The sequence below is a fragment of the Calothrix sp. CBUCES-K 9914 genome (assembly GCF_059640475.1).
Window position 1 is genome coordinate 1 of sequence record NZ_JBXXZH010000012.1, and the last position, 57,671, is coordinate 57,671.

51 protein-coding genes and 1 tRNA gene (1 of these 52 running past the window's edge) are annotated in these 57,671 nt (G+C 39.5%); 35 read left to right on the forward strand and 17 right to left on the reverse strand.

Features of this window, described 5'->3' with window-relative positions; translation table 11 throughout:
* A partial coding sequence (locus tag AC2JBO_RS04305; RefSeq protein WP_496952392.1) for a hypothetical protein occupies positions 1-514 on the reverse strand: 514 nt, incomplete at its 3' end.
* 84 nt (positions 515-598) lie between these two features.
* On the reverse strand, positions 599-1,228 hold the full coding sequence (locus tag AC2JBO_RS04310; RefSeq protein WP_496952393.1) for a TetR/AcrR family transcriptional regulator: 630 nt from the start codon (positions 1,226-1,228) through the stop codon (positions 599-601).
* 469 nt (positions 1,229-1,697) lie between these two features.
* Between AC2JBO_RS04310 and AC2JBO_RS04315 the strand changes: the two genes are divergently transcribed.
* The 5 genes from AC2JBO_RS04315 (at position 1,698) to AC2JBO_RS04335 (ending at position 7,021) form a co-directional block, all read left to right on the forward strand.
* The gene (locus AC2JBO_RS04315) at positions 1,698-3,095 is read left to right on the forward strand and encodes an HlyD family secretion protein (RefSeq protein WP_496952394.1); all 1,398 of its coding nucleotides are present in this window, start codon (positions 1,698-1,700) and stop codon (positions 3,093-3,095) included.
* 77 nt (positions 3,096-3,172) lie between these two features.
* Positions 3,173-4,348, forward strand: coding sequence for an ABC transporter permease DevC (devC, locus tag AC2JBO_RS04320; RefSeq protein ID WP_496952395.1), 1,176 nt, complete (start codon positions 3,173-3,175; stop codon positions 4,346-4,348).
* 96 nt (positions 4,349-4,444) lie between these two features.
* The gene (locus AC2JBO_RS04325) at positions 4,445-5,143 is read left to right on the forward strand and encodes a DevA family ABC transporter ATP-binding protein (RefSeq protein WP_496952396.1); all 699 of its coding nucleotides are present in this window, start codon (positions 4,445-4,447) and stop codon (positions 5,141-5,143) included.
* A 233-nt stretch (positions 5,144-5,376) separates the two neighbouring features.
* Positions 5,377-6,306: a M23 family metallopeptidase gene (locus tag AC2JBO_RS04330; protein ID WP_496952397.1), complete on the forward strand. Its 930-nt coding sequence runs from the start codon at positions 5,377-5,379 to the stop codon at positions 6,304-6,306.
* Between the two features lie 172 nt (positions 6,307-6,478).
* Positions 6,479-7,021: a late competence development ComFB family protein gene (locus tag AC2JBO_RS04335; RefSeq protein WP_496952398.1), complete on the forward strand. Its 543-nt coding sequence runs from the start codon at positions 6,479-6,481 to the stop codon at positions 7,019-7,021.
* Here the strand turns inward: AC2JBO_RS04335 and AC2JBO_RS04340 are convergent.
* The gene (locus tag AC2JBO_RS04340; protein WP_496952399.1) at positions 7,018-7,689 is read right to left on the reverse strand and encodes a L,D-transpeptidase; all 672 of its coding nucleotides are present in this window, start codon (positions 7,687-7,689) and stop codon (positions 7,018-7,020) included. The two genes, AC2JBO_RS04335 and AC2JBO_RS04340, sit on opposite strands and share 4 nt — an antisense overlap.
* Positions 7,690-8,026: 337 nt before the next feature.
* Here AC2JBO_RS04340 and AC2JBO_RS04345 point away from each other — a divergent pair, with 337 nt between their 5' ends.
* The 3 genes from AC2JBO_RS04345 to AC2JBO_RS04355 all read left to right on the forward strand — a co-directional run bounded on the left by AC2JBO_RS04345 (position 8,027) and on the right by AC2JBO_RS04355 (position 9,810).
* Positions 8,027-8,185 carry a QAALIT motif small membrane protein gene (locus AC2JBO_RS04345; RefSeq protein WP_496952400.1) on the forward strand — a complete coding sequence of 53 codons (159 nt, stop codon included), beginning with the start codon at positions 8,027-8,029 and terminating at the stop codon, positions 8,183-8,185.
* 213 nt (positions 8,186-8,398) lie between these two features.
* A complete protein-coding gene (locus AC2JBO_RS04350; RefSeq protein WP_496952401.1) occupies positions 8,399-9,058 on the forward strand; it encodes a sigma-70 family RNA polymerase sigma factor in 660 nt (219 codons plus the stop codon).
* A 158-nt stretch (positions 9,059-9,216) separates the two neighbouring features.
* On the forward strand, positions 9,217-9,810 hold the full coding sequence (locus AC2JBO_RS04355) for an anti-sigma factor family protein (RefSeq protein ID WP_496952402.1): 594 nt from the start codon (positions 9,217-9,219) through the stop codon (positions 9,808-9,810).
* Between the two features lie 15 nt (positions 9,811-9,825).
* On the opposite strand, the gene AC2JBO_RS04360 is transcribed toward AC2JBO_RS04355, so the two are convergent.
* Complete coding sequence (locus AC2JBO_RS04360; protein ID WP_496952458.1) at positions 9,826-10,245, reverse strand: gamma-glutamylcyclotransferase family protein; 420 nt, start codon at positions 10,243-10,245, stop codon at positions 9,826-9,828.
* Between the two features lie 486 nt (positions 10,246-10,731).
* Here AC2JBO_RS04360 and AC2JBO_RS04365 point away from each other — a divergent pair, with 486 nt between their 5' ends.
* Positions 10,732-11,169, forward strand: coding sequence for a NifB/NifX family molybdenum-iron cluster-binding protein (locus tag AC2JBO_RS04365; RefSeq protein WP_496952403.1), 438 nt, complete (start codon positions 10,732-10,734; stop codon positions 11,167-11,169).
* Positions 11,170-11,365: 196 nt separating this feature from the next.
* On the forward strand, positions 11,366-13,942 hold the full coding sequence (gene leuS, locus AC2JBO_RS04370) for a leucine--tRNA ligase (protein WP_496952404.1): 2,577 nt from the start codon (positions 11,366-11,368) through the stop codon (positions 13,940-13,942).
* 198 nt (positions 13,943-14,140) lie between these two features.
* On the opposite strand, the gene AC2JBO_RS04375 is transcribed toward leuS, so the two are convergent.
* The 3 genes from AC2JBO_RS04375 to AC2JBO_RS04385 form a co-directional block, all read right to left on the reverse strand.
* On the reverse strand, positions 14,141-14,287 hold the full coding sequence (locus AC2JBO_RS04375; protein ID WP_496952405.1) for a hypothetical protein: 147 nt from the start codon (positions 14,285-14,287) through the stop codon (positions 14,141-14,143).
* Between the two features lie 832 nt (positions 14,288-15,119).
* The gene (locus AC2JBO_RS04380; RefSeq protein ID WP_496952406.1) at positions 15,120-15,353 is read right to left on the reverse strand and encodes a hypothetical protein; all 234 of its coding nucleotides are present in this window, start codon (positions 15,351-15,353) and stop codon (positions 15,120-15,122) included.
* A gap of 109 nt (positions 15,354-15,462) precedes the next feature.
* Positions 15,463-15,993 carry a GNAT family N-acetyltransferase gene (locus AC2JBO_RS04385; RefSeq protein WP_496952407.1) on the reverse strand — a complete coding sequence of 177 codons (531 nt, stop codon included), beginning with the start codon at positions 15,991-15,993 and terminating at the stop codon, positions 15,463-15,465.
* Positions 15,994-16,075: 82 nt separating this feature from the next.
* On the opposite strand from AC2JBO_RS04385, the gene AC2JBO_RS04390 reads away from it, so the two are divergent.
* On the forward strand, positions 16,076-17,122 hold the full coding sequence (locus AC2JBO_RS04390) for a mevalonate kinase family protein (RefSeq protein ID WP_496952408.1): 1,047 nt from the start codon (positions 16,076-16,078) through the stop codon (positions 17,120-17,122).
* Complete coding sequence (locus AC2JBO_RS04395) at positions 17,109-17,996, forward strand: sugar phosphate nucleotidyltransferase (protein ID WP_496952409.1); 888 nt, start codon at positions 17,109-17,111, stop codon at positions 17,994-17,996. Before AC2JBO_RS04390 ends, AC2JBO_RS04395 begins: the two co-directional genes overlap by 14 nt.
* Before the next feature lie 158 nt (positions 17,997-18,154).
* Here AC2JBO_RS04395 and AC2JBO_RS04400 read toward each other — a convergent pair whose 3' ends face one another.
* Complete coding sequence (locus AC2JBO_RS04400) at positions 18,155-19,171, reverse strand: S66 peptidase family protein (protein WP_496952410.1); 1,017 nt, start codon at positions 19,169-19,171, stop codon at positions 18,155-18,157.
* A 210-nt stretch (positions 19,172-19,381) separates the two neighbouring features.
* On the opposite strand from AC2JBO_RS04400, the gene AC2JBO_RS04405 reads away from it, so the two are divergent.
* Positions 19,382-21,094: a hypothetical protein gene (locus AC2JBO_RS04405; protein ID WP_496952411.1), complete on the forward strand. Its 1,713-nt coding sequence runs from the start codon at positions 19,382-19,384 to the stop codon at positions 21,092-21,094.
* Here the strand turns inward: AC2JBO_RS04405 and AC2JBO_RS04410 are convergent.
* The gene (locus AC2JBO_RS04410; RefSeq protein WP_496952412.1) at positions 21,083-22,849 is read right to left on the reverse strand and encodes a hybrid sensor histidine kinase/response regulator; all 1,767 of its coding nucleotides are present in this window, start codon (positions 22,847-22,849) and stop codon (positions 21,083-21,085) included. The two genes, AC2JBO_RS04405 and AC2JBO_RS04410, sit on opposite strands and share 12 nt — an antisense overlap.
* An 812-nt stretch (positions 22,850-23,661) precedes the next feature.
* Here AC2JBO_RS04410 and AC2JBO_RS04415 point away from each other — a divergent pair.
* The 13 genes from AC2JBO_RS04415 (at position 23,662) to proB (ending at position 40,542) form a co-directional block, all read left to right on the forward strand.
* Complete coding sequence (locus AC2JBO_RS04415; protein ID WP_496952413.1) at positions 23,662-24,180, forward strand: pentapeptide repeat-containing protein; 519 nt, start codon at positions 23,662-23,664, stop codon at positions 24,178-24,180.
* 203 nt (positions 24,181-24,383) lie between these two features.
* The gene (gene hemE / locus AC2JBO_RS04420) at positions 24,384-25,439 is read left to right on the forward strand and encodes a uroporphyrinogen decarboxylase (protein ID WP_496952414.1); all 1,056 of its coding nucleotides are present in this window, start codon (positions 24,384-24,386) and stop codon (positions 25,437-25,439) included.
* Between the two features lie 1,136 nt (positions 25,440-26,575).
* A complete protein-coding gene (locus AC2JBO_RS04425; RefSeq protein ID WP_496952415.1) occupies positions 26,576-27,523 on the forward strand; it encodes an NAD-dependent epimerase/dehydratase family protein in 948 nt (315 codons plus the stop codon).
* A 236-nt stretch (positions 27,524-27,759) separates the two neighbouring features.
* Positions 27,760-29,349 (forward strand): B12-binding domain-containing radical SAM protein, encoded by a 1,590-nt coding sequence (locus AC2JBO_RS04430; protein WP_496952416.1) that lies wholly within the window; start codon positions 27,760-27,762, stop codon positions 29,347-29,349.
* A gap of 153 nt (positions 29,350-29,502) precedes the next feature.
* The gene (locus AC2JBO_RS04435) at positions 29,503-30,312 is read left to right on the forward strand and encodes a glycoside hydrolase family 75 protein (RefSeq protein ID WP_496952417.1); all 810 of its coding nucleotides are present in this window, start codon (positions 29,503-29,505) and stop codon (positions 30,310-30,312) included.
* Between the two features lie 505 nt (positions 30,313-30,817).
* Positions 30,818-34,192 (forward strand): trifunctional glycoside hydrolase family 18/polysaccharide deacetylase/glycosyltransferase family 2 protein, encoded by a 3,375-nt coding sequence (locus AC2JBO_RS04440; protein ID WP_496952418.1) that lies wholly within the window; start codon positions 30,818-30,820, stop codon positions 34,190-34,192.
* A gap of 222 nt (positions 34,193-34,414) precedes the next feature.
* A complete protein-coding gene (locus AC2JBO_RS04445; RefSeq protein WP_496952419.1) occupies positions 34,415-34,627 on the forward strand; it encodes a hypothetical protein in 213 nt (70 codons plus the stop codon).
* Positions 34,628-34,868: 241 nt separating this feature from the next.
* Positions 34,869-36,122 (forward strand): GNAT family N-acetyltransferase, encoded by a 1,254-nt coding sequence (locus tag AC2JBO_RS04450; RefSeq protein WP_496952420.1) that lies wholly within the window; start codon positions 34,869-34,871, stop codon positions 36,120-36,122.
* Positions 36,091-36,648 (forward strand): Holliday junction resolvase RuvX, encoded by a 558-nt coding sequence (gene ruvX / locus AC2JBO_RS04455; protein ID WP_496952421.1) that lies wholly within the window; start codon positions 36,091-36,093, stop codon positions 36,646-36,648. The genes AC2JBO_RS04450 and ruvX overlap by 32 nt, the downstream gene beginning before the upstream one ends.
* 132 nt (positions 36,649-36,780) lie before the next feature.
* On the forward strand, positions 36,781-37,353 hold the full coding sequence (locus tag AC2JBO_RS04460; RefSeq protein ID WP_496952422.1) for a DUF3727 domain-containing protein: 573 nt from the start codon (positions 36,781-36,783) through the stop codon (positions 37,351-37,353).
* 54 nt (positions 37,354-37,407) lie between these two features.
* Entirely contained in the window at positions 37,408-38,457 is a 1,050-nt protein-coding gene (mltG, locus tag AC2JBO_RS04465) for an endolytic transglycosylase MltG (RefSeq protein WP_496952423.1), read from the forward strand.
* Positions 38,458-38,663: 206 nt separating this feature from the next.
* Complete coding sequence (locus AC2JBO_RS04470; RefSeq protein ID WP_496952424.1) at positions 38,664-39,212, forward strand: YqeG family HAD IIIA-type phosphatase; 549 nt, start codon at positions 38,664-38,666, stop codon at positions 39,210-39,212.
* 220 nt (positions 39,213-39,432) lie between these two features.
* Positions 39,433-40,542 carry a glutamate 5-kinase gene (proB, locus tag AC2JBO_RS04475; protein ID WP_496952425.1) on the forward strand — a complete coding sequence of 370 codons (1,110 nt, stop codon included), beginning with the start codon at positions 39,433-39,435 and terminating at the stop codon, positions 40,540-40,542.
* Positions 40,543-40,706: 164 nt separating this feature from the next.
* Here the strand turns inward: proB and AC2JBO_RS04480 are convergent, their stop codons facing one another.
* Positions 40,707-41,369, reverse strand: coding sequence for a PmeII family type II restriction endonuclease (locus tag AC2JBO_RS04480; RefSeq protein WP_496952426.1), 663 nt, complete (start codon positions 41,367-41,369; stop codon positions 40,707-40,709).
* A 650-nt stretch (positions 41,370-42,019) separates the two neighbouring features.
* Positions 42,020-43,609, reverse strand: coding sequence for a glycoside hydrolase family 57 protein (locus AC2JBO_RS04485; protein ID WP_496952427.1), 1,590 nt, complete (start codon positions 43,607-43,609; stop codon positions 42,020-42,022).
* A gap of 340 nt (positions 43,610-43,949) precedes the next feature.
* On the opposite strand from AC2JBO_RS04485, the gene AC2JBO_RS04490 reads away from it, so the two are divergent.
* The 4 genes from AC2JBO_RS04490 (at position 43,950) to AC2JBO_RS04505 (ending at position 47,323) form a co-directional block, all read left to right on the forward strand.
* Complete coding sequence (locus AC2JBO_RS04490; RefSeq protein ID WP_496952428.1) at positions 43,950-44,504, forward strand: thioredoxin family protein; 555 nt, start codon at positions 43,950-43,952, stop codon at positions 44,502-44,504.
* Between the two features lie 99 nt (positions 44,505-44,603).
* Positions 44,604-45,332, forward strand: a complete 729-nt coding sequence (gene pyrH, locus AC2JBO_RS04495) for a UMP kinase (protein WP_496952429.1) — start codon at positions 44,604-44,606, stop codon at positions 45,330-45,332.
* On the forward strand, positions 45,319-45,867 hold the full coding sequence (gene frr / locus AC2JBO_RS04500) for a ribosome recycling factor (protein ID WP_496952430.1): 549 nt from the start codon (positions 45,319-45,321) through the stop codon (positions 45,865-45,867). The genes pyrH and frr overlap by 14 nt, the downstream gene beginning before the upstream one ends.
* A gap of 337 nt (positions 45,868-46,204) precedes the next feature.
* Positions 46,205-47,323 (forward strand): geranylgeranyl reductase family protein, encoded by a 1,119-nt coding sequence (locus AC2JBO_RS04505; protein ID WP_496952431.1) that lies wholly within the window; start codon positions 46,205-46,207, stop codon positions 47,321-47,323.
* 773 nt (positions 47,324-48,096) lie between these two features.
* Here the strand turns inward: AC2JBO_RS04505 and AC2JBO_RS04510 are convergent.
* The gene (locus AC2JBO_RS04510) at positions 48,097-48,546 is read right to left on the reverse strand and encodes an AbrB family transcriptional regulator (protein WP_496952432.1); all 450 of its coding nucleotides are present in this window, start codon (positions 48,544-48,546) and stop codon (positions 48,097-48,099) included.
* 1,227 nt (positions 48,547-49,773) lie between these two features.
* Here AC2JBO_RS04510 and AC2JBO_RS04515 point away from each other — a divergent pair.
* Positions 49,774-50,784, forward strand: coding sequence for a succinate dehydrogenase/fumarate reductase iron-sulfur subunit (locus AC2JBO_RS04515; RefSeq protein WP_496952433.1), 1,011 nt, complete (start codon positions 49,774-49,776; stop codon positions 50,782-50,784).
* 78 nt (positions 50,785-50,862) lie between these two features.
* On the opposite strand, the gene AC2JBO_RS04520 is transcribed toward AC2JBO_RS04515, so the two are convergent.
* The 4 genes from AC2JBO_RS04520 to psbX form a co-directional block, all read right to left on the reverse strand.
* Positions 50,863-51,393: a TolB family protein gene (locus tag AC2JBO_RS04520; RefSeq protein ID WP_496952434.1), complete on the reverse strand. Its 531-nt coding sequence runs from the start codon at positions 51,391-51,393 to the stop codon at positions 50,863-50,865.
* A gap of 42 nt (positions 51,394-51,435) precedes the next feature.
* Positions 51,436-51,987, reverse strand: a complete 552-nt coding sequence (locus AC2JBO_RS04525; RefSeq protein ID WP_496952435.1) for a TolB family protein — start codon at positions 51,985-51,987, stop codon at positions 51,436-51,438.
* 69 nt (positions 51,988-52,056) lie between these two features.
* Positions 52,057-53,016, reverse strand: a complete 960-nt coding sequence (locus tag AC2JBO_RS04530) for a Ycf66 family protein (protein ID WP_496952436.1) — start codon at positions 53,014-53,016, stop codon at positions 52,057-52,059.
* A 241-nt stretch (positions 53,017-53,257) separates the two neighbouring features.
* Positions 53,258-53,377, reverse strand: a complete 120-nt coding sequence (gene psbX / locus AC2JBO_RS04535; RefSeq protein WP_496952437.1) for a photosystem II reaction center protein PsbX — start codon at positions 53,375-53,377, stop codon at positions 53,258-53,260.
* 197 nt (positions 53,378-53,574) lie between these two features.
* Between psbX and AC2JBO_RS04540 the strand changes: the two genes are divergently transcribed.
* Entirely contained in the window at positions 53,575-53,859 is a 285-nt protein-coding gene (locus AC2JBO_RS04540) for a YggT family protein (protein ID WP_496952438.1), read from the forward strand.
* A 94-nt stretch (positions 53,860-53,953) separates the two neighbouring features.
* Here the strand turns inward: AC2JBO_RS04540 and accC are convergent, their stop codons facing one another.
* A complete protein-coding gene (accC, locus tag AC2JBO_RS04545) occupies positions 53,954-55,294 on the reverse strand; it encodes an acetyl-CoA carboxylase biotin carboxylase subunit (protein WP_496952439.1) in 1,341 nt (446 codons plus the stop codon).
* Between the two features lie 274 nt (positions 55,295-55,568).
* Between accC and AC2JBO_RS04550 the strand changes: the two genes are divergently transcribed.
* The 3 genes from AC2JBO_RS04550 to AC2JBO_RS04560 form a co-directional block, all read left to right on the forward strand.
* Positions 55,569-55,649: transfer RNA gene (locus AC2JBO_RS04550), tRNA-Leu, on the forward strand.
* 175 nt (positions 55,650-55,824) lie between these two features.
* Complete coding sequence (locus tag AC2JBO_RS04555) at positions 55,825-56,427, forward strand: chorismate lyase (protein WP_496952440.1); 603 nt, start codon at positions 55,825-55,827, stop codon at positions 56,425-56,427.
* 554 nt (positions 56,428-56,981) lie between these two features.
* Positions 56,982-57,671, forward strand: partial view of a DUF3352 domain-containing protein gene (locus AC2JBO_RS04560; RefSeq protein WP_496952441.1) — the 5' end (the start) only. The gene runs 1,050 nt beyond the window's last position; 690 of the gene's 1,740 nt are visible here — the first part of the coding sequence; the start codon lies at positions 56,982-56,984; the stop codon falls past the right edge of the window.

Here is a 57,671-nt window from a genome sequence, read left to right on the forward strand (position 1 = left end):
TACTTTTGGCGCCAGGAGTAGGACGATTATTTTGCACTTGGTAATTTTTTGTTTCTGTTTTACCGTTTTTAAATGTGTAAATTACTTGTTTATACTTCAACTCTAATTTTGATTTAATTGCTGTAATCTCTAAAATGTCAGCTATTTTATTAACATTATATCTATCATCAAAAGTTCTCACCGAATTAATAGTACTTTTAGCTGAAATTAATACAGATTGTTTAGTATTAAAGTCTTTAATTTCCTCACCTTCTTTCGTAGTAACGATTTCTTGAGGCTTAATTTGATTTTTTTGGATGGCAAAAACTTCACCGTACTCACGATATCCATTCAAACCTAAACATTTACCTTGTCTCAAAATCCTGTTATAAGGACGAATATTAGAATTTTGTGACTTGACTTGCGCTACTAATAAATAGTTCGGATATTTATTAATATTGGCAACTTGAAAACAATACGACACAGGAGATTCTCCAGGCGCTAGAACATCAGCACTAACAGTCGATAATGTCATACATACAACAAGGAAGCTCAGAAGTAAAACTTTTAAAAAACTTTGTAAATGATTCATAAATCTTAATACTAGTCACGTATAGCCTCACCCACGCGCGGGTGTGGTATATTTTAGAACATGATACACTAAACAATCAACCATACGTTCAGTTTCCATTGGAATTATTTCTTTGCCGTGGAGTAATTCTTGCGTCATCATAAAATGCACCATCGACCCAATCATCATTCTTACTGTCGCTTCAGTATCGGGTATATTTAACTCTGGATGTTTATTCAAATACTCACTAATGATTTTGAGCGGTGGTGTCATAATATCGTGAACCCAAGTTTTGGCTAATTCCGGAAAACGTCCAGATTCTCCAATCAGTATGCGAACGAATGCTTGGTGTTCTTTATCACTTATCATTCGATGTAGTGCAGTTGCAATTAAATGTCGCAATACAACTTGCGGCTCTCCTTCAAGTGGGAGCTTATCAAATAAATCTTCAAATTTTTTGTGTGCGGATTGCTGAATTAAAGCCTTAAATAATCTTTCTTTATCGTGAAAATGACTGTATACAGTTGCCTTCGACACTCCCGCGCGTGCTGCAACTCTATCCATACTCGTTCCTGCATAGCCATGTGCAAGAAATTCCTGCATGGCGCCAAGTAATATTTTCTCTATTTTGTCTATAGTGGTCTCGCGCTCTATTTCTCTCATTTTTATACGTGCCATTATTAATACATTCCATCATTACTTCAACAATCAGCAACACCTGTACTCACAATCAATTATTGATTTTTATTAGTGGGTTTTTGGTTCTTACTATAACTATCAGTAAATTAGATTTCGTAAACAAAATGACAGTCAGCCAATATATTGTTCAAACTTAGACAAAACGTAAGACTCATTACTAAATCTTATATAAAGTAAGGTCAAATAATAACTAAGCATCCGTAAACTATCCTAACAATTTGTACTTAAACTAACACTATTAGTATAATTTTTACAGTAAATAGTTACTGCTACCGGAAAAATATGACAGACAAACTATCTTTTTATTCGTTGCCATGAGCTATTTTTATATATCAGGTTAAACCATAGAGTATAAGTATTTCTAATTTACCCATTTGAACTAGTCGGTTTAGTTTAGTTATATTATAAGACTAAACGGTTTAGTATATTCGACCATAGGGCGGTACTAATGGTGCAAAACCACAAGCTCGAATCTCCAAAGCGCCCATCAATTCTCAAGCTGATTATTGGGGCATTAATAGCTGGGGGTATTGGCATATTTATATTTAATCGGTTTCGGGAAGCAACTACTCCCCCAAAACCAGTAGCAGTGGCCCCTCCACGGGTAACTACAGTTACAGCGTTAGGAAGGCTTGAGCCTGAAGGTGAAGTAATTAAGTTATCGGCGCCGACTTCAAATCAAGGTACTCGTATTGAGCAGTTGCTAGTCAAAGAAGGTGATGTTGTTCGAGCCGGACAAGCTATTGCGGTGATGGAAAACCGCGACCGTCTTTTAGCATCAATGCGAGAAGCTGAAAAAAAAGTTGCCGTTGCAAGGGCACAACTAGGACAGGTAAAAGCAGGCGCCAAGCAAGGCGAATTAACAGCACGAGGTGCAGAAATTAATCGTTTACAAGCAGAACTATCAGGAGATATTAGAACGCAACAAGCAACAATTGCCCGACTAGAAGCTCAATTGAAAGGAGACGCGGCGACACAACAAGCAACAATAGACCGTTTAGAAGCAGAATTAGCTGGACAAAGACAAGCTTTAAAAGCAACAGTCGCACGTATTACAGCAGAAAAACGCAATGCTCAAGTTGATGTGCAGCGCTATGAAAGTTTATATAAAGAAGGTGTTATATCAAGTCAAGAAGTAGATAGACGTAGGTTAAGCGCTGAAACGTCAACTCAACAGTTATTGGAAAGCCAAGCGACTTTAGGGCGAACAATTGCCACATTAGAACAACAAATTAAAGAAGCTAGAGTCACCCGTGATAAAACTATAGCGACACAGCAACAGCAAATTAACGAAGCTTCTTCAACCCGCGATAAAACTATAGCAAGTACACAGCAGCAAATTAAAGAAGCAAAAGGAACTCTTGCACAAACAGCCGAAGTACGTCCAACTGATATCACTGCTGCCCAAGCCGAAATAGAAAGTGCAGTAGCAACAGTTGAACGTATTCGTGCCGAACTTGCTTTAGCTTATATTCGGGCGCCTAAAAACGGCAGGGTTTTAAAGATTAACACACGTGCGGGTGAAACGGTAGGAAACGAGGGAGTTGCGGACTTTGGCGAAACCAATCAAATGTACGCAGTTGCAGAAGTTTATCAAAGCGACATTAATAAAATACGCAAAGGGCAGAAGGTTCAAGTCACTAGCGACTCATTACCAAACAAACTACAAGGAACAGTTGACTGGGTAGGATATCAAGTCCAACGTCAAAATATTATCAACAGTGACCCGTCGAGTAATATTGACTCACGTATCGTCGAGGTACACGTCAAACTTGATGATGCATCCAGTCTACTATCAACTAGGTTTACCAACTTACAAGTACAAACAGTTATTCAACTGGAATAACAAAAGCAAAATAATTCAAAATCGATTCATTGTCAAAGGCAAATCCAAAATCCAAAATCTAAAATCCAAAATCTAAAATGGTTGGTTTTATACAAGATTTACAACGTCGTACTCCACTGGGTTGGTTACAACTAACCCATGAAAAAGGTCGGTTTCTTGTCGCATTAGCAGGTATTGCTTTTGCTGACGTACTTATGTTTATGCAGCTTGGGTTTCAGTCAGCCCTTTTTGATAGTAATACTCGCTTACACCGTAGTATGCAAGCTGATATTTTTTTGATTAGTCCTCAAGCGCGTAATTTGGCAAATATGTCCTCGTTTACTCGTAGGCGCCTATTTCAAGCGATGGATGTACCTGGGGTAAAATCAGCGGAACCGATGTATGTTAATTTTCTAGACTGGAAAAATCCTCAAACAGGTAAAAAGGCAACAGTGCTTGTAGCAGGTTTCAACCCAGATAAGTCAGCTTTTGATTTACCTGAAATTACAAGTCAAATTAGTAAAGTTAAACTACCCGATGTTGTCTTATTTGACCGAGCAGGACGTGGGGACTATGCAGAAATGATAGCCAACGTTGACAAAGGCAAATCTGTTAGCGCTGAAATTGATCGACGCACAGTCAAAGTTAATGGACTGTTTAAAGTCGGTGCCTCATTTATCGCTGATACAACTTTAATGACCAGCGACCAAAATTTTCTAAGGCTATTTCCACGTCGAGAAGTAGGCAGTATTAGTATTGGCTTATTACAGCTACAACCAGGAGCTGATGTAACATTAATTGCTAAACAATTAAGTTCTTACTTAGGAAGCGATGTTAGAGTTCTCACAAAAGAAGAATTTATCACATTTGAAAAAAATTACTGGCAGACAAACACCGCAATAGGATTTATATTTAGCCTCGGTGTAGGGATGGGTTTTATGGTAGGTGTAATTATTGTTTACCAAGTCCTTTCCACCGATGTAAATGCCCATATGAAAGAATACGCGACTTTCAAAGCAATGGGATATCGTAATTCATATTTATTAAGCGTAGTATTTGAAGAAGCAATTATTTTAGCAATACTAGGGTTTTTACCGGGTGTAACTGTATCATTTGGTCTTTATGCAATGACACGTAATGCCACTAACTTACCAGTTATCATGACTTTAGCGCGCGCAATACAAGTACAAATTATGACCATCATTATGTGTATGATTTCTGGTGCCGTTGCCACACGCAAAGTTCAATCAGCCGACCCAGCCGACATGTTTTAATAAATTCCTAACTCGTAAGGTGCGTGATGCCACCTAATGATTAGCTTCGTTTAAGAATTGTTATAGCATCACGCACCCTACCTCCTAACTCCTAACATGGAATCAGTAATCTCAGTTCAAAATCTAGATCACTTCTTTGGTCACGGTCAACTTCGTAAACAAGTATTGATTGATATCAGCCTTGAAATAATGCGAGGCGACATTGTTATAATGACAGGTCCATCCGGTTCGGGTAAAACCACACTACTAACCCTAGTCGGTGGACTTAGGTCGGCACAGTCCGGTAGCTTACGTGTATTAGGACAAGAATTAGTTGGCGCCAGTGCGGGACAGCTTACAAAAGTACGTCGTAATCACGGTTATATTTTCCAAGCACATAATTTACACGGAAGTTTGACAGCACTACAAAACGTCCGTATGGGTTTGGAGGTTCATAAAGGTATTTCACCTAAAGAAATGAATCAACGTGCGGTTTTAATGCTAGAACAAGTTGGACTAGGACATCGTGCCAATTATTACCCAGATGATTTATCAGGAGGACAAAAACAACGAGTCGCAATTGCCCGCGCGTTAGTAAGTCATCCTAAAATTGTTTTGGCAGATGAACCAACTGCTGCACTCGATAGTAAATCTGGTCGGGATGTCGTTAACTTAATGCAAACCCTCGCCAAAGAGCAGGGGTGTACAATTTTACTTGTGACTCACGATAACCGTATTTTGGATATTGCCGACCGAATTGTCCATATGGAAGATGGAAAACTTGCTGTTAATGAGGAATTAGCAGCAGCAGGCTAAAATACAGCTATTTGCCTGCTAATTGTCTAAATTAATAACTATATTCGCTTAAATTAATACTTATCTTCACCTTGCGTTTAAATACAGTTTATACATATCATTTATGTACAAACGAACAGTTTGATTTACTTGTATAAATTCATCGTTCCAAAAACATTTGCTTTTGTAGGAAACACTGCCAAGGACAATATAGTCCTTAGTACCGCTGAAGCGTTATTTTGTTGTGTGAAATTATGATTACGACAGACCGTACTACTCATTTAAATAAACAGTTAAATTTATCGATTGCCAGATTCAAAAAGTCGCTCCTACTTACCAGTCTTGGATTAGGAGTACTTATACCAGTAGCTTTGTCTTCACCCGTCAAAGCTTTACAAATAGAAATGACTCCACAGTCACCACGACTAGGAGACACAATTTCTGTAGTTGTAAGCCTGGATAATCCCGCAAACGGTAGTAATGTAACTGTAAGTAGTGGTCAAGAGACTTACACAGCATACGAAATTGCGCCCAATAGGTATCGCGCGTTTATTCCGACTACGCCTTTAGAAAAAGCTGGTGGTCGTACTGTTAAAATAAATGCTGGTGGGGAAACAAAAACCCTAACACTTCAAGTCGGTGCCCGTAAATTTCCTGTGCAGCGGATTACTTTGCCACCAGGTAAAGCTGGAGCCAAAGCAACTGCATTAGAACTTCGACGTGCGCGTGAATTCCGTGAAGTACGTACTTCTGAAAAACTCTGGAAAGGCGCCTTTATTAAACCTAGCCAAGCACGCATGTCTACACAGTATGGTGTTCGACGCTACTATAATGGTGAATTCGCGAATGATTATTATCATCGTGGCTTAGATTTTGCAGGCGCCTCTGGTTCAACCGTTGTAGCTCCAGCCGCAGGACGTGTAGTTCTAGTCGGAACTGTAGCACAAGGTTTCAAAATTCACGGTAACGTTGTTGGTGTTGACCACGGACAAGGTGTAGCGAGTATTTTCATGCATCTAAAGCAAATTTCGGTGAAAGAAGGCGATTTTGTGCAACCAGGTCAAAAAATCGGTACTGTGGGTTCTACCGGAGCATCAACAGGTCCGCATTTACACTGGGGTTTGTACGTTAATGGCAAAAGCATTGACCCAATGCCTTGGCTAAATGGCACTGCCGAAAAGTAAATTCAGAGATAAAACTAAAAAGTAGATTAGAATAGCAAAAATTGTACTTAGATGCATTTTTGCTACATAATTTACTTGTAGACTGTTTACAATTGAGTTTTATTAAGCAATTATAGATTCGATTGATACCGTCCCTACTGTTACTTGGGTGGCTGAAAAGAAAATGAGTAGTATGAGTATAGGAAAAATTGTAGAGCAAGCTCTCCAAGATGGTTATTTAACACCAGCAATGGAAGCAGAAGTTGGACGCATTTGCGACCATGCCTCTGAACTTTCAATCGAAGAGTACATGGCCTTAGACCGTTTAATGGGGTCACTGTTAACAGGTGACGTAGTGGCGGTACCTCGCAAACAGTTTATCAACGTCATGGAAGATCTGGTTTTAACCGAAGCTGTTGCGCGCGTTGCTGAAATCGAAGCAACTAGCGAACACTCCTTAGATGTCGGTGATATCGCAGCTTACGCGCTCAACCGTCTTCCACCGCTTTATGCAACTACCGAAGAAGGCGCCAGTTGGCAACGTGCGCGCGCAAAAACTCAACTTCAAGAGCTAATTAGCCAGCAAGTTGGTGAAGCAATTGCCCGCAACCTCGACCGACCTAATGATGACAAAACGCCTGTACTAGCTAAAAATACAGGCAATGAGGTGCTGCGCCAAGTTAGTACATTGCTACAAGCATACGCTCCTAATTTTGAGCAGAAAGGCCAGCCTTAGTAGCGAACTTCAACGATAGTCCCTATTTTTACTTGGTCGTATAACATCCGGACATCTGAATTACGCATCCTCAAACAACCGTGAGATACTGGGTTCCCTACTAACGTCTCGTCTGGTGTTCCGTGAAACCCAACTTCCCCATCTTTTGCTGATAAGAAGCCAATCCATCTATCACCTAAAGGACTGTTTTCACCTGCGGAAAAAACCTTACCAGTAATTGGATGGCGCCAAATTGGGTCATGCTGTTTATGTATGACTCGAAATGTGCCAGTTGGAGTTTCCCAACCTTTCTTGCCTATACCTGTGGGATAACTAGCAATCACTTCACCTTTTTGGTAGGCATAAACTCGTCTATTGCTCAAATCTACAACTAAGCGTAGTTCAGATTGTGCTGGGCTTGACTGTTGGGCGCCTGCAAATTGAGGAGCGACAGCAGAAGCAGTGCCCTCCATACTTGTATTAATTTGACCTTGTTTCAAAAAACTTGTAAGCTTTTCGATTGCATTCGGTTCATTTTTAACTGCTTCCAAGGCTTTTTTCGGCTGACTTGCCACTGGCATCGTTACAGGACGAGAATTAGAAATATGCCAATGTACAGCAAGCGACAGTATTGCTGTCCCGAAACATAGCAGCATCGCTATACGTGCTATAGATTCATTTCTTACCATCGCGCGAGGCTCACTTTATAACTATATATAAATTTCATACATCAAAAAGCGCTTATTTTTCAAGATTAACTATAAAGTGCGCTCGCCATACTCTCAAGAAGGCACCTATCATAAAAAATTTACAATTTTTTATTAATTCCCTTATGAATATTTCAATATGAATGGGCACACTAGGGTTATGAGAAAACGATCGGGCAACATAACACGTTAACTGCTTCTGGATTATTTGAAGTTTAAACAAGTTAAAACAAGTTAAAACATCTAATAAAACTTCAACTCTCAGGAACTCAGTTAGCGTGGCAGACAATCATACTTTGGTGTGGGTGGGAGAAAAATTATGCTTGAGAAACTACTTTTAGCAATTACGATTACATTTTCGTTGAATTTGTGTTTACACGTTCGTCAACAAGATAAGATGAACACCAATACGAATTTTCAACAAGAGGCGCAAGTAGTACATACGATTTTAGTCGCAGTACCGAAGAACAAAAGATAATTTTTGACTTTTGTTGCGTTATGACTTGCTTATCATCAATCAAAATAATGACTTAATAAAGCTAAATAACCAAATAGTAGTTGCTTATATTAAGAGAATTATATTGAATTTGGATACATCGGTGTTACAGTCTAGAATCCGTCACTATGCCTAGGAACTTTTGAGTGATTAGGATGTCTAATAGATAGGGATGTTAAAAAGCCAGTACGATCTATGAGTCAATCGATTACTGTATCCTGGTCACAAATCGATACCAGGCTTCCGGAACAAAAGGAAGTGCAAGCTGACAAGCTCTCGAACCACGATTTGATATTACGCTGTCAAGAAGGATTGCGGCCAGAACGTGCTGCGTTTGCAGAATTGATGCGTCGATATCAATCTCAGGTTGAAAGAGTCTTATACCACCTAGCTCCTGACTGGGCAGATCGAGCTGATTTAGCTCAAGAAGTCTGGATCAGAGTTTTTCGTAATATCAGTAAACTTCAGGAACCTGCCAAATTCCGGGGCTGGTTAAGCCGAATTGCCACCAACTTGTTTTACGACGAGTTGCGGAAGCGCAAACGGGTTGTTAGTCCGCTGTCGCTTGATGCTCCCCGCTCAGTAGACGACGGAGAAATGGACTGGGAAATTGCTGGTGATACACCAGGACCGGAAGAAGAATTAACTACTCGCGAGTTTTACGAACAATTACGCGACGCAATTGCTGACCTGCCCGAAGTATTCCGGACTACAATAGTCCTTAGAGAAATTGAAGGTATGGCTTACGAAGAAATCGCCGAGATTACAGGTGTATCTTTAGGTACAGTGAAATCTCGTATAGCGCGCGCTCGTACAAGACTGCAAGCTCAATTACAAGGTTATCTTGACGCATAAAAAGCAAAGAGAAAGCAATTATCATTCGATCTTCAGGATTGTATAATAAATTGAAAAAAGTTAGAGATTTGTCGAGTGCTTCTGCCGAAAGAAATAGCCAGAATTTCTCACCTTTGTCCACCTTGTTTTCCCGTGTATGAATTGGTAATAGTGTTAATATGAATACTAATTCGCAATTTAATGACCGTTCTGCAAAGCAGACTGACTCCGGTTTGTCTGAGGCAGTTGTTAGGCATACCAATGATTCTACGGGTGCTATGGATATGGTGAAGCGCGACCGCTTCGAGTTATTAAGTGCATACCTCGATGGTGAGGTATCGGCAACCGAACGCAAACAGGTAGAAAACTGGCTGGCAAACGACCAGTCTGTCAGGGTACTTTATAATCGACTGTTAAAATTACGGCAATCATTGCGGACTCTACCAATTCCAGAGCCGCAACAGCCTATCGAGCAAACAGTTGAAAAAGTTCTTGTTAAATTGCAGCGTCGGCGCATAAAATTTGCAGCCCTTTTAGGTGGTGCTACAATTGCCGCATGTGCATTATCAGGATTATTTACAGGCGACTCAAAAGTGATTCAGTTTGCATCAAAACCGATTCAAAATACAGTTGCCACCAACCCAAATCCGACATCTACACCGTTAATGGTTGCTCTTAACAACCCAGTAATACCGATACCTAAAACAGAAGTGGCGCCCAATCCAGTTGAACGGCAACGGTCAACACCTAGCACCGAAAACGGATTATATTAAATCGTAGTAAGCACTTCAGTGCTTCAAACAACCACTCCACAAACCATCATCTTGCAAAGTCCCGCCCAATTGGTGAATAAGGCTTTCCTCCATAAGATAAGCCCAAACTTGACCAATCTTCAGCGGGCGCCGAGATGAATTATTTGTGATATCTTGACTAAAAATATTAATGTAGCGCCGATTATATAAATTTTCAGAATAATGTCTAGAGGGGTGATAGTCCTCAAGAGCATCAATTTCAACTAAAATTTCTGAGTCGGAGAAGCAAAGCATATAACCCCATACAGGGCTATTACCCGCCGTCATAGCGGGATAGCCCTGTGGAAGGGCATACAACTTACCCATTGCAAAAGCTGGTTTAGTATCAATAACTTTACCAGCACAATATTTTTCGTAATTTTCTTCACCCGGTTTAAGGGTTCCATAAACAAACACCTTAATCACAGCAACCCCCAAAAATCTAACAGCACCACAGCATTATAAGCCACATATTCATTTAAAACATCTTCAACAACATCTTGTGGAACGGGCATGCTTGCCCGTCTCATATAGTCTCATATAATAGACCATAGGTTAGGTGAAGGCTTTGTGTAACCCAACCAAAAAATCAACTTTGTCAAGCAAAAAACAAAGAATATCTCAAAAATGGGTATTATTTATCACCAAATAAGTCTAAAATCAGTATTTTTATTGTCCAAAACACGAGTTTTTATTTTTAGCATAAGTATAAATTTTAACTTTTTCTCAACCATTTAAACGTGACAAGAATTACTGCCACAGAGACACAGAGAAGAAAAGTTGGCGCCAAATATCCAGAATAATATTTATGTAATTTCGCGGTTAACATAAATAATTATCTATGGTAATTTTTGTAGAAGTGCAAATATTTTCATTAAATAACCAATTCAAGAAGGAGAAAAAATGAAAATAGCCTTCGCCACAACAGATAAAGTTAACATAAACTCCGACTTTGGTAACGCCGAAAAATTTGATGTATACGAAATATCAAAATCTGGATATCATTTTTTAGATACTATTTGCGTTGAAAAAGAACCTGAAGCAAGCCAATTTGGTTATAAAAATAAAGATAATGTATTAAGAGTAAACAAAGGTGAGAGCGATACAGATATAAAAACAGTAATTGATGCACTTAATGAGTGTACAATAATTTATACCACTTCAATCGGCGCCGTACCTGCTGCCAAGCTAATCAAAAACGGTATGACACCAATGACACCAGAATTAGGTCAAGAAAAAATTATTTCTATCCTTGATAGATTACTAATAGCAGTAAAAGGAAACCCCGCCCCTTGGTTGCGTAAAGTTTTACAAAGAGACAATCAACGTACTGAGGAATAAAGCAGGAGCAAACAAGCTCGACTCATCATAAATTTATTTATCCATCCGAAATTACAGTTATTCTGTAATTTTTTTTTGGAATTAAAGAAGTAAGTGATGTAGATATAGTAAATGCACATGCATTTTGGAATAGTATGTCACAATAACAAAGTTAGAAACTAAAATTAATAAGATTAACGCATTAGGAGTACTAGCAGTGGAGTCTCGATACAACCCAGCAGACATTGAGGAAAAATGGCAAAACACATGGACTGAACTTGGCTTAGACAAAACTGTCACCGATAGTGACAAGCCAAAATTCTATGCGCTGTCTATGTTCCCGTATCCTTCGGGTAGCTTGCACATGGGTCATGTCCGCAACTACACCATAACAGACGCTATCGCGCGCCTCAAAAGAATGCAAGGGTATCGTGTACTACATCCAATGGGTTGGGACGCTTTTGGTTTACCAGCGGAAAACGCTGCTATTGATAGAGGTGTACCTCCAGCAAAGTGGACTTATCAAAATATTGAACAAATGCGGCAACAGTTAAAGCGTCTTGGTTACTCCATAGACTGGGACTGTGAAGTTGCCACCTGTTCGCCTGACTATTATAAATGGACGCAATGGATTTTCTTACAGTTTTTTAATGCCGGATTAGCCTATCAAAGAGAAGCTGCGGTAAATTGGGATCCTGTAGACCAAACTGTGATAGCAAACGAACAAGTTATCGATGGACGTTCTTGGCGTAGCGGCGCCATTGTTGAGCGAAAATTATTACGGCAGTGGTTTTTGAAAATTACTGATTATGCCGAGCAGTTATTAAACGACCTTGATAAATTGCCTGGATGGCCGGAACGTGTCAAATTAATGCAGGCGAACTGGATAGGAAAATCAACAGGCGCCTATTTAGAGTTTCCTATTGTTGGCATGGATGAAAAAATCGCTGTATACACAACTCGTCCTGATACAGTTTACGGTGTCAGCTATGTAGTCTTGGCACCTGAACATCCTTTAACACAAAAAGTAACAACACCCGAACAATTAGCAGCAGTTGAAACATTTGTACAGGAAGTTACAAATCAAAGCGAATTAGAACGTACTGCGGAAGACAAACCAAAACGCGGTATACCTACAGGTGGTAAAGCTATTAATCCATTTACGGGTGAAGAAATTCCGATTTGGATTGCTGATTATGTACTGTACGAGTATGGTACTGGCGCCGTGATGGGTGTACCAGCACATGATGCGCGCGATTTTAAATTCGCTAAAGACCAAAAATTAGCGATTAAAGTTGTTATTGTACCAGAAACAGGCAAGATGCCTGTTCCACAAGAGGGTGAATTGAAAGCTGCTTATACGGAAGCAGGTATTTTGGTAAACTCACAACAATTTGATGGCATAGCTTCGGGAGATGCGAAGAAAGCTGTAGTTGAGTATGCCGAAAAACAAGGTTATGGTAAAGCGCGCGTTCAATACCGTTTACGTGACTGGTTAATTTCCCGTCAGCGTTACTGGGGTGCCCCTATACCTATTATTCACTGCCCAAATTGCGGCGCCGTTCCAGTTCCCGATGCTGATTTGCCCGTACAATTACCTGATAATGTTGAGTTAACGGGACGTGGTGGTTCGCCATTGGCAAATTTGGACAGTTGGAAAAATGTACCTTGTCCAAGTTGTGGTACACCAGCACAACGGGAAACCGATACGATGGATACTTTTATTGATTCATCATGGTACTTCTTACGGTTTACCGATGCCAAAAACGAAAACAAAATATTTGAAATCAGTAGAGTCAACGATTTTATGCCCGTTGACCAATACGTTGGTGGTATCGAACATGCGATTTTACACTTATTGTACTCACGGTTCTTTACAAAAGTATTGCGTGACCGAGGTCTGTTGAACTTCGATGAACCATTCCAACGGTTGTTAACTCAAGGAATGGTACAAGGTTTAACTTATATGAACCCCAACAAATCTGATAAAGATAAATGGGTTCCTACTACTTTAGTTAATGCCTTAGACCCTCGCGACCCCAAAACGGGTGAACCATTACAACTTGTTTACGCTACCATGTCCAAATCGAAAGGTAACGGTGTGGCGCCAGAAGACGTTATCGCCAAATACGGTATCGACACCGCGCGCATGTTCATACTGTTCAAAGCACCCCCAGAAAAAGATTTGGAATGGGACGAAGCGGATGTTGAAGGACAGTATCGCTTCTTAAACCGAGTCTGGCGCCTTGCCACAGAATTTATAGCTGCTGGCAACGTCAAAAATCAAGTTAACAAAAACGAATTAACCAAACCAGAGAAAGACTTACGTCGAGCAATTCATACTGCAATTAAAGAAATAACAGAAGACATTGAAGGCGGGTATCAATTTAACACCGCAATTTCCGAATTGATGAAGTTGAGCAACGCCCTTGCTGACGCGACTTGTAAAGATTCGCCAGTATTTGCCGAAGGTATAAATACTTTAATAGTATTACTGGCGCCGTTTGCCCCACACATCGCAGACGAACTGTGGCATCAATTGGGGAACAGCGAATCAGTCCACACCCACCAATGGCTGAAATTTGATTTAGAAGCCTTAGCTGTCGATGAAATTACCCTAGTAATTCAAATCAACGGTAAAAAACGCGGTGACTTACAGGCACCTGCCAATTTAGACAAAGCAGCGTTGGAACAATACGCGCGTGAATCTGAAGCAGCAAAGCGTCATCTCGAAGGCAAAGAAATCAAAAAAGTCATTGTAGTACCAGGCAAATTAGTTAACTTCGTCGTCTAGAGGGATTGTATGTAGCACAGGCATCCTGCCTGTGCAGTGCAACTAACTCTCTCAATTCTTCCCTCTGTGGACTCTGTGTCTCTGTGGTAAAAAATCTCTACCACCAAAACGCTAAAAATAAACCACTAATCAACTGCTAACTCCTGCACGGTGAGGATCCTCTACATCTATCAATCTATCCCAAAGCATATAATCTACTTAATTTTTAGCTACATAGTAACTATTATTTTCAACTTGCATACCAGTTTTTCCAGTAACAACCTGGCGCCCATCGTTCAATAAATCAACATACTTCGTCCCCTCATTTAACGGAGTTCCAAAAGGCAGCACAGGGTTCTGTTGCATCTCCGAATCAATAAAACCCGCTAACTTAAAGAATTACCTACCTATAGGGGTCAATATAATTTTTTTTAATACTGATGTATTTGACTCAGCACATTAAGCCGCGTATTAATTCGTTAAAAAATCTTAAGCAAGTTGTGGGTGACATCAGCCAACCCAAAAGGTTACAACAGATATGTTTGTAACAGTCTGTTCAATGTGAGAAACAATACCAACTTCTTCCATATACAGCAAAGTTACCACCGAACGAAATATTACATTTTCGTGGGGTGCCTTGTATAAACTATGTTTCAAGTACGCACACAAAAAAGCGCTTGGATTTTGACGACTCCTAGCGCTTCCCCGTATAACTTAATACCAATCCACTTATTTACTGCAACATTAGAGGTTTCGCCCTACCCCAGAAGATTAGGGTATTGCGAAAATAACCTGTGGCAAACATATGGTGAAGTGGTATCACTCCTTGCACTCATTAAGGATATCTCCTGTGTAAATAGTTGCGGAGTTAGGTGAGTGACACTTTGTGAGCTGGCACTAGTCAAAAACTCACAGTCCACTTTAAACGATCACGAGTATGGTAAGGTAAGGCAAAGCACAAAGCGTATGTAATACCAGAAAACATAATGGTATTGTATCTACCCTGCGGTTAATATCTAGCTAAATGCATGACTCAGTGACATAATATTATTGTTCGCACTATGACAATTGTCTGGTTAACTAATTTGTGGCATCTTAACCCTTACCTTGATATATCAATACACGATATATCGAAGCGCAATATATCGAGGCCGAATATATTTGGTAATAACATGTAAGAATTATTTATGAATGCCACTCATAATTTCTCAATTTGCACCAGACCATTTTCAGGCACTTCAATCGTTAATCTATATCCTTCCATTAATGACATACCAACTAGAGGTTCTGACTCAGCTTCATCAATTTCAATTGTTATAGATTGTTCATCCCAAATGACTAAGGCTTCGTAAACGTTAAAAACGCACTCACTACCATCCCCAAGAGTTGCTCTTCCTTGTCCATTCCACTGTAGTCCCAGTTCATTAATCAAATTCGCTGGAAAAGACAGCCAGTCATCAAACCCTGTGTCAATAAAAGCTACTTGCTCATAGATGTGACCGTCTACACCATAAATACTTAAGTGAATGGTAGCTTCATACTCAGCATTTACACGCCCTATTGATCAGTGTCATTAATTGTGGGGTGTTCTTTCTTCTTAATTCTTTCTTTGCGCCCTTTGCGTCCTTTGCGGTTCGTTTTTCCAACACACCAAAACTTTGATCACCAGTATTAAGCAAACGCATTCCATTTACACCACATAGGGAGTTACACAGAACTTCAAAACTATGTTCAAGGACGTAGCGAAACCCGAAAGGCTGGTAAAATTCTGGGTTACAAGTAGTCAATACTAATGTTTCGTAGCGTTTATCGCAATAATCTAATACTTCATTCATAATTTCACGATAATAACCACGTCTACAATTTGCCGGATGGGTAGCTACAGCGTGAACTCCCCCAACTATTACATCTTCACCCATTAATCGCATTGGAATTTCTAATACACCCACATGAGCTATTAAACTACCATCCTCATGAAAGCGCACGAAGAACGGTGTTGACGCATCTTCCCATGCGGCGCCTAGTTTTCTAGCTTGTTCTGCAAATGAGCGTTGAAAGCTATAGTTTTTCATTTTATGTTTATCTAAGTGCTTAATTTCTTATGTTGGCTCCACGTAGAAGAGGCAACTACTTACACTACATATACTACTAATTATGAAATTATTTGTACCAGGGCGCCTGTGTTTATTTGGTGAGCATAGTGACTGGGCGGGGGGTTATCGCCGCTATAATCCAGAGTTGGGAATAGGTTATACATTGCTAGTAGGGACAAATCAAGGACTGTATGCAGAAGCCAAACCTCATCAGCGCTCTGTAGTTGTGCGTACATCTATTGAAGGTAAGGAGAACGTGCTAGCTTTACCGATGGAAAAAGAAGTTTTATTACTTGAAGCGCACAAAGGAGGGTTTTTTAGCTATGCGGCAGGAGTTGCCTATCAATTTTTATCTTATTTCCAAGTCGATGGTTTGGAAATTGACAATTATCTGACAGATTTACCAATTAAAAAGGGTTTATCGTCGAGTGCGGCAATTTGTGTTTTAGTGGCAAGAGCGTTTAATCAGGTGTATAACTTAAAGTTAACGCTGCGTGGAGAAATGGAGTTTGCCTATTTAGGAGAGATTACCACGCCTTCGCAATGTGGACGTATGGACCAGGGATGTGCATATGGAAATCGTCCTATCGCAATGGTATTCGATAACGAGCGCGCGGAGATAATTGAGCTAAACGTGCCGAAAAATCTATATTTTGTGGTTATTGATTTAAATGCGAGCAAAAATACTCAAGAAATCTTAGCTAAACTCAATGAGTGTTATCCTTTTGCGAAAAATCCAGTTCACGCTAATGTTCAGAAGTATCTTAGTACAATAAGCCATGATATTACCCAAGCTGCGATTGATGCCATACAAGCTGGTGATGCTAAACAACTTGGTAAACTAATGCGTATTGCCCAAACTGAATTTGACGCGCATTTAATTCCCGCTTGTCCTCAACAGCTAACGGCGCCTATGTTACACAACCTACTAGAGTATCAGCCAATTCAGGCTTATATTTTAGGTGGTAAGGGAGTGGGTTCGCAAGGAGACGGAACAGCACAGTTTATTGTTGAAAACGAGGAGAGTCAGCAGCGAGTCATTGAAATTATCGAACGCGACTTTCCCCAAATGCAGTGTTTAAAACTAACAATTTATGCCAGCAACTAAAATCAGAAAAGCAGTTATTCCAGCAGCAGGGTTTGGAACTCGGTTATTTCCAACCACCAAAGTCGTTAAAAAAGAACTTTTTCCAATTATAGACAAAGACGGTCGTACCAAACCCGTAATTCTACTTATTATCGAGGAAGCACTTAGTGCGGGAATAGAAGAAATAGCAATAGTCGTCCAGCCAGATGACAAGCCATTTTTCAAGAAATTATTCAAGCGACCACCGAGTGCTGCCTTATTTGAAAAGCTCACACCAGAAAATCAAAAGCTCAGTAAATACTTAGTTGATATTGGCGACCGTATCAAAGTAATCACGCAAGATAAACAAGAAGGTTACGGTCATGCTGTATACTGTACAAAAGAATGGGTAGATAACGAGCCATTTTTATTAATGCTGGGTGACCATATATATAGTTCTCAAGAAAAAAAATCTTGTGCTAGACAAGTTCTAGACATATACGAGAAAGTCAACCATAGTGTAATTGGTTTAACAACCGTTAATTCAGAACTTTTACATAAAGTTGGATGTGTTACAGGTACTTGGCAACAAGAATCTATACTAAATATTACACAAGTCTCCGAAAAACCATCTATTGAATACGCGCGAGAAAACTTACGTGTTGAAGGTTTAGCAGAAGATAATTTCTTGAGTATCTTCGGGTTATACGCACTCACACCCACAATTTTCGATTGTTTGGAAGATGATATTAATAATAACGTCCGCATGAAAGGAGAATTCCAACTCACTACTTGCCTAGATGTACTAAGACAACGCGCGAGTATGACGGGTTATGTAGTCCAAGGCAAATTTTATGACATTGGTATGCCCGAAGCCTATCTACAAACTCTAATAGATTTTAAAAATAGAGACTAATGGCAACAGATACAACGGATGTAACGGATAATGTAGGGTGCGTGACGCTATCAAAAATCTTGAAATAAGCAAGCATCTAGTAGCGTCACGCACCTTACTAGTTACAAACTTATACCATATAAAAAACCGTCCGTTACATCCGTTACATCCGTTGCCAATTATTCAACCGCTGGTTCCAACATTTTAATTACTCCCAAACCAGCATCAACTTCCACCTCAACCCCCAAAGGTACAGTAAACTTATCTCTAATATGACCAATCATCGACCCGTACCAAGCAGGAATACCCAAAGGTTGAATATGGTCTTTCAATACTTGTATCAAAGCAAATGTCGGCGCCTCTCCAGGTTTACAGTTAGTGCATTGTCCAAAAATAAACCCTGAAATTCGATTGAGAATCCCCGCATTCTTCAACTGCGTTAGCATTCTATCAATACGGTAAACATCCTCACCAATATCTTCCACAAATAAAATTTGATGGTTCCAAGAGGGTAAATAAGGTGAACCTATCATCGCACCAAGAACAGACAAATTTCCACCAACAAGTTTACCCCTCGCTTTACCTGGTGTTATAACGTCAACTCGTCCCGCTTCACTCTTAGGATTTTGCATCGTAACTGCTGCACCATCAAACAAAATGGGTTTGAGGTAAGAAAGTGTAAAGTCATTCCAATTTGATGTCGCAACTGGCCCGTGAAAAGTGACAATTCGACTACGGGCGCCAATCGCCAATAATAATGATGTAATATCACTATAACCAATAATAATTTTTGGGTTACTGCGAATGCTTGTATATTCGAGCTTCGACAATATACGGTTACAACCCCAACCTCCACGCATCGCAATAATTGCTTGAACCGATGTATTTGTAAACATAGCGTTAATATCAGACGCGCGTTCACTGTCTAAACCAGCTAAATATCCATATTGCCTTAAAATATGCTTTCCCAACTTAACTTTTAATCCTAATTTCGTCAAAGCTTGCCGCGCGGAGTCTATATCACTTTCAGTCACAACACTTGCGGGGGCAACTAATCCCACTGTACTACCAAGATGTAAGCGTGGTGGTTTAATAACCGTTTGTGGTGATACTCCTTTGACTTGTGGCGCCGACAAAACGGTCGTTAAAGCTGTAATTCCAGAAGCAGCTAAAAATTGACGACGGTTTATATTCATATTAGATTTTTTTACATATTTTCATATAGTTAAATATAATAGATCATCAGATAAAACAACAAATGAATTTATATTTCCTTGACTCAATAATGTAAATTAGAAAAATCTTGACCTATTCGTAAGAACTTTATAAAGAATGTATTATAAAAGTTTGACTTTACTATTTCTTAAATATATATTCAGCGATATATATACTCACGATTAATTTTTATGGTCATCAGCATCGATATTACCCGTACAATATCCATCGAATTCATACAAGAAGAAAATGTAATAAATTTTGTAACAAGTGGCGCAGAATTAGAGTTTCTACCGCTAACTGATTTCCCAATGTACCGTTTGGCACCAGAGGTTATTAAAAAGTTAAAGCCAATTTATGATCTGAGTAAGATAAATCGTGGGGTGATAACACGTCAACCGCATTTTAATCGACTAATGCAAATGTTGGTAACAGTCGGTTTAATAAATCATTATGCCAACCTCTACCATTCAGGAAATAGCAAATATCAAGCAAAACTTAATCGTATTGATTTTGAAAAGCATAAACAAGCAATGTTAAAGACTGCATACAAGCATGATAATATTAATCAAAATTTACTTCATTCTCAGCAATTAAAATTTTGTAACTTTTTCCAAAACATTAAAAGTACATGGGATTATATCAAACTCAAACAAAATCAATTAAAAATAAGACATAATACTAACAATAATCAAATAGAACAAACTGTTTTAGCTATATTTAATCGTTTGGAAACTTTAAATTTAGTTGAGGCGCCAGGTGATAATGTATTGAAAGTTGGAATTGATGGTTCAGTACATGGTACAAATCAGGAAAACATAGACTATTACGATAACCTTTATAAACAAAATCTCGATACCCGGTTTCGTTTTAAAATCTACAGCGGTCAAGAAATTGGTTTTCCTGTGTGCAAGTCGATAGAAGAAATTATAGATATATATGACTTTGTTGTGTCTACATTAAAGAAAAATGGAGTTCACTTTGCCACAACTTCAGGAGTTCATTTACACGTAGGAATTGGAAGTAGATACAAAACAACCGAAGAAATAATAAATCACCTTGCTAATATTACATCCGTGTCGGCCGCAATTTCACAAGTTTTAGAAAGTATTTTACCACCCACAAGAAAAAATAATATTTATGCAATGCCATTTGGAGGTAAAGTTGAAGAACATACAGCACGTTATAAAAAAGGCTTGAGTAAACTTGAATATATTCAAAAAAAGGTTAATATGGTCAAGCACGGTGTGATTATGGACTCTGATTTACTCGATGATATAAATGCTGCAATATATGAGTTTACCCTTGGTGTTGCATATGGAATAGCACCAGTTCAACACGAATACAACTACAAAAAAATACTGGAAATTTCCTCTGCAAAAACACCTTATGAAGTCTTACGTCAAGCTTCAATAATAGTCAGAAACCCCCGTTATACATCGATAAATATTACGCCATTTTTAGAAAAATCAACACCCACATATGAGTGGAGAGTTTTAGCATCGTGCGAAGACACAGAATTACAAGGTAAATTTTTTACTTTCCTATATCGTGTAATTCAAAGTCAAAGCGAATGTGTAATTACCAAACTTGTAACTGACTATCAAACTAATCAAGATTATATACACTTTCATTTCCGTGATGGTAGAACTGTGAAGATGGAAAATACATTAGATAACTGGTTGACTTTTACCCAGTGTCACAACCTCTTTACAGAAAGTGATTACATTAAAATTCAAAACGAACCTTACTGGAAATACTATGACGCAAAAAATCAAGAGTATATTTCCCCAGACGACAATAAAAATTGGGTAACAGGTCAATTTTATCAGGCACCTGCTATAGAAACACAAAAGCAAGATGCAGCCATACTCAACTTTCTAAATTACGCCCTAAATATCTAAAATTCTAGATTTTGGATTAAATCTAAAATCCACATTTCTGATATTTGTTGTATCTATTGGATGTATCTCAATAATATCTTGCTTACTACTAGGCGCCGAAGCGGTTTGCTGAACAGTTTGTTCTCCTTGCACTCCTTGTTGAGATGTTCGTAAAGGTAATTTTACAGTGAATGTTGCTCCTTGCCCGACACCACTACTCGTAACACTAACATTTCCACCGTGCATTTCTACCAAATGGCGTACTATCGCTAACCCTAAACCTAAGCCATTATGACTTCGAGTTGTGCTACCATCAGCTTGGCGGAAACGTTCAAAAACATGAGGAATAAAATCAGGAGCAATTCCAATTCCTGTATCATAAACTTCAATTTTTGCGCTTGGTGTAGTTAACCCACTGTCTTCGTGCGATAACTTGACTTGAATACTACCGTTAGCAGGAGTAAACTTGAGAGCGTTGCTCAGTAAATTACCAACTATCTGCTGTAATCGATTAATATCACCTGTAACGACATAAGAAGAATTGTAAATATCCGAATATGGTTCTTGTGATGCTACTGGAACAGGTTCAATAATATAGTCAAGATGTAGCTTTTTCGTTTCAGCTTCTACACGTACCGCATTTACCGTTTGCTGTACCAAAGATTCTAAGTTAACTGGAGTCAAGTTAAGACGGAGTTTACCCCGCATTATTCGCGATACATCCAAAATGTCATTTATTAACTGCGTTTGCAAAAGCGCGTTGCGTTCAACAATTTCTAAACCCCGCGCGACACTCTTTTCATCAAACTTTTGACGCTGAAGCAGTTTTGCCCATCCCAGTATTGAGTTGAGAGGTGTGCGAAGCTCGTGCGATAACACTGCAAGAAACTCATCTTTCAAACGGTTTGCTGTCTCAGCTTCAGTACGTGCTGTTTGCGCGCGTATTAACTCAATATGTTCAGCTTCGGCTTTTTTACGCACGGAAATATCTTCAAAAGTACCAACATGACCGATAACATCACCACTATCTGAGTACATTGGTGTACTGTGAGCATAAACCCAACGCTCAGTTCCATCAGGTGTAATAATCTTAAACTCGTTGCTATACTCTTTACCCGCGCGTACAACTTCATGCCATCCATTCAACACTAGTTCGCGGTCGTCTGCATGAATAACTTGTGCCCATCCTTCACCCAATATATCAACTTCTTCAAGACCGAAGATTTTTTGATGATATGGGTTTGAGTAAGTGCAAAAACCGTCTGTGTCAGTAAGAAAAATTCCAATAGGAGAACAAGCGCTTAAACTTCGGAATTTTTCCTCGCTTCTTTTTAGTTCAATATTGATTGCCGCGAGTTCTGCGGCTTGGCGCTCTATCTTAGCACTCTTCTCATACAAATCTATAAACGCGACCACCTTTGATTTTAAAATCTCTGGTTGAATCGGCTTGAACAAATAATCAACTGCACCTAACGAGTAACCCCGCTCAACCATACTGTCGCTTGTGCTAAACGCAGTCAGAAATATGATTGGTGTATAAAGCGAGCGTTCGCGTTGACGAATGAGAGCAGCAGTCTCAAAACCATCCATATCAGGCATTTGCACATCCAATAAGATTACGGCAAAATCCTGATTTAGCAGGCATTTCAAAGCTTGTGCGCCAGATGTTGCTCGCACTAAATTTTGACCTAGACCTCCTAGTATTCCTTCGAGTGCCAGCAAGTTTTCTGGGTGGTCATCGACTAGTAGGACGTTTACTTGGGATTTCGACGGCATCTTATACTTTTGGATATACGCCATTGTTATAGGTTATCCATACGAATATGGCACTTTTGGCATAAGGCGAACACTATCTTTAGACGCAAATTCTTAGCGTGCGTCACCACTACACAATTATTGGCATGTACTTAGTATTTTTTATACTTGCATTCGCTAATAGAAAGCCCAAATCTATATTACTTAGGGATATGGACTTATTTTTTCCAAATGGAAATGGGAAGAGTTGGAACTGAAACAAATATTTTACTTTACGAGACTGAAATTGAGGACTATCTGTACTTTATATATTAAGAGGTCATTGATAAAGTAAATAAATCTTAAATGGCTCAAATAATCTAGTATGTAGGTTGGGTGAAGCGCAGCGCAACCCAACATTTATTATTATATATTCTTATTATTATATACATTAGGTTTTCCTACCATAAGTGGATATCCTACCCTGCGGGAAAACTCCGTTTACGGATAACGGAACACTACGTGAACGCAAAGCCTTCACCCAACCTACAATTTATTCATGGAGTTGTCAAGAATCTTTTGTAATAGGTTTAATAGTTCTATGAACTATATAAACGCCATATATAGTTGAAATAAACGTTGAATAGAACGGTATAAACATAATTTTATATCTATCTAGCCCTTGCTTTAAGGCTCAAACTGAATAATGATGTAATTATTCGAGTAGGTAATTAAAGTAATCATAATAAATAAATTATGATTACTATCTTTAAATTCAATCAACAAACCTAATTTTTTAAACATCTATAACTACAAATTCATCAAAACTGTACGCACGCAAATAACATTGGAATATGATTGTTATAGCACGTCTACTAATTGCAGCATCGTTTACTTTAACTATCCCTTTTATTAGTGAAAGTGATAAAATTCTACAAGATGCGAACATTCACAATGTTCAAGAAAATCGGAAGTGCTTCGGATGTAAGTTATCAGGCGTTAACTTTAATGGCGCCAACCTAGAAAAAGTTAACTTACGTTCAGCAGACCTGCAAGGAGCTAACTTGAGAAATGCAAATCTAAGAAATGCAAATTTAGAGTGGGCAGACCTTCGCAACGCTGACTTGAGTGGTGCTGACTTAAAGGGAGCAAACCTGAAAAGCGCTTTACTAGTCGATGCAAACCTGTCAAAAGCAAATTTAGCGCACTCGAATTTAGAGAAAACCGACTTTAGAAATGCAAATTTTGCAAAAGCGAATCTGACTCAAGCCCTAGTATTGGGCAGTATTAAAGAGCATAACTCAGTACAGCTATGTCACACAATATTACCAAACCAAACCTTGTCAAATCGTGACTGTCCGCAAGAAGGGTAAATTGTAACGTAATTTAATATCAACTCGAATATTGACTTGGATATTTTATTTAATGGTTACAAAATATTACAAATTATGTTGTAAGTCAGAATTTATGATAAGTAAAATCATTCTATTGATTCTGCTTTTTCGTTTATGTTTTTGTCAACCTACAATGGTAAGCTAAATAATGAAATAAAAAAGCGATATAGGATGAAGTGTTAATGGGTATTTCCGCAAATACGCCTCATTTATTAAGGGCTGCTCGTGGCGAAGTTGTAGACCGTCCTCCTGTTTGGATGATGCGACAAGCTGGAAGGTATATGAAAGCTTATCGCGATTTACGAGAAAAGTATCCTTCGTTTCGCGAACGGTCGGAAATTCCCGAAGTTGCTATCGAAGTTTCTCTACAACCTTGGAGAGCATTTCAACCCGATGGTGTGATTCTATTTTCTGATATTGTTACCCCACTTCCAGGTTTGGGTATCGATATGGATATTGCAGAAGGAAAGGGGCCAATTATTCATGCACCCATTCGCACCGCCGAGCAAGTAGACAACTTACATCCTCTCAACCCTGAAGAATCATTACCTTTCATCAAAACGATTCTACAGGCTTTGCGCCAAGAAGTTGGAACTCAATCTACTGTACTAGGATTTGTCGGCGCCCCGTGGACTTTGGCTGCGTATGCAGTAGAAGGAAAGGGTTCCAAAACCTACTCAGTCATTAAGAATATGGCGTTTTCCGACCCCACGATTCTACACCAACTGCTGGAAAAACTCGCTGATTCCATCGCTACTTACGTTCGCTATCAAATAGACTGCGGTGCCCAAGTAGTGCAAATGTTTGACTCATGGGCAGGACAACTTAGTCCTCAAGACTACGAAGTTTTTGCACAACCCTACCAAAAAATGGTATTTGAAAAAGTCAAGCAAACACATCCTGACACACCATTAATTCTTTTAGTCACAGGTAGTGCTGGGGTACTGGAACGAATGACAACATCAGGTGCCGATATCATATCAGTTGACTGGACGGTAGACATGGCAGACGCGCGTCAACGTCTTGGCAAAACAATGAAAGTGCAGGGAAATTTAGACCCAGGTGTACTATTTGGTTCCAAAGAATTTATCCGCGAACGCATTTACGACACAGTACGTAAAGCAGGTAACTGGGGTCATATACTCAACCTAGGTCACGGTGTTTTACCAGAGACACCAGAAGACAACGTAAGATTCTTCTTTGAAACAGCAAAGCAATTAAGCCTAACCGCAGTATAACTTCTGGTGCATAACTTAACTGTAGGTTGGGTGGAGGAACGGAACCCAACTCAACCTACAATCAATAAGCGTAAGAACTTTTGTAGCACCACAGAAGTTATATTTTGATTAGTCTACTGGTCTGTGTCAAAAGTTTTGGTGTGTTGTAGCATATCTGTCCCAGATGTGCGTCAGGTCAGGCGAGATGCCTAACCTACCAGAATTAATGACACGAACCACTACTTAAAAATAACGATTTATTTGTTAGCTTTTAGTGATATAGCGGTTCTGACTCAAATTAAGTACACAATAACGGGCAGGGATGACCGTTCCACAATAGTTTTAGCAACTTCATTTGTACCTTACTTGGTTGAAAAATGCTATAAATATAAATGATATTCACAATCATTAAACAAGTTAATGTTAAATAAATTTTTGAAACTATAATCAAAAAAGTTTGGTGCAGCCAAATAAATACAGTGGTACAATGATGGTACGTTCAAAACCTGCTCGTACCGTTTTTTATTGCATTTTTGTACCTATTTAATGGTACTGGCTGCAAAAATTGTCTCATCGGCAGTACTAAAGTATTGTAAAATTGTATAAATAGAACGATTTTGATTGCTTCCAGGCGCTGTACTAGAGTACTATATTTCGCACCATTTTTGGTACAAAAACCGTTTTTTATGGTACAAACAAGATTTATAGGCGCCTTCAATACTGTATTTTTATAATACTATTAAGCTATTATTAATAAACATATTACAGTCAGTACCAAAAATGTTTTATCCAGTACTAATTTAATAGCTAACCTTAAATATACAATATTTTGCAGGTGGTAAGATGCCCCTCTACTCTGTGCCCTCTGTGCCCTCTGTGCCCTCTGTGGTAAATAAAAATACACTACTGCACAGGCAGGATGCCTGTGCTACAACTTCAACTCTCTAATTTATTGCAGGGTCAAGTGAGAATTTTTCTCTACGTTCCGGAACTTTACAATAATTTCTCAATCTTAATATATTACGCAGATTAACCTGGATACACTTCCCACAGCATAGGCTTTGAGAAATGTGGTGAGACATTCGGGACTTGCGTCTTTGTTCTTCTGTGCGATATCATTTCTACCTAAATTTAATTTTGATTTTTATTCAAAATCTATGTCTAAACGTATTTTAGTTACAGGCGCCAGTGGGTGTGTTGGTCATTATATTAGCGAGCAGTTAATCCAAGAAACTGAACATGAATTATTTTTACTCGTAAGAAATCCAAATAAATTAAAAGTCAATACTGATGTTCGTCCTAATGTAAATGTTCTACAAGGTGATATGCAGGAGATAGAGAAGTTTTCTGATTTACTGAAGACTATTGATGTAGCGGTTTTAACGGCAACAGCATGGGGTGGTGATAATACGTTTAATATCAATGTCACAAAAACGCTGGAGCTAATGAATATGCTGGACTCAGAGCGCTGCGAACAAGTAATATACTTTTCGACAGCGAGTGTTTTGGGTAGTGATGATCAACCACTTAAAGAAGCAGGTGAGATAGGAACCGACTATATACGTTCCAAGTACGACTGTTTGATGAAAAAATCTCAGCTTGCCATTGCACCAAAAATTACTACTGTCTTTCCCACATTCGTTTTGGGTGGAGATGGGAGCAAACCTTACTCGCACCTCACCACAGGTATTCCCGAAGTTACTAAATATGTAGATATCATTCGATTTTTAAAGGCAGATGGCAGTTTCCACTTTATCCACGGTCAGGATATTGCCACCGTTGTTAAACATCTTATCGATAATCCTCCTAGCACAGGCACTTCACGGTCATTTGTTTTGGGACAAGCTAGAATGACCGCAAACGAAGCTATAGAAGAACTTTGTGCTTACCTAGGCAAAAAAATCCTATTTCGTATTCCACTTTCATTCGGTTTAGCGAACGTAATTATCGTGCTATTCCGCATTCAGATGGCAGCGTGGGATAGATTTTGTATGGAATACCGCCATTTTTCCTATAAAAATGCTGTGAGTCCAAAAAGCTTTGGCTTGGCTAATTACTGTGGGACGATGGGTGATGTTTTAAGACTTAGCGGAGTAGAAAAGTAAATTTTATACAGCAAAGTATAGCAGGATAGCAAAAAAATTAAGTAATAATGCTAATGTGAAAGGACTTATACGTCCAAATGAATAAATCTGGTTTTTTCTGCAAATCGATAAAAAGACCCGGTTTTAAGTTTTGTCGCACGTAAGTTGATGTGAAACTTATTCAGATAAAACTCATCTATATATTAAGTGAGTTTACATTGATATATAAAAAAATGAAGCGGTAGGAGTAGAAATTTATGCGTGTATTGCTTGTCTATCCAGTGTTTCCTAAAACATTTTGGTCATACGAGAAAATTTTAGATTTAGTCAACCGCAAAGTTCTACTACCACCGCTTGGTTTAGTAACTGTCGCTGCAATTTTACCCCAGGAATGGGAATTTAAATTAGTTGACCGAAATATCCGTGCTGTGTCTGAGGATGAGTGGGAGTGGGCAGATATTGTAATTCTGTCTGCGATGATTGTTCAAAAACAAGATTTACTCGACCAAATAAAAGAGGCGAAGCGGCGTGGTAAATTAGTTGCTGTTGGTGGACCTTATCCAACTTCTGTTCCACATGAAGTCCAAAACGTTGGCACCGATTTTCTCATCTTAGACGAAGGTGAGATTACCTTACCTATGTTTGTGGAAGCTGTAAAAAAAGGTGAAAAGTCAGGAATATTCCGCGCGACTGAAAAACCTGATGTAACAAGTACTCCAATACCTCGCTTCGACTTATTAGAGCTTGATGCTTACGACTCAATGTCAGTTCAGTTTTCGCGCGGTTGTCCTTTCCAATGCGAATTTTGCGACATTATTGTTCTCTACGGTCGTAAACCCCGTACTAAGACCCCAGAACAGTTACTTGCGGAGTTAGACCGTCTTTATGAGTTAGGTTGGCGCCGTAGCGTTTTCATGGTAGATGATAACTTTATTGGCAACAAGCGTAATGTGAAGTTGTTGCTCAAAGAGTTAAAAACCTGGATGGCTGAACACAATTATCCTTTCACTTTTGATACAGAAGCTTCTATTGACCTTGCTCAAGACGAAGAATTAATGGAACTAATGGTTGAGTCTGGGTTCAAAGCTGTATTTTTGGGTATTGAAACACCCGACGAAGACAGTTTGCAGATGACCAAGAAATTTCAAAATACCCGTAGTTCTTTAACGGATGCCGTCGAAACCATTATTAGAACTGGTTTACGTCCGATGGCTGGGTTTATTATTGGGTTTGATGGTGAAAAAAGTGGCGCCGGTTCGCGTATCGTTCGTTTTGCAGAACAAGCTGCAATTCCTTCTACAACATTTGCAATGTTACAAGCGCTACCAAACACTGCTTTATGGCATCGTTTGAGTAGAGAAGGGCGCCTGCGTGAAAACACAGACGGAAACATTAATCAAACCACATTAATGAATTTTGTTGCTACCCGTCCATTAGAAGAAATAGCCCGTGAATATGTTGAAGCATTCTGTGCTTTATACGACCCAGTAGCATATCTGGACAGAACTTACCGCTGTTTTATGATGATGGGTGGACCCAGTTGGACACCACCAGCAAAAATGCCAGAACTGATTGTTATCAAAGCTTTCTTGACTATCATTTGGCGCCAGGGTATTAAGCGCGAAACTCGTTGGAAATTTTGGCACCATTTATTCAGCATTTTGAAACACAATCCCAAAGTCTTCGACCTTTACCTCTCAACTTGCGCGCATAACGAACATTTCCTAGAATACCGTCAAATCGTGCGCGACCAAATTGAAGCACAACTAGCTGAGTACTTATCACAAGGCGCCGAAAAACCCTATGTACCAGCAGTAAAAGCTGAGAAAGTTGAAGTTGTTGCTTAAGTATTAGTACTTCGTGACCTTTGTGTCTTCGTGGTTAAATTAAAAAACCGCAAAGGACACAAAGAACGCAAAGAAAAGAGAAAAATTTATGTGGTTATAAAGAAGTTGACGTGTTAACTTGGTGGGCGTACTGTTTGCTACTTGGCGACCCTTATGAAAAGAAGAGAACTGATAAAAGCAAGTTTATTTGTTAGTTCCGCGTTGGCTGGTGCTGGAATAGTTCCTGTTATTGCATTAAAAGCTAAGTCAAAAATAAGTACATCACAATCAAAAGTATTTACGCATGGTCAATATACCGTGTGGAAACTTGCAAATAAACCCGGATTTTTCTTCAAAGCTGGGATGGCTATTGATGCAGATGGGGCGCCAAGTGCATATCATCCAGAAAATAAAGGCATAGATGGAATAGAACATGCTGGAGAACCGGGTAACTGGTGGGCACTGGTAACAGATAATGGAAAACCTAATGGAAAACCTGTTGTGCAGTCAAAGTCCGACCCGAACCCAGGTTATTATATTTCAGCTACAGCCCTATATGACGAAACTAAAAAACGAACCGAACCGAAGCGTTACGTTAATTCGAGTAAAATACCTTATGTAGTTCTTCCTCAGAATAATAATGAGGAGTTTTTAAAGCTTACAAATATAAAACTTGGAGATTTTGCTGCTGTTTACAATACAAGCAACAGCAAATTAGTTTACGCAATATTCGCTGATACGAGTTTATTTTTCGCAGGTGGTATTGAAGAATATAGGTTTGGGGAAGGTTCCATAGCACTAGCTGAAGCTGTTGGTGTTCCCTCAAGTCCCAGACATGGAGGTATTAAAGAAGGAATATTTTACGTGTTTTTCCCTGGCTCTGGCAATGGGAAACCTAGAACCGTCGCTGAAATTAATCGCGAAGGCGCCAAATTATTCAAACAATGGGGTGGAATGCCTCAACTTCAAGCGTGTTCAACCTAGTGTATCAATAGTTTTAGTGCGTTGCGGGTGGCAAGATAACTCCGTCTGGAGTGGTAATTTTATTTACCATTAATTTAAAACACACGTAGCACAGGCATCTTGCCTGTGCGGTCACTATTAAGTATTTATTTTTACCAGAGAGACACAGAGGGCACAGAGAGAAGAGTTTTCTAAGGGCGCCTTCTTGAAAATTATAGAAAATTATATTTATAGCAGTGTTATGTATGTCTAAAAAAATATGATTTGGTAGAGACGTGATTAATCACGTCTCTACAACGTGCGATTTTAGGATTGCTTTATAAATTAGACACGCAAAAACTTGTCATAAGATTGCCATGTAATTGCTATTTTTTTGTCATATCTCGTGATTAAGATTCATAAGTAGTCATCTTTCAATATTTTTGACTGTTGAACACGTTAATTTTAGGTTAATTTTAAATTAAAAAATTAATCCTTATTCTTTGTAAAAATATATTCTAATTGATTTCTTTAGGGAGTCTTAATTTTGTCTAAAAAAGCTAAAAGCCCAGTATTCTATGACGCAAATAACTTCCGCTGGCGCTGGTTTAAACGGATTACTCAAGTTACTATTATTACTTTTAGTGTCATTTTTATATGTTGGCTTGCTACTGTTGCTATTCAGCCAGAACTACCAGCTTTAAGTTTGTTGCCATCACAGAAAATTTTCAAAGTACATAAATTTATACAAAACCAATTAAATATCCATAAAAGTCATAAAGTGACTTACCACCCAGAACAAAATAAAGTCAGTAGTAAATTTATTAAAACTGCAAATACTCAATCACCCGCGCGTGCATCAGAAATTATCGGTTTTTATGTTAACTGGGACGATAACAGCTTTACATCGCTCAAGCAAAATATAAATAAGCTGGATAAGCTGATGCCTGAATGGTTACACCTTGAAGAAGGTGGTAAAGTTTCTCTTGATGATGAAGTAAAACAGCAGCGTACTTTAAATTTTATCAAGAAGAATCGTCCCGATTTGCGAATAATGCCGTTAATTAATAACTTTGATAATAGTAATCAAAGTTGGAATGGAGAAAAATTAGCAGGGATGCTTAGTCAACCAGAAACGCGACAGAACTTAGTTGAAGAACTTTTAAAGACTGTACGTAAGAATAATTTTGCTGGGATAAATATTGACTTTGAAAATATCCCTGAAGCTAGCCAGCAAAATTTAATTACATTTATGGGTGAATTGTATAAAAAGTTTCATCCTTTAGGATTGGAGGTGTCACAGTCTGTACCCTTAGATAATCCATCGTTCAAATACAAAGAACTGGCACAGGTTAACGATTATCTAATTTTGATGGCGTATGACGAACACGAATCTACGAGTGAAGCAGGAGCAATCACATCACAAAATTGGTATGTAGAACATTTACAGCGTCGTTTTAAAGAATTACCTGCGGAGAAATTTATTGTTGCAATTGGGAACTATGGCTATGACTGGAAGGTAAACGCGGAAGGTGAGGAAATTTCATTCCAAAATGCGCTTCAAATTGCACAAGAGTCCCAAGGAAAAATTACATTTGATTCTGACACGTTAAACTCGACATTCGATTACTACGACGATAAAGATAGCTTGCACCATGTTTGGTATCTTGACGGTGTAACTGCTTTTAATCAACTTGTCGAAGGTCAAAATCTGGGCGCCCGTGGTTTTGCACTATGGCGTATGGGTTCGGAAGACCCTTCAATTTGGTCTGTATTTCAAGCGCGTACACGTCTCGACCAAGAAAAAGCAAAAAGTCTTGAAGCGTTACACTACGGCTTTGATATTGATTACGAAGGAAAAGGAGAAGTACTGAAAGTAACTGCTACACCTAAAGATGGTAAACGACAAGTTAGTTATGACCAAAAATCAGCTTTGATACTAGATGAGCAGTTAAAGTCTTATCCATCTTCCTATGTAATAACACGTTGGGGTAGTAGTAAAAATAAAATAGCTCTGACATTCGATGATGGTCCCGACCCACGTTTTACTCCAGGTATTTTAGATGTACTCAAGCAATACAAGGCAAAAGCCACTTTCTTTGTAATTGGTTTGAACGCGAATAATAATTCTGATTTACTCCATCGTCTTGTTAACGAAGGTCATGAAATTGGTAATCACACGTTCACGCATCCAAATATTGCAATTACTCCTCGTAAGCAATTAAAGTTGGAACTTAATGCAACCGAACGTTTGTTAGAAGGGCAACTTGGTATTAAAACATTACTATTCCGACCTCCATATGCAGAAGATGTAGAGCCAGAAACACCCGACCAAGTGGCACCATTAAGATATACTGGTCGTCTTGGATACTATACAATCGGGATGCAAATTGACCCGAATGATTGGCAGGCGCCTGGAGTTGATAAGATAGTCAATTCGATTATTGATCAAGCTACGAGCGGTGTCGGAAATGTAGTGTTACTGCACGATAGTGGTGGTGACCGCTCACAAACAGTAGAAGCGTTGCCCAAAATTATCGAAGAATTACGCAAGCGGAACTTTGAATTAGTAACAATTTCTGATTTGATTGGTCTAACACGCGACCAAGTAATGCCGAAAATACCTGCTTCCGAGCAGATGATGGCAAGGTTTGATGGCACTGCATTTTCATTGATGAATGGATTTAACCAGACTGTTTACTATCTATTTATCATTGGTATTGGGCTTTCGATGATGCGGCTATTGTTTGTAGCAACACTAGCACTGTACGAATGGAAGAGTCGAGGCAATTCTAAAAACAAGTTAACTTACTCGCCCAGTATTAGTGTCATTGTGCCTGCTTACAACGAAGAAAAAGTGATTTGTCGAACGATAAACTCAATATTGCATTCGCGCTACTCAAATTTTGATATTATTGTCGTTGATGATGGTTCAACTGATAATACCTACCAAGATGTAGTTGAAACTTTCGCCCACGAGCATCGAGTTCATGTTTTTACCAAAGCTAATGGTGGTAAAGCGCAAGCAGTAAATTATGGTATACGCCACAGTAATGCGGAAATTATAGTTTCGCTGGATGCTGACACAATACTCCGTCCCAACGCTATCGCGAAACTTGTGCGACACTTTGCTGATCCCAAAATAGGCGCCGTTGCGGGTAATGCGAAAGTTGGCAACCGCATCAATATATTAACTTTCTGGCAAGCGCTCGAATATATCACCAGTCAAAATTTAGAAAGACGTGCGTTTGGACTACTCAACTGTATCAGCGTTGTTCCTGGTGCAATTGGTGCATGGCGCCGAGAGTTAATATTACAAGCAGGGGGTTATGCTACCGATACTTTAGCTGAAGATGCCGACCTTACCCTTGCTGTTTTACGAATGGGATATAAAATTGACTACGAGGAAAATGCAATCGCATTGACAGAGGCGCCGGACACTGTAACGGGTTTCCTCAAACAAAGGTTTCGTTGGATGTATGGTACTTTACAAGCAGCATGGAAACACCGCGACACCTTGTTTAGACCAAAATATGGCGCCTTGGGAATGTTTGCTATACCTAACGTCTTTATATTTCAAATCTTATTCCCTTTGATCTCACCGCTAATGGATGTGATGATGGTTGGTTCAATAGCTTGGGCAATGTGGCAAAAGCATCAACAACCAGTTGAATATTCTTCCAACAACTTACAGCAGGTGATTTTGTACTATTGTCTATTCCTTTCGGTAGATTTGCTCGCTGCTCTTGTTGCGTTTTGCCTTGAACGTAAAGAAGACTGGAAGCTTTTAATTTGGTTATTACCTCAACGCTTCTTTTATCGACAACTAATGTACTATGTTGCGATTAAATCTACTATCACCGCTATTAAGGGTTCAATGGTCGGTTGGGGCAAACTTGAGCGCAAAGCAACAGTCAGTTAAGAGTGCTGAGTAAAGAGTAAAGAGTAAAGAGTAAAGAGTAAAGAGTAAAGAGTAAAGAGTAAAGAGTTAGGAATTACTACTCAGCACTTTATACTTAGCACTCAGCACTCTATATTCCTTCGTTACGGATTATTGCGAAGTAAGATATAGATATGAAACAACGTGATAAGTTTTGATAATGTTAATCAAAATTGAGTGGGATTAATAATCAAGGAGAACAAAGTGACGACGGAATCAAATTTAAAAAGGGGCAAAGACGCGGTAAATGAGGACTTCAGCGAATATGTTGCTCATTTACAGTTTCATATGACACTACAAGCTCGTAATCTGGTTCCAAATCTCAGGTCAATAGTTGAAGATAGTCGAGAACAAATGCTCCATCAAACCCAAGCTACTTTTGAGAAGCAGGTCTCAAGGTCAAGTGGTCTGGGCTAACTGAAACATAATTTCAATATAAATCAATATAAATTTTAACTTTTGTTAAAATAGAATAGAAGCGCACCTAGTTAGATCAACGCTAGAGTTGTTCAAGCGTAGGTGTGCTTTTTCAGCATTAATTGTTTAATAAATACCTCTTATGGTTCGGCGCCAAGTGCTTAAAAGCCGTTAAAATTAATGCAACAAAAGTAGAATTTCCATACCATTCATCTATGGCTGTGTAGCGGCTCGAATGAAAATGACTTCTTTATTACCTCAAAACCTCAGTGTTGTTATCCGACCAGTGCAGTATCGGGACTTGGACGGTATTGAACGCTTGACTTACGAGTCATTCTCTGCCAATACACCTCAAGGAGCGAGTGATGGCGCCAAGCAAATGCTATGGTTACGTCGTTGGTATGGATTACTTAAGTGTTTAAGTTGGTTCCCGAACCCTTTAAGATACCGTCTGTGTGCTTACATTATTGAGCAGGGACGCACTCTGTTAGGAATGGTGCAAGTCTCGCCATTTAACCGCACGCGCAGTACTTGGCGTGTAGACCGTGTACTGTTGGAACGGGGAAACGATAGGTTGAGCATTGGCTCGCAGTTGTTACGTTATTGCTTCGAGTCAATTTTAGAAGCACGCACTTGGATACTCGAAGTAAATGTAAACGATGCAGACGCGCTAGCGTTATACCGTCGGAATGGCTTCCAGCGTCTTGCGGAAATTACTTATTGGGAATTGGCGCCGGAATTGTTATCTGGTTTGGCACAGTCAGAGCCAGACTTACCAAATTTACTTCCTGTAAGCAATGCTGATGCTCAGTTATTGTATCAATTAGATACAGCATCGATGCCGCCTTTGGTACGGCAAGTATTTGACCGTCAAACTTGTGATTTTAAAACAGGTTTATTTGAAGGGATAACCGACGCACTCAAGCAGTGGGTAAGTAAGACTGAAGTTGTTAGTGGATACGTGTTTGAGCCATCTCGCAAAGCAGCAATTGGTTATTTCCAAATCACAGTTGACCGTAAAGGAAACTTACCGCACGTTGCTACACTTACGGTACATCCTGCCTACACTTGGCTGTATCCAGAGTTATTATCGCAGCTAGCACGCATTTCTCAAGATTTTCCTAAGCAAGCTTTACGCATAGCTTCAGCAGATTATTTACCCGAAGGAGAAGAATACTTAGAAAGAATCGGAGCAAATAGAACTGAACACACGCTAGTTATGTCCCGCTCAGTATGGCATAAAGTGCGTGAATCAAAATTTGTTTCGCTAGAAGGTATTCAACTTCCTGAAGTATTGCAAGGTTTACAGCCCGCACGCAAGCCAATACCCGGTGGAATGTCTTGGGAACAGCAAGGTAAAAAAACACTTAGTGATATCATTGTCAAAAAGAATACGAATAAAGACTCGGTTGCTTTTTTCTGTAATAACGGTAGCGTAGAAGCATCGAATATAAATGAAGGCGATGCTGACCAGGAGCAGTCACGTGGGAAATGAGCAGGAAAGAGAAAAGGAAGATATTTTAGACAAGGAAGAGCAAGAAAATAACCCCTCTTCCTTGCCCCCTATATCTACCGTATCTACTCCTTCTCAGTCGAAATACGTTTTTGCTTTGGGACTAGATGTCGGTAGCAAGCGTATTGGTGTTGCAGGTTGTGATCAAACTGGATTGATTGCAACGGGGATCACTACAATTGAACGCTCTCGATTCGAGGAGGACATCAAGCAATTGCGTCAATTGGTTAAAACGCGCGCTGTAAATGTATTGGTTGTAGGTTTGCCTTACAATATGAACGGTACATTAGGATTTCAGGCTCGACAAGTTCAAAAGTTCGCTAATCGCATTAGCAAAATATTAAAGTTGCCAATCGAATATGTTGATGAGCGTTTAACTTCGTTTCAAGCTGAACAAATGCTTTTAGCTGAAAATCGTTCTCCATCTCGCAATAAAGGTTTGATAGACCGAAAAGCCGCAGCACTGATTTTACAGCAGTGGCTCGATGCGAGAAGGAATCTTAAGTAGCCCTACTCCCAATGCATGATATCCTGAAGTTTGATAGCCAGTTAGACTCAATTTAATTTATATTACCTGTTTAAGAGAAAATTAAGCAGTTTTTGTAGTTGCTGGTAGTTAATATATTTGCATATATCGGCTATGTATTCCTCACAATTTCCTGAAGACAATGATAGAGCTCAAGCTGGTTCCATAACCTTGACGGATGAGCAAGGACGCACGCTTGAATGTTATGTCGAGCATTCACTTTCGGTGGAAGGGCAAGAATATGTTTTACTTCTTCCAGTCGATGCCCCCGTAGAAATCTTTGCTTGGCAAGGTGACGATGAGGAAGAAGAAGCAATTTTAGTCGAAGATGATGCCGTAATTGATGAGCTTTTTGCTAATGCTCAAGCTGTATTATCAGAACACAATTTAATGCTCAAGAATACAGCGTATGCGCTGACTGCGGCTGGTGAATTACCTCCCGTTGAAGATTCAGAACTTTTTACTCTCGAAATTGAAGATCAAGATGCGGACTTGGAGCCTGAACAGTTACAATTGCTCGCTACTTTTTATAAAGAAGAGCAAGAATACGCAATATATACTCCTTTAGACCCTCTTTTGTTTTTCGCGCGCTTAACAAAGTCAGGTAAACCGGAACTTCTTTCTCCCGAAGAGTTTCGTAAAGTTCAACCGCTTTTGGAAGAGCAATTATTTAACGAAGTTGAGTAATACATAGGGGAGGGGAAAGTACCCTTCCCTTTTATCATAAATTCCACGTATTTAATGATGAGTTATCAAAAGAAAGGTTGGCAGCGGTTATTCATAATTAGCCTGCTGCCTTTATTCTTGGCTATTTTTGGAAGTGCAAGTTGGCTTTGGTGGAGTTGGGCTATTTCACCTGTATCTAATGCCGCGAAACACCAACGTTTTCAGATTCCTCAAGGAACTGCAACTCAACAAATCGGTACTAAATTAGAACAAGCTGGTTTGATACGGTCTTCTTTGGCTTGGAGTTTACTAGCTAGATATAAGAATTGGCAAGACCCAAAAGGCGATTTTCAGGCAGGAACTTATGAACTATCGGCAAATCAGCCAATGAATGTAATCGCCGAAACGATTCGAGATGGTAAAGTTGTGCAAACTAGTTTTACTATCCCAGAGGGTTGGTCTTTGAGGCAAATGGCGAAATTTTTTCAGGAAAAAGGCTGGTTTTCTGCCTCCGGCTTTCTTGCCGCAGCTAGTAAAGTTGACCGTAAGCAATTTCCTTGGTTACCTACTGATATTCCTTTTTTAGAAGGATTTCTTTACCCTGATACTTATCAAGTTCCGTCTGAGAAAAAAAGACCTGGTGATATTGTCGAAATAATGCTCAAACGTTTTGAGCAGACTGCATTACCTGTTTATAAAAAAGCACAAACTAAATTTACCCTCAAAGAGTGGGTAACGTTAGCTAGTATTGTGGAAAAAGAAGCTGTTGTTCCACAAGAAAGGCGCCGAATAGCTGGTGTGTTTGTTTCACGGTTACAAAAAGGAATCAAATTAGAAAGTGACCCTACAGTCGAATATGCTTTTGGAATTCGCCAAACTCCTGATAGACCATTAACTTTCGCGCAAGTTAGACAACCTTCACCGTATAATACTTATGCCACTCCAGGTTTACCACCAACTCCAATAGCGGCGCCTGGTTTGCCTGCATTAGAAGCTGTTCTTAATCCAGAAAATACAGATTATTTATTTTTTGTTGCTCGCTATGATGGTACTCATGTCTTTAGCCGTACCATTCAAGAACACGAAGCTGCTGTTGCTAAAATTCGTAGAGAAAGGCAGAAGTAGGGTGCGATCAGGCTATAACAATCGTAGACAAAAATAATGAGCTAGTAGCGTCACGCACCGAGGCTATTGTAAATTTAGTCATTACACCGATATAATTCTTATTTCTATTCTTAATTATTGTGCAGACCCAGCTCGCTGGTGCGTGACGCTACTAGATTGCTGGTTTTGTTTCACAATTGTTATAGCCTGATCGCACCCTACTCATAATGACTTGGAATAAACTACTACAACCCGATTTAATTCTGAAATCTTCTGTACTCAGCCTGACCCCTGAGATTATTCAACAGTATCAACTTAAAGGACTGGTACTTGATGTTGACGAAACGTTAGTACCATTTAAGGCTGCTGTTGCTTCACCTGAACTACAACAATGGGTAGCACAAGTGCGGCGAGTTGCTTCGCTATGGCTTGTTAGTAATAATATCAGCGAGACTCGAATTAGTACTATAGCCCAGGCCTTAGATTTACCTTACTACCACGGCGCCGCTAAACCTTCACGTCGTAAAGTGCGTGCTGCTCTCCAAAAAATGGATTTGCCAGTAAATCAAGTTGGTATGGTGGGCGATAGATTGTTTACTGATGTACTAGTTGGTAATCGTTTGGGGATGTTTACAATTCTTGTTGAGCCTATGGTTGATTCTGATGTCGCCTTACGCTCTCATCCTATTCGCAACTTTGAGGTGTGGGCTTCTGAAATTCTAGGAGCTACAATTAACCCAAGGAAAAAAAGATTTACAAAGCGTAATAAATCTTGAAGGAAGTAAATCTAAAAAAATAATTAAAAAAATTACGTTACATACAAAAATAAGGGATTATGAAAATTAATAAGATGGGGTAAGCAAAATATATACCCTAGTGCATAGCAAATAACTATAAGCCCTGTAAAGCGCCAGTCCTCACGATAGAAGATTTGGCGCTTTAATATATAAAATATAAAATCTTCCAAAATCCGGAATCTAAAATCCAAAATCCAAAATGCCTCAGACTTTGGTCGTTAAAATTGGAACTTCTAGTCTTACTCAACCTGAGACAGGACTATTGGCGTTATCTACTATTGCCACGTTAGCCGAAGTACTTTCGCAGTTGCGCTCGAAAGGACATAAAGTTATCTTAGTCTCAAGTGGCGCCGTAGGAGTTGGAAGCGCGCGTTTGGGTTTAACGGAACGTCCAAAAAGTATTGCACTCAAACAAGCTGTTGCTGCTGTTGGACAAGGACGTTTGATGCGGGTTTATGATGATTTTTTTACGGTGTTACAACAACCAATAGCTCAAGTTTTGTTAACTCGTAGCGATTTGGTACAGCGCAGTAGATATTTAAATATTTACAATACTTTTCGAGAGTTACTTGAACTCGGTGTCATACCTATCGTGAATGAAAACGATACGGTTGCTGTTGAAGAATTGAAGTTTGGTGATAATGATACTCTTTCTGCACTTGTTGCTAGCTTAGTTGAAGCTAATTGGCTGTTTTTGCTGACTGATGTAGATCGATTATACTCCGCAGACCCTCGTTCAGTTCCTGATGCAAAGCCAATTATTTTGGTAAACAGTATAAAAGAACTGACAGCTATGCAAATTCAAACAGGTGCCCAAGGTTCACAGTGGGGAACGGGAGGAATGGTAACAAAAATTGCAGCGGCTCGAATTGCTACAGCAGCAGGAGTACGTACTGTGATTACCCAAGGAAGATACCCACAAAATATTGAAAAAATTATTAATGGTGAGTCAATTGGTACGCAGTTTGAACCGCAATTAGAACCAACGGTCGCGCGTAAACGTTGGATAGCCTACGGTTTGATTCCATCTGGTAAACTTTATTTAGATAATGGCGCCGTTACTGCTATTTCTGGTGCTGGAAAATCTCTACTTGCTGCGGGAATTACGGTAGTAGAGGGTGAATTTGAGACACAAGAGGCTGTAGGAATATTTGACAGTAACGGTAATGAAGTCGCGCGGGGTTTAGTAAATTACAGCAGTAATGAATTGAAAAAAATTCGTGGGCGCCACTCACGAGAAATTAGAGAGATTTTAGGATACGAGGGCGCCGAAACTGTTGTACATCGTGATAACTTAGTCTTAATTTAATCTTGCCACACATAATTAGTTCTGATTTATAATAGAATATGCCACAGTTACACATTATTCACGATGCCGTTAAAAACGCATTTTTAGTTTTAAAATCAGTGACAAGTTTTAAGATGCTTCGTTCCTCAGCATGACATAAGTTCAGTATGACATAAGTCTAGATTTTACCCGTTTTTAGTATGTGTATGTTTTATAAATAGCGTATACTCTTCAAGAAGAAGTTTTGTTCGACTTTCAATTAAATCCTTGAATGAGAAGTCTTTTGCAGTGTTTCTTATTAATTTAAAAACTTCTGACTGTGTGGTATTATCTCCACCAACAAAACTCCAAAATTCTTTACCTATAAGAATATATTCTTCTTTACTTGTTAATTTAGTTGGATAATAAATACATAAGCGAAATTCTTTTTCTTGTTTAGCAGCATTCTCTCTATAGGTTGTGATGCTTCTTTTATTACTATTATTTTGTTCGAGTATTGATTTTATTTCTAACCAGTATTCTTTTCCGTCTTTTAAACGAAATTTTAAATCATAAGGTTTCCAATCTTTTTTTGTACCTACGATTTCACCATCTTGACTTTTGACTAATATTTCAACAATATTTTCGATAACGTTACCCATAGTAGTAACAAATGAACGTTCAACTCTTTCCATGACGAAAAAGGATATAAATTCTTTTGGATTATCGTAGAACATTTCTCTTACCAAAGGATTTTTCTGATGAAGAATCTCTTTTAAGGTAAGTTTATTTAGAGAAGCTATAACGCTGGGTATGAGGCTTTTTAAATATTCACTTATTTCATCTTTTATTTTGCTAGATAAAGCCAAATTTACTCTCCTTGTAAGTATTATTCAAATTAGTCGCATGAGAAAGTTAGCTAGAAAGGAATATAACTAGCTGAAGTTTGAATATATTGTGTGTGTCAGTTATAACTTATGAAAATAGAAATGTACATAAGTCAGTGCGAATAATACACTGCCCTGTATAAGAAGCTACGGTGTACACACATCTTTTTATGACCCTTAAACTCTTACTCTTTGCGCCTTTGCGTTCTTTGCGGTTCGTTAAAAAAATAACCGCAAAGGACGCAAAGGCGCAAAGAAAGAAAAGAAAAGTTACTTTTAGAGACTTGTGTGTACACGGTAGGTATAAGAAGAGGTGGGTTTATACAATTCCAGAATGGCTGATTATAAGGATTTACGCCTTGGCTTTTATATCAAATGAGGAGTAAGAAATATGCCATAAGAGAAGCCAAGTAGGATGTAGAGACCGTAAATTTACTGTCTCTACAACGTTTCAATATTTATTCAACCTGCCAAATTTAATGACACAGACCACTAATAGTCCATGTCATTAATTTTGGGAAGTTTTATCTTAAATAATTGTGACGAGCGTGGTTTATTCCTTTTCCCTCTGTGTCTCTGTAGTAAAAAAATACATCACTGCACAGGCTTTCCGGCCTGTGCTACAAGATGGGTTACAAGGGGCGGTAAGTGCGGTAGTTGATGTTGGGGAAGATGTTGTCCATTAGTTCAACTTTTTCTAGCCAACCGCTGTCTATTTTGCCAATTTTAATGTCTTCGTAAAGTTTGTTGAAGCGCATGACGTGAGAACGTGTTCTTCGTACTGCGTATGGCACCATTGTTCCGGTTCGCATGATAAATGCCCAGTCGGATGATTGTGCTAATAGTAATTCTCGCGCGGCTTGGTTGAGCGCACGCCATTCGAGTTCGTCTTCGGGTTCTCTTGTTGATATTTCTATCATGCGCTCGGCTGTTTTATGAAGATGCGGGTATATCCACGCATTTGTTTCGTTCAACCAATATTCGTGAAACCCTTTGTAACCCCAACTTGACTGAGAGGGGCGACAAACTTGTTGTGATGGTTCTGCGCGCAAATAATCAGCTAGGTGCGTCATTTGATAGGTTTTTTGGTCGTACCATGATTTACGGAACAAGTAGTCAATAAACCAAGGACCTTCGTACCACCAGTGACCAAATAATTCGGCGTCGTAAGGTGAAACGATAATTGGTGGGCGCCCCATTATTCCATATAAATGCTCGACTTGTCGTTCGCGATTATACATGAAGTTTGAGGCGTGTTCTGCGGTTTTTTCTCTTGCCCAGTAAGGGTCATATAGAGCTTTGTCAGATAGTCCCAGTCCGCGTCCGGTAATTTTATGATACTTAATACCCGTATTTTTACGCTGACCGTTGGGCATTATATAAGGTTTGATGTACTCGTATTCAGCTTCCCACCCTAGGTCTTTATAAAACTCGCGGTATTCTGCGGCGCCGGGATAGCCTACTTCTGAAGACCAAACTTGCTGGGATGATTCGTGGTCGCGACCGAATGCTGCTACACCTGTTTCGGTAAATATCGGAGCATATGTACCAAATCTTGGACGTGGACGCGCGTACAAAATACCGTGTCCATCAATTAGGAAATAACGCAAGCCAACATCGGCGAGCATTCGCTCTAATCCTTCATAGTACGCACATTCTGGCAACCATATTCCTCTTGGCGCCTTTCCAAATGTCTCTTCGTAATGTTCACACGCTACCTGAAGTTGTGCCCACACTGCCTGCGGATACATTTTCATCAAAGGTAAATACCCGTGAGTGGCGCCGCAAGTAATAATTTCAAGGTTGTTGGAGTCTTGGAACTGTTTGAAGGCGGTTACTAAATCTCCTTGATAACGCTCCCAAATTTTCCGTGTTTCACTGAACTCTTTGGCGTAATGTTCGGCAAGATACTTAATGTGACCATTGTGAGTATTATGATCAATTTCCAACTCAATAAGCTCTTCTAGCTGGGCTAAGTGAGCATCGTAACGTTCTTGCAATAATGGGTCACGTAACATAGATACCAATGGCGGTGTCATGCTCATTGTGATCTTAAAGTCAATACCATCTCGCTTTAAACCTTCAAATACTTTTAATAAAGGTACATAAGTTTCTGTAATTGCTTCATAGAGCCATTCCTCTTCTAGCACGTAATCACTTTCGGGGTGACGAACGAAGGGCAGGTGTGCGTGGAGAACAAGCGCAACATAGCCGATTGTCATAGATTATTCCGGAGATAGTATGTGTAATTTACGGGTAGGGGATGCCAGTGGGTAGTAGTGCTTTGCATAATGCAAGTTTCTCCTCCCTGATAGCGATTGACGCCGTGGCATAAGTTAACAATATTTTAAGACTTTATATTCACAAAATCAGAATATTCACAAAATCAGAGTAAACCGGAGAAAGAAGAATTTCAGTAGTTTCGCGGCGGTCGGTAGCCCAAACTGCTTTATAAAATGGTTCCATATCAAGCATTTACTGAAAAAGTGGTTTGTTTGATGCGTCGATTGATGTACTCATGAAACCAAGTTTTTGTTCCTAGTTCCTTGAAGCCAGGGGAAAATGAAAACGCTCTTAACAACTGATACTCCCATAGGAAGCTATGCACCAGATTTTGAACTGCCTGGAATTGATGGGCAGGTACATCATCTCAGCCGTTATTTGGAAAAGTTCCGCGCGGTCGGCGTGGTTTCGATGTGTAACTACTGCCCTTACGTCAAAAACTACCTGGAAAGGTTAAAACAAATCCAAGATGAGTTTTTTAGCTCTGGGTTTACGCTAATTGGTGTAAACGGCAACGCTGTTAACCAAGATTTGGTCGAAAGTTTTGACCAAATGAAAGCGTTTGCTTCACAGTACGAGTTAAATTTTCCTTATTTATGGGATTCAACGCAAGATGTGACGCGCAGTTTCGGCGCCATGAATACGTCAACGGCATTTCTGATAGACTTTGAAGGTCGAGTGCGGTATGGCGGTCAAATTGACGACAATCCAGAAAATCCCCAAGCCGTGCAGGTCAGGTATTTGAGGAATGCTATAGCATCGCTATTCAGTGATAATAATATAGAGATTACAGAAACTGAGCCTATCGGGACAGCCATTATTTGGCGTAATTAATTAAATAAATTTAGTGCAAGTAGAGACATATTGTCGCTGTACTGCTATCTTAAGTTGGAGGAAATTACAACTAACTTCTTTAAGATAGAACAAAACTTCATGGGTACACATTACCGACGGGTTTTACTTAAACTGAGCGGTGAAGCCCTAATGGGCAACATGGGCTATGGAATTGATCCCGAAGTGGTCAAGGATATAGGACAAGAAGTAGCAGAGGTAGTAGCCACTGGCGTTCAACTCGCTATCGTCGTAGGGGGAGGCAATATATTTCGAGGTGTCAAAGCCGCATCGGCAGGAATGGACAGAGCGACCGCTGACTATATTGGTATGCTTGCCACGGTAATGAATGCCATGACACTTCAAGATTCCCTCGATCGCATGGGAATACAAACGCGAGTTTTAACCGCTATTGCCATGCAAGAATTAGCAGAACCTTATATTCGTCGTCGTGCCATCCGTCATCTTGAAAAAGGACGGGTGGTTATTTTTGGTGCCGGTTCTGGAAACCCATTTTTCACCACCGATACTGCTGCTGCACTACGCGCGGCTGAAATTGAGGCAGAAGTCATTTTCAAGGCGACGAAGGTGGATGGTATTTATGATGCTGACCCGATGAAAGTACCTGACGCTAGACGTTATAATACTTTGACTTATAGTCACGTTTTGGCAAAAGATTTGCGAGTAATGGACAGTACCGCGATAGCCTTGTGTAAGGAAAACAATATTCCGATTCTCGTCTTTGACCTGAGTACTAAAGGTAATATTTACCGCGCGGTTGTGGGAGAATCTATTGGGACGCTTGTGGGAGGTTCTTGTGAAGTTAGCTGACGCTAAAAGTTCTATGCAAAAGACTGTTGAAGCAACACTGCGGTCTTTTAACACTATTCGTACTGGTCGTGCGAATTCGAGTTTACTTGATAGGGTTTCCGTTGAATACTACGGCTCACCGACACCCTTAAAGTCGCTTGCGAACATTAGTACCCCAGATGCAACAACGATTTTAATTCAGCCTTTCGATAGGAATACGCTGAATACGATTGAAAAGGCAATTTCACTGTCAGATGTGGGCTTAACTCCCAGTAACGACGGTTCTGTTATTCGATTGAATATTCCGCAATTAACAAGCGAACGGAGAAAAGAGTTTGTAAAAATTGCAGCAAAATACGCAGAAGAAGGGCGTGTTGCAATTCGTAACATCCGTCGTGATGGTATTGATTCAATTCGCAAACAGGAAAAAGCCTCCGAAATTTCTGAGGATGAATCTCGTGACCTACAGGAGAAACTACAAAAACTAACCGATGAGTATACTGGTAAGATAAATGATTTACTAGCAGAGAAAGAAAAAGACATTACGACTGTTTAAAGTTGGAAGAATGGTGAAAGAATGTTGAAAGAATGGTGCGTTACGCCACAAGTCCCTAATTTATGTAGATGATTTTTCTGGCGTAACGCACCCTACTCTTATTTAATAAAATTACCATTATCTTGTGGGATGGGCATCCCTGCCCGTCTCAATGTGTAATTTTATATACAAAAAACAGCAAAATCATAAACAGTTTTACAAAATTAGCGTAGCTCAGGGCGGGCAAGGATGACCACTCCACAAGATTCACTGTAGAACTGCTATATTACTCAAACATATTTTTAGAAATTAATAGAAATTAATTTAGATTACCAAGTTATAAGCGAGAATAAAGCCTATGTACGACTGTATCATTGTCGGCGCCGGACCTGCTGGTGGAACAGCTGCATATCATTTAAGCAAGCTTGGACGCTCGGTATTAATTTTAGAGAAAGAGTCTTTACCACGTTATAAACCTTGTGGTGGTGGTGTGTCACCTGCTATTGCCGAATGGTTTGATTTTGATTTTAGTCCTGCAATTTCGGTAAAAGCTGATACCATTCGCTGTACTTGGAAAATGCGAGACGTAATTGAGACAGAGCTTCAAACGCCTGAGCCGTTATGGCTAGTTCGTCGTGATATTTTTGACCATTTTCTTGTTCAACAAGCCCAAAGACAAGGAGCAGAGTTACGCGATAATACTGAAGTAAAAGGTATTGAGTTTCTAAGTGATTATTGGCAAGTTAATACTCCTAATGGACTTATTAATGGTCGTTATCTGATTGCAGCTGATGGCGCCAAAGGACCGATGGCAAAATGGCTTGGTTTTACAGAACGTAAACGCCGTTTAGCTGGCGCCTTAGAGGCAGAGGCAAAAGCAGTAGTTGCAAGAACTAATGTTATAGATATAGAATTCGGCATGGCTAAAAATGGCTATGTTTGGAATTTTCCCAAAGCCGACGGTTACTCAATAGGTGTGGGTACTTTCATTGGTGGTACTGCCCAAAACTTCAAAAAAATCTTAGATGAGTATGGTAAGAGTTTTAATCTAAAAGTTAGCGAATGCAAACAGTATGGTCATGCTTTATGTTTGTGGGACGGTGAACAAAATCTTCACACGACTAATGCTGTTTTAGCTGGTGAGGCTGCTTGTGTTGTTGATCCAATGACTGCTGAAGGAATTCGACCCTCCATTTTTAGCGGTGTAAAAGCTAGTCATGCGATTAATAAAGCTCTCAGTGGGGATATTAATGCACTCGAAAACTACTCCAAAGTTATGAATGAAGAATGGGGTAAAGATATGGCATGGGCAGCAAAAATAGCAAATCTTTTCTATCATTTCCCAATTGTTGGCTATAAAGTCGGTGTTAAACGTCCCAATGCCCCACAACTTATGGCTAAGATTCTTTGTGGACAACTACGTTACGCTGATGTTGCAGGTCGCGCGATTAAACGCTTAACCCCTTTCGCTGGTTAAATTCTTAATTTAATTGATCTATATATATCTGCTATACCCGTGTTCCCTACACGGGTATTTTGATTTTAGTGGTTTGTGTCAATAGTTTTGGTGTTTCTCTCTTCTTAATTCTTACGAGTGCGCCCTTTGCGGTTCGTTTTTCTAGCGCCACAAATTACCTAAATTAACAGATCAGCACTTAACTAAAAACCATACATTAACTTGATATTACACTGTTAATGAAAACAGAACTTACGATATTGTCACAATCAAAAGTCAGTGTATAACGCTTTTAGGTGCGTGACACCACTAATCACTGCGCTTCGTTTCACATTGATATGTGGTGTCACGCACCCTACGTTTTTTGTATATCAATTGCGTGAGTACAAAGCAAGTTTTGTAAAAGAATAGTTTTTATTTTTCAAGAGAATATTTAGCAAGGTTAAAAGTGATTTAAGTAATTCAATTAATGTCAAGTAACTAAAATCACAGCAGCTACGACTGACTGTAGCTGCTGGAAGTACCGAAAAATTATTAGTGCATGTGATTGTTCAGAAGCGATACTTTGATTCGTATTCGCTTCTTAAATTTGTAAACGATGATACTTAGTAATGGCTAATTAGTACAGCCAATTCAAAGTGCGTTAAATCAATCTTGAAAGTATAAGTCAAGTTGTTAAACGCTATTCATTGAAACTAAGATACCAACGATTCGGCAATAGGGCACCGTTTGTAACAAAATATTTTTGTTGTGTCAGTCACTCAAACGAGTTGATTCACCCTATTACAGAAAATTTACTCTTCGTCTTCATCTTCATCTTCATCTTCATCTTCGTCATCGAGATCCGAGTCCATGTCTAATTGAGAACTCTTTTTGTCGGCATCGACTTGAATTAGATGAATATGCTTGTATCCAAGTTTAATTTCAAACTCATCACCGGGTTCTAAGCCCATTGCCTTGGTGTATGTTGCACCAATAACAATTTGACCGTTTTGATGGACACTAACACGGTACGTAGGTTCACGACCACGACCATCTTTAGGAGATTCTGGACTTAAAGGAATTCCTCGAGCCGATAGTAAAGCGTCGTAAAAATCAGTCAAGTTAACTCGTACTTGACCACCTTTGGTGGTGGTGTAATAACCACATTGTTTAGCTCTTTCTCGCCGAGGTAAAGAAGAAAGTTCTTTAACTTTAGCAAGTAAGGCTTTTCCGGTTAATGCTGCTGTAGCTGTTTCACTCATTCGATTCAAATTATCCTCTTCGGTCTCCAAACGTTTTGACTTGGTAATGAAATACCTGGATTGAACCTTTTTAGATTTGCACGGCGTTGGCTCGACATCCTAGGTAATCGGCTTTCTGCTTGCTTATAACTTTTAAACTGCCGGAGCGAAGTGGGAACCCCACTACTTCAGGACAACTTAGAAACACAAGCAAGTTTGATTGTTTTGTAATTTTAGGACATTTGTAACCATCATTTACCACCGTAAATAGAATACTTTACTATTCTGGGCATTGATGTGACGGTTTGACTTCTAGCCGACTTTATATAAAGAGGCATTGGAAGAAAGTGAGGAGTTTTGAGCTGTTTTTCCTGAATTGCATCCGGGAAAAGTTGCTTTATGAAGTTAAATAGCCACTCGGCGTTCTACGACAATCAAGTTGTAGACTTACACAATCGCAGCCTTTAAATCAAAGCGTGACGTTTTGGTGCAACGAGTGTATGAGTCTTGGAATGAAAACATTCATCAACTCACTTGCTCGCTTGGGCGCATAGTATATATTGAGGGTATTGAGGTTATACACCTTTTTATCCTGCATGTAAAGACGATATTTTCACGTCTTTACAATACGAAGAATACAAAGCGGTAATAGCCGCACAGCTAAGGCGATTTATACTCCATTTGTCACTTCGTTATTTTATATTAAATACTAGCATGGACTAATAATAGCAAAATATTTGTTTAATTTTGAATTAACTTGCTATACAGTTAATATACAAATTTCTACCTTTAGGGTGAGTAATGGGGTACTCGATAAATTTTAATTCGATTCAATCGGGTCGTATATTTCGGCAATATTGCACGCGCGTACAGCTTCTTTGTTCTATATTGGTTGAGACGCGCTTTGTTTATAGATTTAACAATTCTATATAAACAAAAGTTACAAGAACGTGACAGGGCACCATTGTGTTGTTGGGACGACGAACTCTTCAAACCTTGTCTACGTTATATATGGGTGATAAGAGCAAAATATATATGAACGCCTCTAAAGACGAATTAAGTGTGTCGTTTGCTTATGATTTCTAAAATGTACTCTTCGTACAGGTACTACTGTCTGCTACTAAAAGGAGCTAGATTTTAGTGGTTATACTTGGAGCATGTCGCTTCCTCGTCGGAGCATGTCGATGGGATAAACGGGTGCCATGATTGTAATCAAGAAGTTTAAAACTGTAGATAGGATTAGTGGTGATGGAAGTTATTTTTAAAATTATTCGGCAAAAACCTAATCAGAAACCAACTTCACAGGATTATGTTGTGGAAGCTGAGGCTGGAAATACAATCCTCGACTGTCTTAATAAAATTAAGTGGGAACAGGATGGAACTTTAGCATTCCGCAAAAATTGCCGCAATACTATTTGTGGCAGTTGTGCCATGCGAATCAACGGACGTTCGGCTTTAGCTTGTAAAGAAAATGTTGGTAGTGAGATTGAGTTCTTAAAATCCTCCGATTCATACGCACCTCAAACAAAAAGTATAAGTTCAACACCAGAAATAGTAGTGGCGCCACTCGGTAATATGCCAGTAATTAAAGATTTAGTGGTTGATATGAACAGTTTTTGGGATAACTTAGAAGCTGTAACGCCATACGTGAGTACTGCTGGACGAAAAGTACCTGAACGTGAGTTCTTACAAACACCATCTGAACGCGCGCTTCTAGACCAAACAGGTAATTGTATTATGTGTGGCGCCTGTTATTCTGAATGCAACGCGCGTGAAGTTAATCAAAACTTTGTTGGTCCCCATGCGCTAGCAAAAGCATACCGTATGTTGGCAGACTCGCGCGATAACAATACAGAAAATAGGCTGGAAAATTATAATCAAGATAGTAAAGGTGTTTGGGGTTGTACTCGTTGTTATAATTGCAACTCCGTTTGTCCGATGGATGTAGCCCCCCTTGACCAAATTACTAAAATCAAGCAAGAAATTCTTGAGCGTAAACAAGATGATAGTCGCTCAATCCGTCACCGCAAAGTTTTAATCGATTTAGTGAAAAAAGGTGGTTGGATTGATGAGCGTAAATTTGGTTTAAGAGTTGTTGGTAATCAATTTCAAGACCTAAATGGTCTATTAAGTATTGTTCCTCTAGGATTGCGAATGCTCAAAAACGGCAAATTTCCTCTCAAGTTTGAAGCATCTGAGGGAACACAACAAGTTAGTTCTTTAATTGATGCTGTAAGAAAGGAAGAGGGAAAGAAGTAGGGTGCGTGACGCTATAATAATCGTGAAATAAAACCAATGATCTAGTAGCGTCACGCACCTTACTTACGAGCAGCGGAGTTATCTAGGGTCTTGGGGAATATTTAAGGGTTGTCCTGACGCGCGGTCATAAACTAAAATGTCCCACTGACCATTTACAGTAGTCTCAAAAGCAATCCTACTACCATCTGCGCTAATGGTAGGATTGCGAGTTTCTGCCTGCAAATTAGCCGTTAAATTACGTGATTGTCGCGTTTCTCTATCGTAAATAAATATACCTGACCTTCCTTGACGACTTGCTGTAAAAACGATGTAACGTCCATTTTCTGTGACGCTAGGATGTGAGGTAATAGTATCAAATGAATTTAAGCCAGGTAAATCTATTAGGAAGCGTGTGACTGTATCAAACATATACACATCTTGACTGCCTCTACGGTCACTGGTAAAAACAATGTATCTACCCGATATTTGTGGGTTTAATTCCGAAGCAAAACTATTTAAACTTCTACCGCCTGGATCGAAGGGATAACTTAATATACGTGGATATCCGCCACATCCACCCAAAAAGCTTAAGCTTAATAATATAGGTATAAGAGTATATTTACTAGTCATTAGTCAAGTAGGTTGATGTTGTGATAGTACATTGTTGTATCACTAGGGCGGATTAATTTGCGCCCCATTTGGAATATCTAGTTCAATATCTGGACCTCTGTCGAGTACTTCAATATCCCACTGACCACGAGCGCTTGTTTCAAATACTACATATCTTCCGTCTGGGCTAATATTTGGATTGCGTAACCAGCCGCGATAAATAGGCGTGAGAATTTGTGATTGCTGCGCTGCACGGTCATATAGTCCAATAACAGGTCTACCTTGATCACTTGTAATATAGGCAATATAGCGCCCAGTATAGCTGAGACTTGGAGTCTCAACTATTGTATTGGGTCGGCTTAAACGAGGTATGCGAACAAACTCTTGCTGTTGCAAATCGTATACCAAAAGTTGATGGGCGCCGCTACGATTCGAGATAAATGCCAAAAAACGCCCGTTACCGCTCAACGCTGGCTGTTCTTCAGTGAAGCGACTGTTGAGCGATGTCGGACCTAGGGGAATATTGTCAGAACTACAAGAACTAATCAAAGTTAAGCTAAAAATCAGACTCCAACGGATTTTGATTTGGAGCCATCTAGGTGTAAGTTTTTTCACCTGAACTATTTTCCATTGGGTTCACGCTCACCTATTTAAATATAAACAGGTTTGTGTAATCTAATATTATTAGCTCATTGAGATATCGTCGTCATCAAATTTACTTGGTCGCTCTGGCTTTTCTTTTGGTTGCTCAAGCGGCTTGTAATCTACGTAGTCAGTGTAATCTGCAGTTGGAATTGATTCGTCTAAATCGTTTTCTCGGCGTGGAGACTCAGAAGTTGGTCTTCTCCGTCTCGGTCTTGATGCTGTTTCATCTGTAGAACGAATTTCTGAACGCTCTGAACCGCTATTACTTCTACGTGATCTACGCTCTTCGGTAGCTGGGGTTTCCCAGTCTTCATTATTATTTTGTCGTGACAAGCTACTTGAGTTCCAATCGTCATCATCATATTTTGACACATTACGATCTTCTGTACGTGATGTGCGGCGCCGAGGTTTATCGGTAGTAGTATCACTTCTTTCGTTACTGCTACGACGTGATGTACGACGCGAAGAATTAACATCTTCTTGGTACTCATCGTAACCACTTCTAGGGCGTCGGTCTTCGCGACTACCTCGAATTCTCGGACGTTCCTGATATTCGTCCTCATCATCATAATAAGGAAGTGGTTCCAAATCCATGTTTACCCGCTCGGCTTTGGCGGGTCTTCGATCATACTTGTAGCTATTGCTTACAGGACGTTCATCGTCAACAATTGGAGTATTTCGCTTTGCTTGTTCGGTTGCAATACTCCGCAAACGAATACTCTCGTAAGCAAAAAATACTGTTGAACCTACTAGCATTAACTGACCAAACTGCAAAATCGGGTCTAGGCGCCAACCTTGAAATATCAATATAAAACCGCAAAGCAAACCAACTGCCGCGAAAAATATATCATGGTCGCGCGCTAATTCCGGTTTGACGTTGCGGATAAAATACAGAGCTGCCCCAGCCACAGCCAGGAATATCCCTAGAAAAGTGGCTGGAGTAGCGCCTACGTTCACCTGAGCCAGAATACTGGCTGAGTTCAGCCCAAAAATTAGCATTATCTTTTACCTAATCTCAAAATCTATCTTAGCGATTCAATATTAAAAACTCTACTGTAACAAGGCACAATAATAATTTAAAGCGGGCAAGCAGTATATAGTGTAAGGCTATTCAAATAAGCTCAGACACAGATATACTAGGACTTTTCCCCAATTCAAAGAGACGTTTCTCTTTCATCGGGGAAAAGTAGAATAGCTGGGGCTATAAATAGTTTACAGAGTCAATTTGACTCTTAAAACCCTAGTTGCGCTGGATTTTGTCCTTTTGGCTTACAAAAAGCAATCCCACTGTTGCGGGAATGACTACAATCGCTGTACCCCAAAGTAAGCTCCAAAGAAAATTTGATAAGGAAGCTGTCATAACCTTTAACCAACCTTTTTTTACACACTTAATAACAATTCTAATAGTCTATTACGTCCTTGAGAAGGAGTAAAAGAAATTAGTCGATACAAGTAAACCCCAAGCGCGCGTGCGCTAAAATTAGAGAAGTCTTAACAAAGCTTAACGACGGGGACGCCATAAATTGTATTCTTGTTTATTATCGCGAATGTTTACTTATGACACCTGTAGAGATTACAACGTTGATTCTTAGTCCACTGTTGGGACTGATGATTTTTCTGTTTATCTTCCGTATTGTATTGACGTGGTATCCACAAGTTGATTTAAAGCGGTTTCCATTTATTTTAGTGGCACTTCCTACTGAACCCTTTTTAATTCCCGCGCGTAAAATTGTCCCACCCATTGGTGGCGTCGATATTACCCCTATCATATGGGTGGGTATTGTTAGCTTGGTGCGCGAAATTTTACTTGGTCAGCAAGGTTTATTGACGATGATGTCTTAACATTGGGAGGCGCGGAGTTGTTAATTTGTAAGGTGCGTGACGCCACTAGATGATTGCTTCGTTTAAGAATTGTTGTAGCGTCACGCACCCTACTTTAAATCATTTCCTGTACAAAGTTGGTGTATACTTCACCTTTTATAAATTGGGGAGTTTCCATAATTTTTTGATGGAACCCAATAGTTGTGGGTAGTCCTGTGATGGCGCATTCACGCAGCGCGCGCTTCATTCGAGTTATTGCTGTTTGACGGTCGGGTCCCCACACTATTAACTTACCTATTAGCGAATCATAATAAGGCGGTATTTGATAATCTGTATAAACATGTGAGTCTATTCGTACACCTGGACCACCTGGCGGAAGGTAGCCACTAATACGACCTGGCGCCGGACGAAAGTCATGGTCTGGGTCTTCTGCGTTTATACGACATTCGATTGCATGACCACGTAATAGTATTTGGTCTTGTGTAAATTTTAATCTTTCCCCTTGAGCTACACGTATTTGCTCGACGACTAAATCAACACCAGTAATCATTTCTGTAACTGGATGTTCAACTTGAATCCGGGTGTTCATCTCCATAAAGTAAAATTGTCCCGAACGGTCGAGGAGAAATTCAATTGTCCCGGCGCCGCTATAGTTGATAAATTGTGCTGCTTTTATCGCTGCTTGTCCCATTTTTTCACGCAGTTCTGGGTCAAGTGCCGGACTAGGAGCTTCTTCTAATAACTTTTGGTTACGCCGTTGAATTGAACAGTCACGCTCAAACAAGTGTACTACGTTACCGTAATTATCTGCTAAAATTTGAAATTCTATATGACGAGGACGTTCCACGAATTTTTCAATATAAACACCAGAGTTACCAAATGCGGCGCCTGCTTCTCCTTGTGCGGCAAGAAATAACTTGACAAATTCACTTTCGGAGCGTACCAACCGCATCCCACGTCCACCACCTCCAGCAGTGGCTTTGATCATTACTGGGTAGCCTATTTTTTTTGCAATTGCTAACCCCTCTGCTTCTGACTCTACCAACCCATCACTTCCGGGAACAGTTGGTACAGAAGCACGCTGCATCGTTTCTTTGGCAGTTGACTTATCCCCCATTAACCGAATCGCTTCCGGTGATGGACCAATAAATGCTATCTTATGGTCAGTACAAATTTCCGCAAAGCGCGCGTTCTCTGAAAGAAAGCCGTAACCCGGATGAATCGCAGTTGCCCCACGAGTCAAAGCAGCCGCAATAATGTTAGGTATATTCAAATAACTTTTAGCGCTCGCAGGCTCTCCAATACAAACGGCTTCATCTGCAAGCTGTACATGCAGCGCATTGCGATCAACCGTCGAATGAACTGCAATCGTCGCAATCCCCATCTCTTCACATGCCCGGAGAACGCGCAAGGCAATTTCTCCTCGATTCGCAATTAATATTTTGTCAAACTTCATCTTTTAGATTTCAACATTATTGAATAAATAGACCTACACGCTTTCCACACAAGGTATGCGACTCAAGGGTTAATTCTAGATTATGACAGCATCTGAAATTTATGCTGTCTGCAAGAAAAAAAATTAAGAAAGCAAGAATTCCCACATTACCAGCATTTCAAAACCAAGCTGTAGCGCAAGTTATTTTCAGCTTCGCAAAAAATATCTTAAATTTTTGCCCACGCTATAGCAATTAGTATTACACTGTGTTATAGTCTCTATTGGAATGAAATAAGCGGATGTGGCGGAATTGGTATACGCGCACGTTTGAGGGGCGTGTGCCTTTGGCTTGCGAGTTCGAGTCTCGCCATCCGCATAAAACTATAGCGCGCTTAATAAAGCTAAAACAAATACAACAAAAGCAATACAAAAAAGTGCTGAGTGCTTGAACGGCGCCCAGCACTTATTGCTTTTGGCGTATTTACGCTCTCAGCCCTTCGTTTTTTTTGGCTTTTTATGCTTTGATATAAATATGTGAACTTTTGTTAAGAATGACTGCAACGTTTACACCAACAAATAACTCAACACTTCCAGATGCTTGGCATCGACTATCCCCAAGCTGGCAAGGAAACGAGCAAGCAATTCAACAAGGTTTGCCTCACACTCAACTGGCGCCCGCTTGGCAATTACTACTCCTAGGTGATGGTTCACCAACAAGACATTTACAATTGTTGACTGGTGAACCGACAGAAGTTGATGTCATCGACATGTCATTAATTGGTATGGATATGGACGGTGCGCCAAATTTAATCGACGCAGTACCTGGACCGCGACTCCGGCGCCAAGTTTGGTTACGAACTGCTTCAGGGCAACGTTTGGCATATGCAACTTCGTGGTGGGAAGCATCACACGTAGACGAGTATTTACAAAATCGCTCATTACCAATTTGGGCTAGTCTCGCTCGTCTACGAACCGAGCTTTATCGCGATGTTCAAGGAATTTATCAAGGTTACTCCACAGCATTAGAGTCTGGTTTTGATATGCCCGGACCCTTTTGGGGGCGCCATTATCTGTTCTGGCATCATGGACAACCTCTGACTTTAATCTACGAAGTATTTTCACCCTACCTCACAAAATACCTTGGGTCTCCATAACTTTAATGGACGAGAAACAAGTGCTTATACTGAAGCATTTTTTTAAAAGTACTAAATGCTACATTATTCTTCGAGTAAAAACTGATATAAACTAAGCAGTTTAGTAATATATAGAATTCCTGTTTGGTTACGTAGGCGTAGGGTGGGCATTGCCCACCTTACAAATGCTATTTTCTTAAATATCAAAGTGGACTTCTATAGTTATTTAGAATCTATTTATTTCAACGAAATTTAAGTAATAATATTGTATAAAAAGTTTGTAAAATCTTAAATAATACCTTTTGCTGGCTGCAATAGTAATTTTTTGGTGACACAAAACAATTATTTGTGCTACAAAACATGTGGTGTAATAATTTCGGAACTTACGCATCTGGAAACAACAAAATTGGTTTCTTGCCCGATATGTTGTAGTACAAACAACAATTTTGCGTAAGTCCAAAATTTATACAATTATACACGGTTATATAAAATAGTCTAATTGAAAGAAATCTTTCAGTTAAGTGAATTTACTAAGTAATTGACCAGTTATCGACATTGATGAGGTGTAGGTTTCAATGGCACGCATAAATGTGTCTTCGATAAAAAAAAAGAAACCGTCTTTAGTACTGACGCTATCTTCTGCTGGACTATTAATCTGTGGTGGTATCGCTGGATACTGGCTATTAACACAAGGAAAGCCTTTGTCAAGAGATTTGCCGCCAGGAGCTACTATAATTCCTCAAGATGCATTATTCGCGGTTTCTTTGACGACCGATGTTCAACAGTGGAAGCAATTACGCCAATTTGGCACCCCTGAAGTACAAGCACAACTCGATAGAAATATAGTACAACTACGCGACCGTTTCTTGACGAGTAATGGTTATGATTTTCAAAAAGACATCCAACCTTGGGTAGGAGAAGAGGTAACACTCGCAGTGCTGAACCCAGTTGATAGCTCTAAACCAGCAAAACCTGTAGCAAGCTACGCACAAGCAAGCAACAGTCAGCAGTTAATTATGGTGTTACCGATTAAAAATCCTCAAAATGCTAAAAGTATTTTAACGAACCTAAAAGTTCCGAAAGGCGGAAGTTGGAAAGAACGTACTTACAAAGAAATACCAATAAAAGAGACTGATACATCTTCTACTAGTACATCTGATAATTTTGCGGCAGCAGTTATTGAAAATAAATATATTGTTATTACTGATAATTCTGTAGCTGTAGAAAAAGCAATTGATGCTTATAAAGCCAAAACATCGCTTTCT

Excerpts from the sequence above, each read along its gene's own strand:
- AC2JBO_RS04310 (WP_496952393.1), bottom strand. The coding sequence starts at position 1,228 with ATGGCACGTATAAAAATGAGAGAAATAGAGCGCGAGACCACTATAGAC.
- AC2JBO_RS04315 (WP_496952394.1), top strand. The coding sequence starts at position 1,698 with ATGGTGCAAAACCACAAGCTCGAATCTCCAAAGCGCCCATCAATTCTC.
- devC (WP_496952395.1), top strand. The coding sequence starts at position 3,173 with ATGGTTGGTTTTATACAAGATTTACAACGTCGTACTCCACTGGGTTGG.
- AC2JBO_RS04325 (WP_496952396.1), top strand. The coding sequence starts at position 4,445 with ATGGAATCAGTAATCTCAGTTCAAAATCTAGATCACTTCTTTGGTCAC.
- AC2JBO_RS04330 (WP_496952397.1), top strand. The coding sequence starts at position 5,377 with ATGATTACGACAGACCGTACTACTCATTTAAATAAACAGTTAAATTTA.
- AC2JBO_RS04335 (WP_496952398.1), top strand. The coding sequence starts at position 6,479 with ATGAGTATAGGAAAAATTGTAGAGCAAGCTCTCCAAGATGGTTATTTA.
- AC2JBO_RS04340 (WP_496952399.1), bottom strand. The coding sequence starts at position 7,689 with ATGGTAAGAAATGAATCTATAGCACGTATAGCGATGCTGCTATGTTTC.
- AC2JBO_RS04345 (WP_496952400.1), top strand. The coding sequence starts at position 8,027 with ATGCTTGAGAAACTACTTTTAGCAATTACGATTACATTTTCGTTGAAT.
- AC2JBO_RS04350 (WP_496952401.1), top strand. The coding sequence starts at position 8,399 with ATGAGTCAATCGATTACTGTATCCTGGTCACAAATCGATACCAGGCTT.
- AC2JBO_RS04355 (WP_496952402.1), top strand. The coding sequence starts at position 9,217 with ATGAATACTAATTCGCAATTTAATGACCGTTCTGCAAAGCAGACTGAC.
- AC2JBO_RS04365 (WP_496952403.1), top strand. The coding sequence starts at position 10,732 with ATGAAAATAGCCTTCGCCACAACAGATAAAGTTAACATAAACTCCGAC.
- AC2JBO_RS04375 (WP_496952405.1), bottom strand. The coding sequence starts at position 14,287 with ATGCAACAGAACCCTGTGCTGCCTTTTGGAACTCCGTTAAATGAGGGG.
- AC2JBO_RS04385 (WP_496952407.1), bottom strand. The coding sequence starts at position 15,993 with ATGAAAAACTATAGCTTTCAACGCTCATTTGCAGAACAAGCTAGAAAA.
- AC2JBO_RS04390 (WP_496952408.1), top strand. The coding sequence starts at position 16,076 with ATGAAATTATTTGTACCAGGGCGCCTGTGTTTATTTGGTGAGCATAGT.
- AC2JBO_RS04395 (WP_496952409.1), top strand. The coding sequence starts at position 17,109 with ATGCCAGCAACTAAAATCAGAAAAGCAGTTATTCCAGCAGCAGGGTTT.
- AC2JBO_RS04400 (WP_496952410.1), bottom strand. The coding sequence starts at position 19,171 with ATGAATATAAACCGTCGTCAATTTTTAGCTGCTTCTGGAATTACAGCT.
- AC2JBO_RS04405 (WP_496952411.1), top strand. The coding sequence starts at position 19,382 with ATGGTCATCAGCATCGATATTACCCGTACAATATCCATCGAATTCATA.
- AC2JBO_RS04410 (WP_496952412.1), bottom strand. The coding sequence starts at position 22,849 with ATGCCGTCGAAATCCCAAGTAAACGTCCTACTAGTCGATGACCACCCA.
- AC2JBO_RS04415 (WP_496952413.1), top strand. The coding sequence starts at position 23,662 with ATGATTGTTATAGCACGTCTACTAATTGCAGCATCGTTTACTTTAACT.
- hemE (WP_496952414.1), top strand. The coding sequence starts at position 24,384 with ATGGGTATTTCCGCAAATACGCCTCATTTATTAAGGGCTGCTCGTGGC.
- AC2JBO_RS04425 (WP_496952415.1), top strand. The coding sequence starts at position 26,576 with ATGTCTAAACGTATTTTAGTTACAGGCGCCAGTGGGTGTGTTGGTCAT.
- AC2JBO_RS04430 (WP_496952416.1), top strand. The coding sequence starts at position 27,760 with ATGCGTGTATTGCTTGTCTATCCAGTGTTTCCTAAAACATTTTGGTCA.
- AC2JBO_RS04435 (WP_496952417.1), top strand. The coding sequence starts at position 29,503 with ATGAAAAGAAGAGAACTGATAAAAGCAAGTTTATTTGTTAGTTCCGCG.
- AC2JBO_RS04450 (WP_496952420.1), top strand. The coding sequence starts at position 34,869 with ATGACTTCTTTATTACCTCAAAACCTCAGTGTTGTTATCCGACCAGTG.
- ruvX (WP_496952421.1), top strand. The coding sequence starts at position 36,091 with ATGCTGACCAGGAGCAGTCACGTGGGAAATGAGCAGGAAAGAGAAAAG.
- AC2JBO_RS04460 (WP_496952422.1), top strand. The coding sequence starts at position 36,781 with ATGTATTCCTCACAATTTCCTGAAGACAATGATAGAGCTCAAGCTGGT.
- mltG (WP_496952423.1), top strand. The coding sequence starts at position 37,408 with ATGATGAGTTATCAAAAGAAAGGTTGGCAGCGGTTATTCATAATTAGC.
- AC2JBO_RS04470 (WP_496952424.1), top strand. The coding sequence starts at position 38,664 with ATGACTTGGAATAAACTACTACAACCCGATTTAATTCTGAAATCTTCT.
- proB (WP_496952425.1), top strand. The coding sequence starts at position 39,433 with ATGCCTCAGACTTTGGTCGTTAAAATTGGAACTTCTAGTCTTACTCAA.
- AC2JBO_RS04485 (WP_496952427.1), bottom strand. The coding sequence starts at position 43,609 with ATGACAATCGGCTATGTTGCGCTTGTTCTCCACGCACACCTGCCCTTC.
- AC2JBO_RS04490 (WP_496952428.1), top strand. The coding sequence starts at position 43,950 with ATGAAAACGCTCTTAACAACTGATACTCCCATAGGAAGCTATGCACCA.
- pyrH (WP_496952429.1), top strand. The coding sequence starts at position 44,604 with ATGGGTACACATTACCGACGGGTTTTACTTAAACTGAGCGGTGAAGCC.
- AC2JBO_RS04505 (WP_496952431.1), top strand. The coding sequence starts at position 46,205 with ATGTACGACTGTATCATTGTCGGCGCCGGACCTGCTGGTGGAACAGCT.
- AC2JBO_RS04510 (WP_496952432.1), bottom strand. The coding sequence starts at position 48,546 with ATGAGTGAAACAGCTACAGCAGCATTAACCGGAAAAGCCTTACTTGCT.
- AC2JBO_RS04515 (WP_496952433.1), top strand. The coding sequence starts at position 49,774 with ATGGAAGTTATTTTTAAAATTATTCGGCAAAAACCTAATCAGAAACCA.
- AC2JBO_RS04520 (WP_496952434.1), bottom strand. The coding sequence starts at position 51,393 with ATGACTAGTAAATATACTCTTATACCTATATTATTAAGCTTAAGCTTT.
- AC2JBO_RS04530 (WP_496952436.1), bottom strand. The coding sequence starts at position 53,016 with ATGCTAATTTTTGGGCTGAACTCAGCCAGTATTCTGGCTCAGGTGAAC.
- psbX (WP_496952437.1), bottom strand. The coding sequence starts at position 53,377 with ATGACAGCTTCCTTATCAAATTTTCTTTGGAGCTTACTTTGGGGTACA.
- AC2JBO_RS04540 (WP_496952438.1), top strand. The coding sequence starts at position 53,575 with ATGACACCTGTAGAGATTACAACGTTGATTCTTAGTCCACTGTTGGGA.
- accC (WP_496952439.1), bottom strand. The coding sequence starts at position 55,294 with ATGAAGTTTGACAAAATATTAATTGCGAATCGAGGAGAAATTGCCTTG.
- AC2JBO_RS04555 (WP_496952440.1), top strand. The coding sequence starts at position 55,825 with ATGACTGCAACGTTTACACCAACAAATAACTCAACACTTCCAGATGCT.